The sequence below is a fragment of the Polaribacter sp. OB-PA-B3 genome (assembly GCF_054589375.1).
This window is the reverse complement of record NZ_BAAIIX010000003.1, coordinates 1-57,671: the sequence shown is the minus strand read 5'-3', so window position 1 is coordinate 57,671 and position 57,671 is coordinate 1. Positions and strand designations below refer to the sequence as shown.

The following is a 57,671-nucleotide window of genomic DNA, read 5'->3' as shown; positions in this document are numbered from 1 at the left end:
TTTTGCTTGAACAGGCAACACTTTTTCTACAAAAGGTGTGTTTATAAATTGAAAATATCCTTTCTGCATTTCATCTGCAAAGGTGTTTTTTTGAAACTCGTAAATAAATCTATTATAAATTGTTGGTGCAACTTCTTCTTTATCAAAATTACCTTGCCATTCTTTTAAAATAGCAACGGCTGTTTTTTCACTTGCAGAAAAATTACTTTGATCTAATGCCGCAATTAAATCTCTAGAAATTTCTGGTATTACTGGCGATGTCACATCCATAAGCATTGTTGCTACATCTTCTTTAGACCAATCATTTTTAGGAGTTAACAGGTTTTCTATTCTTCTTGCTCTATCTTCTACTAAATAATAACCGGGATATAGTTTATGCTGAATAGAATCTGGTTGATTATTTGCTGAATACACATAATTACTTTTTGGGTTTACTGCTTGCGGATTGTCATCAAAATCTATGTAATTTAAAATCTCGTCTGTACCCGAAGATCCGTTTAAAAAAGTTTTAGTGTATAAAGAATCTCTGTAATTATACAATTTACCAGAAGCAAACCATGCAATGTTATTTTTTGCGTCTCCGTACATCATATTTAAACCTGGCGCATGCAATTTACTTGCACCTTCTTTAAAATCAGATAAAGATTTTGCATGAGAAATTTCATAAGCTACATCCATAATTTGGTTTTCTAACTTGGTATAAATCCATTGCATTGCTATTGGCTTTTTTATTTGCAAAGGATCTATAATTCCGTTCATTAACGGCCCGTGTTTGCTAACTTTTATTGTATACAAAGAATCTTTAGCGTCTTTAACTTTTATTCTTTTTTCAATTTTCTTATAATCTAAAATTCCATCTTTGTAAAAATATTGATTTTCATTTTTCGGGTTATTTTGCTCTTCATAGAAATCGACATCATCATTCTCGAACATGGTTAATCCGTAAGCATAGTCTTTATTATGTCCTAAAAGCGGAAAAGGAACCAATGCTAAATGAAAACCATACATTTCATAATCTGGAGTTTTAATATGCGCTTGATACCAAACGGAAGGTTGCGAATAACCAATGTGAGGATCGTTCGCAAAAATTACTTTTCCGTTTTTGGTTTTATCTGCGCCAATAACCCAAGAGTTACTGCCTATAAATGGCGAAATTGGTAAAACTGCAGTAAGATTTTGCATTTCCTTAGAAAAAGCACCAGTTATTTCTGCGTTCTTTTCATTTGGAATTAGAGTTAAGTTTTTATTTTCTACTCCGAGTAATTCATTAAAATATGTGTCACCTAATTTTTCTTTAATTTCATTAAGCATCGGATCTGTTTTATGTGCTATAGCAAAGCTAAAAGCCATATAACCAAAAACATTATACATATCTTTTAGCGTATATTTTTCTTTTTTTACGCCAACCAATCTGAACTCTATAGGTGTTGTTCCGTTTTCTATATATTGATTTACCCCATCTAAATAAGCCATTGCCATTTTATAAGCTTCAGAATTCTTATTTAAATTTTGTATTGTTTTTTCTGCTGCTTCTTCGATGCCTAAACCAGAAAATAATTTGTCTGTACGTATTAACTTTTCTCCGAAAATTTCAGCCAACCTTCCTGCGGCAATTCTTCTAATCAGTTCCATTTGCCACAACCTATCTTGCGCATGCACATAACCTAAAGCCACATATGCATCTTTTTGGTTTTCTGCTGTGATGTGAGGTACTCCTATTTCATCAAAATAAACCGCTACATCTTTTGTAGTGTTTTCAATATCTATTTCACCATTATAATCTGGCTTTAAACTATTAAAATAAAACATAGCAGCTACTACTAAACCTACAGCTACTATAAATAAAATAGCAACAATTTTTTTAATAAATTTCAAGGAAATGTGTTTCATAAATCCAAAGATAATAGATTTAAATTGTATTTTTGAAACTGATTATTAAATCATACTTCATGAAAAAAATTCAAATGGTAGACCTTCAAGGTCAATATGCAAAAATAAAAGACTCTGTTAATAATTCTATTGAACAAGTTCTAAATACATCGGCATATATTAATGGACCTTTGGTTCATGAATTTCAAGCAGATTTAGAAAAATATTTAGGCGTTAAACATGTAATACCGTGTGCAAATGGTACAGATGCATTGCAAATAGCAATGATGGGCTTAGGTTTAGAACAAGGAGATGAAGTAATTACTGCAGATTTTACATTTGCTGCAACTGTAGAAGTAATTGCGCTATTAAAATTAACACCTGTTTTAGTTGATGTAGATCAAGATACTTTTAACATTAATATAGAGGCTTTAAAAAAAGCAATTACTCCTAAAACAAAAGCAATTGTACCGGTTCATTTATTTGGCCAAGTAGCCAATATGGATGCTTTAATGGAAATTGCAAGAGAACATAATTTGTTTGTTATAGAAGATAATGCACAAGCAATTGGTGCAAATTATACTTTTAAAGATGGATCAAAAAAGAAAGCTGGTACTATTGGTAATGTTGGTACAACTTCGTTTTTTCCGTCAAAAAATTTAGGTTGTTACGGAGATGGTGGTGCTATTTTTACAAATGATGATGCACTTGCACATACAATTAGAGGAATTGTAAATCACGGAATGTACATGCGTTATTATCATGATGTTGTGGGCGTAAATTCTAGATTAGATTCTATACAAGCTGGAGTTTTAAAAGCAAAATTACCTCTTTTAGATAGTTATTGTAATGCTAGAAGAAATGCTGCTAGGTTTTACAACAAAGCATTTGCTAGCAACCCAAATATTATAACACCAACTACAAAATCGAATGCAACCAATAGTTGTGGTGAAATTTGTGATGTTTGTGATTGTCATGTTTTTCATCAATATACTTTGCAAATTACAAATGGTAAAAGAGATGAATTACACAAACATTTGCTAGACAATGGTATACCGAATGCAATTTATTATCCTGTTGCTTTACATGCGCAAAAAGCATACAAAGACGATAGATATAATGAAAGTGATTTTCCGGTTACAAACAAGCTAATTCAAACAGTAATTTCTTTACCAATGCATACAGAATTAGATACAGAACAATTAGAGTTTATTACTAAAACGATAAATAATTTTATTAAATAACAACTTTCTATGAAAAAGATATTGGTTACTGGTGGTTTAGGTTTTATTGGTTCGCACACAGTTGTAGAGCTTCAAAATAAAGGTTTTGAAGTAATAATTATAGATGATTTATCGAATACAACAATAAGTGTTTTAGATAATATTGCTGATATTACAGGTACAAAACCAGAATTTCATCAAATAGATTTACGAGTTAAAGAAGATGTAAATAATTTCTTTAAAAACAATAAAGTTGATGGGATTATTCACTTTGCCGCCTTTAAAGCCGTTGGCGAAAGCGTACAGAATCCTTTAGATTACTACGAAAATAATATTGGTAGTTTGGTTTACATTTTACAAGAAATGCGAGATAGAAACATCGATAATTTTATCTTTTCTTCTTCTTGCACTGTGTATGGACAGGCAGATGAATTACCAATTACTGAAAATGCACCTGTAAAAAAAGCAGAATCTACTTACGGAAACACCAAGCAAATAGGAGAAGAAATTATACAAGAAACATGCAAAGCGCATGGTTTAAATGCAATTGCTTTGCGTTATTTTAATCCTATTGGTGCGCACGAAAGTATTAAAATTGGTGAGCTGCCTATTGGCGTTCCTCAAAATTTAATTCCGTATGTTACACAAACCGCAGCAGGCATCAGAAAAGAATTATCTGTTTTTGGTGATGATTATGCTACTGCAGATGGTACAGCGGTTAGAGATTATATTCATGTAGTTGACTTAGCCAAAGCACATATTGCTGCATTACAGCGTTTGTTAGAAAAAAATAACAAAGAAAAATTCGAGTATTTTAATGTTGGCACAGGTACAGGTAGTTCTGTTTTAGAAGTAATAAAAGCTTTTGAAAAGGCATCTAAAAAACCACTAAATTATAAAATTGTTGGCAGACGAGAAGGTGATATTACAGCAGCTTATGCAGATACAACTATTGCCAATAAAGAATTAAACTGGCAAACAGAAAAATCTTTAGAAGAAGCTTTAGCGTCTGCTTGGAAATGGCAACAACAACAAAATAAATAGGTTTTATAAAATCTATTTCAAGAAGAAATCACTATAAATTGACGCATTTTATGTTAATTTATAGTGATTTTTTGTGTTTTTTATCAAAAATTAACCAAAAATGAGTTTTTATATGATAATTATATTCCGCAAGTATTAACATATTTACAATTGTAATCTCCTTCTATTTTCAGATTCTTATTTCTCGTACACATCTTGGGGTTTTAACACTTTTAAATTGATAAGGCTTTTTTATCGCTTTAACTTTGTGGCATATTAATTACAATGATACTAGAAAACATGAAACTGATTAAAATTAAAAGAAAAACACGTCTAGAAAAGCGTTACACACCAAAAATGGGTAAGCTTCACACAAACGTAACTTACATTAAAAAAACAATTTTAAACGTAATACCTATTAAAACGGTACATAAATATAGAGAAACCTATTACGGTCAAATAAAAGATTGTAACGAATGTGTTTTAGCCAAATAACTTATAAAATCTCAAAACAATTGTTTTGAGATTTTTTTTATTTATATTTTAACAACAAAACAGTAAATCTTCACTTTCTATTTTAGTAACTTTAAAGCCATAAAATCAACTAAAATGAAAAAAATATGTATTGCTTTTATAGCAATTGCAAGCTTAATTGCTTGTAACAATTCATCCAAAGAAACAACAACAGAACTTAGTGTTAATTATAAAAAAATAGAGCTAGACAATGGTTTAGATGTTATTTTTCATGTAGATAAATCAGATCCTGTTGTTGCAGTAGAACTTATGGTTCATGTAGGTTCTGCAAGAGAAAAAGAAGGTAGAACGGGTTTTGCACATTTATTTGAGCACTTACTATTTCTAGAGTCAGAAAACTTAGGAAAAGGCGGTTTAGATAAAATGAGTGCAAGAATTGGTGGCTCTGGTGCTAATGGTTCTACTTCTAGAGATAGAACTAACTACTTACAAACAGTGCCAAAAGATGCTTTAGAAAAAATGATTTGGGCAGAGGCAGATAAACTTGGATATTTTATAAATACAGTAACAGACCCGGTTTTGGCAAAAGAAAAGCAAGTTGTAAAAAATGAAAAAAGACAAAGTGTAGATAATAGACCATACGGACATAATCAATACGTAATTGGTAAGAATTTGTATCCAAAAAATCATCCTTACAATTGGCAAGTAATTGGTTCTTTAGAAGATTTACAAAATGCAACTTTACAAGATGTAAAAGATTTTTATAAAAAATGGTATGTACCAAACAATGCTACTTTAGTACTTTCTGGAGATATTGATATTGAAGAAGCTACAAAATGGGTTCATAAATATTTTGATGAAATTCCTAAAGGCGAAGAAATTCCTGCTTTAGAAAAAAAACCAGGTGAAGTAAAAGAAACGAAGTTTTTATATTACGAAGACAATTTTGCTAGAGTGCCACAATTAACAATGGTTTGGCCAAGTGTAGAAATGTATCATGAAGATTCTTATGCTTTAGAAGTTTTAACACAGTATTTATCAGACGGAAAATCTGCGCCACTAAATACTGTTTTAGTAGACGATTTAAAATTAACATCTAATACAGTGATGTACAATTACGCATCTGAATTGGCTGGTGAAACGCAATTAATTGTAAGAGCTTTTAATGGTAAAAATTTAGATGAAATAAAATCTGGTATAGAGCAAGGTTTTGCAAAATTTGAATCTGAAGGTATTTCTGATAAGGATTTACTAAGAATAAAAGCAGGACAAGAAACTCAATTTTACTTAGGTTTATCGAGTGTCTTAGGAAAAGGTTCTAACTTAGCATCTAACAACACCTATTTAGGTAATCCTGGTTTTGCCACAGAAGACATTAAAAAAACATTGGCGGTTACTAAAGACGATGTAATGCGTGTTTACAATACGTATATTAAAGGTAAAAATTACATAGCAACTAGTTTTGTTCCAAGAAATAGTGCAGAACTTGCTCTTAAAGGCTCTACTCTAGCAGATGTTGTTGAAGAAAAAATTGTAAATGGTGCAGAAGAAACTTTTGACCCTAAAATTGCAGCTTCATATGAGAAAACACCATCTTCTTTTGACAGACATATCGAACCTCCATATGGTAAAGCTCCTTCTTTAACTGTACCAGAAGTTTATGAAACTAGTTTAGACAATGGGTTAAAAGTATACGGAATCGAAAACAACGAAGTTCCTTTAGTGCGTTTTAATTTAACTATTGATGGCGGACAGTTATTAGAATCTTTAGACAAATTGGGTGTTGCTAATTTAACTGCAGACTTATTAAACAAAGGAACTAAAAATAAAAGCGTACAACAATTAGAAGAAGCAATACAAGAACTAGGTGCTTCTGTCTACATCTACGCAACTAAAGAAAACATTACTTTAAGCGGAACAACATTAGCTAAAAACTATACCAAAACTTTGGCTTTAGCAGAAGAAATGTTATTAGAACCAAGGTTTGATGAAACTGAATTTGAATTACTTAAAAAAGCAACTATTTCTAATTTAAGACAGCAAGAAGCTAGCCCTAATGCAGTTGCAAGAAATGCATACAATAATTTAATTTATGGCGAAGACAACATCCGTTCTAAAAACACCTTAGGTACAATTTCTTCTGTAGAAAATATTACCCTAGAAGATTTAAAAGAATATTATAACAATTATATTTCTCCTTCTATTGCAAAAATGTTGATTGTTGGTGATATTACAGAAGATGCTGTGGTAAATTCATTAGCCTCTTTAAATACAAATTGGAATGCAAAACCTGTTACAATTCCAACATATAAAACACCAGAAGCTCCTACCAAGCCAGCAGTCTATTTTTATGATATCCCAAATGCAAAACAATCTGTTTTACAATTTGACGCACCAGCATTGGCAGCTACAGATAAAGATTACTACGCAGCATCTGTAATGAATTACATTCTTGGTGGTGGTGGTTTTGCCTCTCGTTTAACGCAAGAATTAAGAGAAGGAAAAGGATATACATACGGCATTCGTTCTGGTTTTTCCGGAACAAAAGCAAAAGGTACGTTTACAATTTCTAGTGGTGTAAGATCTAATGTTACTTTAGAATCTGCTCAAGCAGTAAAGAAAATTTTAGAAGAGTATCCTAACACATTTTCTGATAAAGATTTAGAAACAACCAAAGGTTTCTTAATTAAAAGTAATGCCAGAGCATTTGAAACTGCCGGTGCTAAATTAAGAATGTTGTCTAATATTGCAAATTATGGTTTAAAGGCAGGTTATGTAAAAGACAGAGAAAACACTGTAAACAACATGACCAAAGAACGAATTGCAGAGTTAGCAAATACCTACGTAAATCCTAATAAAATGATTTGGTTGGTTGTTGGTGATGCAGAAACACAATTAGAAAGAATGAAAGAATTAGGTTATGGAGAACCTATCTTATTAAACGAAAGACAAAAGAAGATTAAGAATTAAAAATCTTGATTTATAAGCATAAAAAATCCCAATTTCAAAATATTGAAATTGGGATTTTTATTATTAACCAATTCAAAAGAACATTAATTTTTTATAATTCTTTTACCAGACACTCCTTTATCTGTGATAATTTTCACCAAGTAAAAACCTTTGGACAATCTCGAAAAATCTAAAGTAGATTTATTAGATTTCATAACATTTTTACCTGATAAAGAATACACCTTAACCTCTTGTAGGTTTAATCCTTCACTTAACTTTATACTTAAAATATCATTTACAGGATTTGGATAAAAAACAATATTGGTATCTAAGTCTATATTTTCTAAAGAAAGTACTTTTGATCTACAATCTGTAGCATCTGCAACAAACTCACTTTTAACATCTTTTATCCAAGAAGACAAATAACTTGCATTTACATCATCTACCAAAATACAAGATAAATTAGGTGTGTTTGAAGCATTAAAAGAAGTTATATTTGCGTTATTTCCGTTTTGCATATTTAATGTAACTAAATTAGGATTGCTACTAACATCTACAGTTGTTAATTTAGACAAACTACTAATATCTAAAACATCAAAATTATTATTACTTGCAATTAAGGTTTGCAAAGCCATTGTTGTTGTTTTTTGTACAATTTTAGTTTTACCTGTAGATTTAGCAATGGTATTAAAACTAGAACCTGTTAGCGGACTTAAATCTGTAATTCCGTTTCCTGAAACATCTAATTTTAAAATACTTGTAAAAGCTGCCAAACCTTCTACATCAGTAATTCCTGTGCCACTTAAGTTTAATTCTCCATTAGCATTTCCAGTAAAAGCTGCCGCTTCTGCAACAGTTATTTTTCCATCATTATCTACATCTAAACCTGAAACTGCTAACAATGCTGTTGTTGTTGTTGGATTTGTCATTACAGACCAAACTGATGAGCAGTCTGTGTTAAATGATGTATGAGTATCTTTCCAAATTGTTCCTACATTAAAATTGGTATTAAAATGATTTACATTGTCTACAGCTACACAATTCAAATTCGCATTTAATTTAGTACTGTAGGTAGAAATCATTGTATTGTTACCGTTTCTAATATCTAAACTTTCTAAATTATTATTATACAGTCTAATAAATTTTAATTTTGAATTTTTTCTTAAGTCTAAATTTTTAATATTATTATTATCTAAAAGTAAATCCTCTAAATCTAAGTTTTGAGATAAATCTAAGTTAACAATTGAGTTTTCTTCTAAATTTAATGTTTTTAAATTTATATTGGGTGATATATCTATAGTTGCTAATTGGTTATCATTAGCCCCTAAACTCGTCAAGTTTATATTATTTGACAAATCAATATTTGTCAATTGATTAAAACTTACACTAAGAGATGTCAAACTTACAAAATCTTCAATGCCTGTTAAATTCGTTATACCTGCAGCAACTATGGACAAATTTGTTAAAGAACTAATATCTGCAGTAAAAACCTGTCCATTTAAAACTCCGTCAGTGTCTATATTTAAAGCAATTAATCTTTGTTCAAAATTAGGGTCTGGTATTAATGTTATTGATTGTGAACTACAAGATGTATTGTAAACATGCTGTGGGTCTTTACTTATCCAATTTGCATCAGAATAAGCAACACTATCAACCAAAACACAAGTCAGATTTGAGTTATTCGTAATATTAAACGCTAAAGGATTAACAACTGTGTTAATTAAGGTATTAAAACTATTTTTTAAATTAAGAGAAGCTAATTGATTATTACTTAGATTTAATGTCTCTATTTTTTTATTCTTTGAAAGATCTAAACTAGTAATACTATTATTAGATACATCTAAATTTACCAAATTTAAATTACTGTTAAGGTTTAAATTAATTAATTGACTTGAAACAATATTAAGTGTCTCTAAATTTGTATTTGCAGAAAGATCTAAACTATTTACATCAGAGCCTATTATAGATAATATTTTTAGATTTGGGTTACCAGAAGTATTTAGGGAGTTAAATTTCCCATCGAATTCTTTAAATTCTTCTAAATTTGGTAATCCTGATATATCAACATTTGAAATGTTATTATAACCCAATTGTACATATTCTACATCAGGTAAATTTCCAAAAATTATAGAGGTTGCATTAGAATTTAAAGAAAAGGTAATTCTTTTTAACTTGGTATTATTAGAAAAATCTGCTGTAATTAATCCAGGGTTTCCACCAAAAGCACCAAAAATTTCTAAGTCTCTAAAATCCTCTAATCCCGTTAATATACTTAAACCTATATTAGAGACGTCAAGAGAAGTTACAGTATCAATTCTGTGAGTATACACTTTCGTATCATTTGCCACACCATTTCCCATGCTACTTGAATCTCCTAATGAAACTAGATTTCCACTAGCATCATGGGTTTCTAAATAGTTTTCAAAAGCAGTATCTGGTACATAGGTTAAAGAACTTGGTGCATTGGTTGTAATATCTAAAGTACATCTCACAGTAGAAGTTCCATCGGTTAAAGCATACGAAATTTGAGGTACTACTCCACTGTAATTTGTAGCTGGTATAAATGTGTAACTACCATCTCCATTTATAGTGATATCACCTTCTGATAAATTAGCTGTATTTCCAGCTGATATTGTTGTACCATTTACTACGAAATCTATAACGCTTAAGGTTCCTCCAGTATCATTTGCTAATAATCCGTTTGTGGCAGATACTGTTAATGTCGTATTCTGAATTGTTGTATTTGTATCTGCTGTACATGACAAAGAAAAACAATTTGCGCTAAACATATGAGTAACATCTTTATACCAATTAGTTGTGTATCCAGTTGCAGGTGTTGCAGCATCTGCAGTAATACAAGTTAAATTTGGATTATTTTGAGATTGAAAAAACGTGAAATTTACATTATTACCATTCGCAATATTTAAACTTGTTAGTTGATTGAAACTGCAATACAATTGAACTAATGCAGTATTTGTTGAAACATCTAATGACGAAATTTGATTATTCTGAATACCTAAATTAATCAAATTTGGATTTGACGATACATCTATAGAAGTTAACCCATTATTATCACATAAAAGAGTCTCTAAATTAGTATTTAAACTAACATCTAATGTATTTATTTGATTTCTTCCAAATGCCAAATATTTTAAAACACCGTTATTGTTTACATTCAAAATACTCACATTATTTAAGGTAAAAGATAAGGTTTCTAAAAGTGTGTTTGCATTTACATTTAAGATTGAAACTTGATTATTATCTAAAAATAATGTTTTTAAAAGTAAATTTGAACTAATATCAAGTGAAGTAAGTGCGTTATTTACACATGTAAAAGTATGTAAAGAAGTATTAAAACTTAAATCAATTGAAGAAACTAAGTTATCATTTATAGATAAGGTTTCCAATGCCACAAAACCCTCTATTCCTGTTAGGTCAGAAATTTTACCTGTAACATTGGGGAAATTTGTATTATTTAAAGGATCTGATAAATCTAAGCTAGTTATGGTATTAATATCTGATGTTAGAACTTGTCCATTAACAGTTCCATCAGAATCTATCCCCAAATCAATTAAAGCGAGTTCAAAATTAATATCTGGAATAGCTGTTGTGGCTAAATCATCTGTACTATAAGAGTATAAAGAAGATTGTACTGCTATTAAAAATCCGAGTAATAGTAATTTTGTTTTCATAATTATATAATTAAATTAACAATCAAATATGTTATTCATAAAAGCTTTTTAGTAAACAAAATTCTGAAAAATAAACAGTTCATTCTACAATCGGCATTTATAATATAACAAAATTAAACTCTAATCATCATGTTACTCATAGGTAAAACACCCTAACTCTTAAGTATTATTCCTCACAAACAAAAAACCCAAGCAGATTGCTTGGGTTAAAATTATAAATGTAATATAAGTGTTATTCAAAACTTGCTCCACTTGCAGTAACACTTCTATCTATTTTACGCATTAAACCTTGTAAAACTTTACCTGGTCCTACTTCTATAAATTCTGTTCCTCCATCAGCAATCATTGCTTGTACACACTGTGTCCATTTTACTGGCGCAGTCAATTGGGCAATTAAATTCTCTTTAATTTCTTCTGGATTTGTAACTGCTTTTGCAACTACATTTTGATATACAGCACACGTTGGTTCACTAAAAGTAGTGGCTTTAATTGCTGCTGCCAACTCTTCTCTTGCAGGTTCCATCATTGGTGAGTGAAATGCACCTCCAACTGGTAGTATCAATGCTCTTCTTGCTCCTTTTTCTGTTAAAACTTCACAGGCTTTTTCTACTGCTTCAATTTCTCCAGAAATCACTAGTTGTCCTGGGCAATTGTAATTTGCAGCTACTACAACACCATCTATGGCTGCACAAGTTTCTTCTACAACATCATCTGCCAAACCTAAAACCGCTGCCATTGTAGACGGAGCAATTTCACAGGCTTTTTGCATTGCCAAAGCCCTTTTAGAAACCAATGTCAATCCGTCTTCAAAAGATAAAACTCCGTTAGCAACCAAAGCAGATAGTTCACCTAACGAATGGCCAGCAACCATTTCTGGTTTAAAAGAATCTCCTAAAACTTTTGCTAAAATTACCGAATGTAAAAAAATAGCAGGCTGCGTAACCTTTGTTTCTTTTAATTGCTCTGCAGTTCCTTCGAACATAATATCGGTAATCGAGAACCCTAATATGTCATTTGCTTTTTCGAAATATTCTTGTGCTAATGCAGATTTTTCGTACAAATCTAACCCCATTCCTGTAAATTGAGCTCCTTGTCCGGGAAAAATATATGCTTTCATTTTTATTCTTTTTTTGTTGTTTGTGGGGCAAAAATAACCTTTTTATTAGAGACTATAAAACCGTGATTTTATAAGGTTAAAACTTAGAAGAATTTGAAAGTAATTCTATTTTTGTTTAATCTATTTATTTTGTTGTGAAACAAAACTAATATTTACTACCTTCGTTCATATGAAAGAAAAAGACAAACAATTAGCCGATACTATTTATCTTGTACTTGCTGCATTATTTATCGCTTCTTTGGTTGCTTCTAATTTAATTTTTCAAAAGTTTTTTTATTGGGAACCTTTTGGAATATACAGATTCGAAATCTCTGTAGGTATTTTACCGTATCCCATTACTTTTTTAATCACAGATATTTTATCAGAAATTTATGGTAAAAAAAAGGCGAACCAAGTAGTAATTGCTGGTATTTTTGCCTCGTTTTTTTCGATGTTGATTATTTTAATAGCAGATTTTTCGCCTGCAATAGTTAATTCTCCTGTAGATGATAAAACATTTCATCAAGTTTTTGGCTTGTCTCCTTTAGCTGTATTTGCTTCGATGATAGCTTATCTATTTGCTCAATTTATAGATATCAGAATATTTCATTTTTGGAAAAAACTTACGCACGGAAAACATCTTTGGTTGCGTAACAACTTTTCTACTTTTGCCTCGCAATTTATAGACACGTTTACAGTGCTATTTTTATTATCTTCTTTTGAAATTTTACCTTGGTCTATATTTACTGGCTTACTAATTAGTGGCTTTTTATTCAAAATTATTGTGGCTGCATTAGATACTCCGCTCTTGTATGGCATTGTATATTTATTTCGTAAAAGATTCAATTTAAAAATTGGAGAAGAAATTTTGTAATTGAATTAGCATAGCTGCGTCTAAAAAAACATAAACAACCTATAAAATGAAAAAATTAGCATTCTTACTTTTAATCACATTTGGCTTTTCGCAATTACAAGCACAAACTTCTATTTTCAATAACTTATTAGAAACACATGTTTCTAAAAAAGGTTTGGTAGATTATAAAAGCTTAAAAACAGACGAAGCAAAATTAGCTACCTATATTACTTATTTAGAAGATACAAAACCAAATTCTTCTTGGTCTGATGCAAAACAAAAAGCTTTTTGGATAAATGCCTACAACGCTTACACTTTAAAAATAATTTTAGACAATTACCCTTTAAAAAGTATTACAGATATCAAAGAAAAAGGTAAAACTGCTTGGAAAATTCCTTTTGCAAAAGTTGGTGGTAAGACATATACTTTAGACCATATAGAGCATGAAATTTTACGTAAGAACTTATTTGACCCAAGAATTCATGTAGGTGTAAATTGTGCATCTGGCTCGTGTCCAAAATTAGCTAATATGGCCTTTACTGAAGAAAATATTGATAGTGCTCTAGAAAAATTAATGAAAGAATTTGTAAATGATAGCTCTAGAAACAAACTATCTGAGAAAAAAGTAAAAATTTCTTCAATCTTTAATTGGTTTAAAGACGATTTTACAAAAGAGGGTACTGTTATCGATTATTTAAATAAATATTCGGATATCAAAATTAATAAAAAGGCAAAAATCAGTTACTTAAATTACGATTGGAGCTTGAACGAAAAATAGCCTTTCGAAAATGCTATTTTTGTTTCAAAACTATTTGTATCTTTCAATTTCAATTCTAAAAAACAAAGAATGTCAAAAACATATTACGACGCATCAGACTTAAGAAAATTTGGTAAAATAACAGAATGGAGCGAAGAATTAGGAAACAAATTTTTTGATTATTACGGTAAAGTTTTTGAAGAGGGTGCTTTAACTGCTCGCGAAAAATCTTTAATAGCCTTAGCCGTTGCCCATACAGAACAATGCCCGTACTGTATAGATGCTTATACCAAAGATGGTTTACAACGCGGTATTACAAAACCAGAAATGATGGAAGCAATTCATGTGGGTGCTGCCATTAAAAGTGGTGCTACTTTAGTACACGGTGTACAAATGATGAATAAAGTGAACAAATTAGAAATGTAAGCAGCCTAAAGTTTTTGCTTTTTGCAAAAATTTAGAGGTCATTTATTCCGCTTTTAGCGGAATCTATAATTTAAAAAACCAAAACAAAAATTTCTTCGTAAATATTGCGAACAATTTTTAATTTTAAAAAGAAGCTAAATAAGCAAACAGTTTACAGCATTAGTTTACACAACTAACAAACTGCTAACTGAACATCAAAAATATATGGCTACAAAATCATTAAAAGCAAGAAACAACGATATTGCAAATACATCTCGTCAAATGGAAATTCTTTCTAGCGGCATATTTGCAAATGGTGAATTACCAACTTTTGCTGCAAAAATTAAAGAAACAAATCAGTTTCCTTTACGCCCTAAAAAGTTAGAAATTTTACAAATAAACTTAGGTTATATGTGTAACCAAGTTTGCGAACATTGCCATGTAGATGCGGGTCCAGATCGTAAAGAAATCATGACGATTGAAACCATGCAACAGTGTTTAGAAATAATTAAAAAAACAGAAGCTCATACGCTAGATTTAACTGGTGGTGCTCCAGAAATGAATCCTAATTTTAGGTGGTTTGTAGAAGAGGCTGCGAAAGCCGGAATTAAAGATTTTATTGTACGTTCTAACTTAACCATTATTAGAGCTAATAAAAAATACTACGATTTACCAGAGTTTTTTAAAAAACACAATGTACATGTTGTTTCTTCGATGCCTCACTGGACGCGTGGTAAAACAGACAAACAACGTGGCGATGGTGTTTTCGATAAATCAATTAAAGCTTTACAAGAATTAAATGCTGTGGGTTATGGTATGCCTGGTTCTAATTTAAAATTAGATTTGGTTTACAATCCGTCGGGAGCCTTTTTACCTGGAGACCAAATGGCTTTAGAAAACGATTTTAAGAAAGCTCTAAAAGCAGATTTTGATATAGACTTTCATAGTTTATTTGCCATTACAAATTTACCAATTAGCCGTTTTTTAGATTATTTAATTGCTTCGGATAATTACGAAGATTACATGCATTCTTTATTAGATGCTTACAATCCTGCTGCTGTAGAAAATGTAATGTGTACAAACACTATTTCTATAAGTTGGGATGGATGGTTGTATGATTGTGATTTTAACCAAATGCTAAATTTAAAAGTAGCTAGTAAGGTAAAGCACGTTTCTGATTATAATGAGGAGTTGCTTCAAAACAGAAATATTATTATCAATCAGCATTGTTATGGTTGTACCGCTGGTGCAGGAAGTAGTTGCCAAGGAGTTGTAGCTTAATCTATGAATCAAAAAACCGCCTTATTAATTTTTGCAAATTCAGCAGCTAAAGAAGTAGAGAGAAAAGAGTTTCTTTCTACAGAAATTTTTAGTGCTTTAAACAAACAAACTTTAAAAAAGGCTAAGAAATCGAAACTTCCTTATTTTGTTGTTTCAGAAAAAGAACAAATAGGTATTTCTTTTGGTGAACGTTTTACCAATGCTATCGATTCTATTTTTAAAAAAGGATTTGATAACGTTATTACCATTGGTAATGATACGCCGCATTTAAAAACCAAGCATTTATTAGAAGCGAATACATCTTTAGCTAATAAGCAACTTGTTATAGGGCCGTCTAAAGATGGTGGATTTTATTTAATGGGAATTAAAAAGGCTCATTTTAACAAAGAAATCTTTTTAAAACTACCCTGGCAAACCAATAAATTACAAGCATCTATAGATACTATTTCAACGATTAAAAAAGAACAAATCTCTTTTTTAGAGTTGTTAATAGATCTTGATAATCTAGAGGATGTTAAAACGATATTAGAAAGTTTTAAAACACTTTCTTTAGATGTTTTTAAACTTTTAAAGAAAACGATTATTGCAATTAAACCTATTGTTTTTAGCAATTTTTCTTTTCATCAAACTTCTTCGTTTACCAAAAACTACAACAAGGGTTCTCCCCTATTTTTTGCGTACTTATAATTTTCGTATTGTTTAACAATACAAATCAACCTTATTTTACACAAAAATTCACTCGATGAAATACATTACTATGTGTTTACTTATGCTGGTTACTAGCATTGGGTTTGCACAACAAAAAATTACAGGAACTATTATAGATAAAAGTTCTGGCGAAGTATTGCCATACGTAAGCATTAAAGCGACAAATACCAACGGAACAACCTCCGATTTAAATGGTAACTACACCATTACCATTTTTAAAAACAGCCAATTTTTAACATTTAGCTATTTAGGTTATCAAACAAAAAAAGTAGCTATCAATAATAACACTACAATTGATGTAGCTTTAGAAGAACTTGCAACAAGTTTAAATGAAGTTGTAGTTACTGCACTTGGTGTAAACAGACAAACCAAAGAATTAGGTTATGTGGTTCAAGAAATTAAATCAAAGGATATTAATGAAGTAAAAACACCTAACTTTTTAGACAACTTATCTGGTAAATTAGCAGGTGTTACAGTATCGCAAGGTGCAACGGGCGTTGGTTCTTCTTCTAAAATTACCATTCGTGGTGAAGCTTCTTTTTCTAACAACAACCCACTTTTTGTGGTAGACGGAACGCCAATTAACAACAATACTGTTTTTAATTTTACCAATGAAGCCGCTGCTGGATTTCAAGAAATAGATTTCGGTAATGGTGCCATGGAAGTAAATGCAGATGATATTGCATCTGTTACCGTTTTAAAAGGGCCAAGTGCCGCAGCATTGTATGGTACAAGAGCTTCTAACGGAGTTATTGTTATCAAGACAAAAGACGGTAGTAAAAAGAAAGGTTTGGGCGTAAGCATTAACTCTTCTATTACTTTTGATAGTGCTTTTCGTTTGCCAGATTTTCAAAATGAATATGGGCAAGGAAACGCTGGTAATTTTGAATATGTAGACGGTTTAGGTGGTGGTACTAACGATTTAATTACCTATTCTTGGGGACCTCGATTAGATGCTGGTAATTTTATAGCTCAGTTCGATTCGCCTGTAACCTTAGCAGACGGAACTGTTGTTCGTGGTGGAGATACATCGCTGTATTCTTCAGAAAATATAACGCCTACTTTATTTAAATCGAACCCAAATAATTTAAAAGACTTTTATCAAACGGGTGTTACAACTGTAAATAATGTAGCCATTACCAATACTTTTGATACGGGTTCTTATAGACTATCTTTAACCGATTTAGATAGCGAATCTATCATCCCAGGTGTAAATTTAGAACGAAAAACGGCAGCGTTAAAAATGACGTTTCGTCCAACAGAAAAAACAAAAATAACGAGTAGTGTAAATTATGTAAACTCTAGTAGTGATAATAGACCTGCCAACGGTTATGGTAGTGAAAACGTAAATTATTCTTTAGTTGCTTGGGGACCTCGTTCTTTAAACATCAATAGTTTAAAAAACTACTGGCAACCAGGTTTAGAAGGTGTACAACAATATTCTTTTAACTATACCTATTTCGATAATCCATATTTTATTTTACATGAAAACACCAATTCATTTAACAGAGATCGTGTTTTAGGTAATGTAGCCATCAACCATAATTTTACAGATAACTTAAGTGTTTCTTTACGTTCTGGAATGGATTACTCATCAGAAAAAAGACAATTTAAACGTAACTTTAGTTCTAATCGTTTTAAAAACGGAGCCTATGCAGAACACGATGTTTTTTATCGAGAAATTAATACAGATTTTTTAATAAACTACAAAAACACCTTTGGTAATTTTACTTTTGATGCCTCTTTTGGTGGTAACAGATTAGACCAAACGGCGTCAACAAAACAATCGCAAACAACCAATTTGGCACAACCTGGTATATTTAGTTTAAACAATGCTGCCTCTCCTATCGAGGTGTTTCAGTTTGATTCTAAAAAGAGAATTAATTCGTTATACGGTATAGCAAAATTCGGTTTCAAAAACTATTTATACTTAGATATTACGGGTAGAAATGATTGGTCTAGTGCATTGGCTACTCCTTTTTCTGTAGACGGTACTTCTTTCTTTTATCCTTCTATTTCTTCTAGTTTTATACTTTCAAATTATACAGAATTACCAGAAAGTATTTCGTTTGCAAAATTAAGAGCAAGTATTGCGCAAGTTGGTAACGATACCAATCCGTACCAAACAGCTGGTGCATTTGTGTCGCAAACTACTTTTAATGGGCAACCTACTTTTAGTAATCAAGATTTTATACCAAACGCAAACTTAAAGCCAGAATTAACTACGTCTTATGAAATTGGTGCAGACATTCGTTTTTTTAGAGATCGATTAAATTTTGATTTCACCTATTACAACGCTACCACAAAAGACCAAATTATTTCTTTACCTATTGCCATTTCTTCTGGTTACAACCAACAGGTAATTAATGGCGGAAAAGTAAACACCAAAGGAATTGAAATTATTTTAGGAGGAACACCAATTAAAACAGCCAATTTTAAATGGAATACCACTTTTAATTTTGCTACAAACAAATCTACCATTAAAGATTTACCCCAAGACGAAGGTAGACTAACATTGGCGTATAGTAGAATTTATAATAGTGCCAACCAAACCGTTTGGTTTCAAGTAGAAGAAGGCGGACAAGTGGGTGATTTATACGGCACAGGGTATCAGAAAAATGAAAATGGAGCGTTTTTAATTGATGATAACGGCCGTTATATTGCCAATAATGAATTGATAAAATTAGGAAACTACAATCCTGATTTTACTTTGGGCTGGAACAATAGTTTTGCATATAAAAACTGGAATGCCAATTTCTTATTTGATTGGAGACAAGGTGGCGAAATAGTTTCTAGAACTAGTGCTTTGGGTAATGTTGGTGGTCAATTGGCAGAAACTTCTTTTAGACCAGATGCAGGTATTGTGGCACAAGGTGTTAATGTAAATACTGGCCAACCAAACACTGTTGCAGTTTCTGCAGAAAGTTATTACAGACAATATTATGATAGAAATCACGAAGAAAATAATGTGTACGACGCTTCTTATTTAAAACTCCGTCAGTTTTCTATTGGCTATACATTAAACTTAGCAGAGGGCTTTTTAGGTTTAAAAGACACTTCTACCCTAAACTTTTCTTTTATCGGTAACAACTTATTTGTCATTACAGAAAATCCACATTTCGATCCAGAACAATTGGCAGTACAAGGCAACGGTTTTGTTAGCGGTGTAGAAGATATGAGTTATGCTACAAGCAGAAGTTTCGGTTTTAAAGTAGGATTTAATTTTTAAGAAAACATCATGAAAAAACACATATACATCCTTGCAATTTTTGCAATACTCTTTGCTAGTTGCACCACAGATTTTGAAGAAATAAATACCAACCCCAATGCACCCGTGGCAGTTCAACCTAGTTTACTTTTAAGACAAGTAATGTACAATTTTGGCGAAAACATGAGTTACGAGGGCTTTGTTGCTGGAGATTTATTAGCACAACACAGAACCGCTTTAGATTTTAATTTGTTTGATAGGCACGATTTAAAAAGTCCGCAATTAGGTGGTAATCCTTGGAGCATTTTTTACACCAATTTACGAGACAATGAAATCATTTTAAAACAAGCCAAAGAAACACCTGCCTTTGCTGTTTATGAAGGACCTGCTTTAATATTAAAAGCATATATGGCCGCAGGATTGACAGATTTATTTGGCGATGTTCCTTATTTTGAGGCTTTCAACGGAATCGAAGGAACGGTAACACCTGCTTACGATTTACAGGAAGACATTTATCAGAATGAAAACGGAATTTTAGACAATCTTGATAAAGGAATTGCGGCAATAAATAATTACACAGGTTCGATACCTTTAGAAGGCGATATTATATACAACGGTAATTTAGCCCGTTGGATTCAGTTTGCAAACTCTTTAAAGATAAAATACCTCATCCGTATTTCTGCAAAAGTTGATGTTGCTGCGCAGTTACAAACTTTGTTCGATAACGGTAATTACATTCAATCAAATTTAGAAAATGCTGTTTTCGACTTTACAAATTCAGAACCAAACAGTTTTAGATTGGCACAATTAAGAGTTGGAGATTTTAACAACTTTGTACTTTCTGAAACGATGGAAGAGATTCTTACGGACTTAGACGATACAAGAATCAATACTTTTTTTAGACCCTTTGCAAATGCTACGGGTAATGAGTATAAAGGTTTAATAAATGGTATTGATGCATCTTCTACATCGGTTGCTCTGTCAGATTATTCTTTGGCTGGTACTGCTTTTAGAGAAGATACATCTAGTTTAGACGCTAATTTTATGACTGCTTGGGAAACCAGTTTTTTATTAGCAGAAGCCGCTGCAAAAGGATTGATCAATGCAGATGCAGAAACGTTGTACAATACAGGTGTAACGCAAGCTTTTGAGTTTTGGAACACCGATTTACCTGCAACTTATTTATCAGCAAATGCAAATTACAATGCTGTTGGTACTTCTCCATTAAACCAAATAATCACCCAAAAATGGATTGCATCCTTAATAAATGGTTATGAAGGTTGGATAGAATACAGACGTACTGGTTTTCCGGCATTAAAAGATGTTTCTGCAAGTTTAAATGCAGGTTTAATTCCGGTTAGAATGCCATATCCTGCAGAAGCAGCAAGTTTAAATTCAGAAAATTATAACAAAGCAGCAGCGGCTACAAACGGTAATAGTTTAGATGCTAAAGTTTGGTGGAACGAATAAAGTATGGATGTAATAAATTGGCAATGGTTATTGGTCATTAGTTCGAGTCTTATCTTGTTCTTTTTGTCGCCGTATGCAAAAACAACTTCGCAATTTTTTAAAGCAGTTCATAAAAAGAAAGCACCAAATACAGTTGTATTAACAGGTAGTTTAATTATTTCATGGATTTTTGCGAAAAGCATTACCAATGCAGCCAACTTAGGTTTGGCTTTTGGTTTGGTTGGTGGTGTTGCGTATGCAGGTTATTACCTTTCTTTTGCCATTGCTGGTATTATTATTTATCAATTAAGAACCGTTGGCGGCTATACAAGTATTCATCAATTTTTAACTTCGAAATTTGGTAAAAAAGCCATGGCAATCTTTTCGATTTTAATTGCTTTTCGCCTTTTTAATGAAGTATGGAGCAACACCATGGTTATTGGTAGCTATTTTGGCGCACAAGGTAGCACACCTTATTTTACTGCAATTATTGTATTTACTGTGTTAACTCTTGCCTACGCATTAAAAGGTGGTTTAAGCAGTTCTATCTTTACAGACGTTATTCAAATGGTGCTTTTCTCGGTTTTATTGCTAATTATCTTAGGTACAATTTTTACTACGGATGATTTTTCATCCGAAGAAATTATAAGTTCTGGTACCTGGAGTTTCGAATTGGGTTTAAACCTCTTTTTTGCGGCCTTATTACAATCGTTTAGTTATCCGTTTCACGATCCGGTTTTGACTGATAGAGGTTTTATTTCATCACCAAAAGTAACGCGTAAAAGTTTTTTATGGGCCAGTTTTTTAGGTGCAATTTGTATAGTCTTATTTAGTTTAATTGGAGTGTATGCACAAACAAAAGGAATGTCTGGGCAAGCAGCTGTAGAAGTAGGTAAAGCCTTGGGTATTGTTTTGTTATTAGTAATCAATTTTATAATGATTACCTCTGCAGCCTCAACTTTGGACTCCACATTTTCTTCTTTCTCTAAACTTTTAGCCATCGATTTAAATTTAGGAAAGTCGGTTTCTTTTGGAAGAATAACTATGATTACTGTAGCCGTTTTAGGTACGATTCCTGTTTTTTTAAATGCAGAAATCTTATCTGCAACTACCATATCGGGTACAATGGTTATTGGTTTGACACCTATTTTTATTTGTTGGAAAACTCAAGTACCTAAAATTAGTTACTACCTAAGTGTATGTTGTGGCTTGCTCTTTGGATTCTTACTAGTATTTAACATTTTTCCTGAAGCACTCATATTTACAACAGGAAAATACGCCGATTTACTTTGGGTAAATCTTTGGGGAATTTTAAGTTGTGTTCTTTTATACTTTATACCTTCATGGATCAAAAAATAGAAAATTTAGGCAAACTATCTGGTAAAACACTCCTTTTTGGTGGTGTTTATAGCAATCTGCAAGCTTTAGAAGCCTTAAAACAAATTGCCGAAAAAGAAGGCATTTCACCAGAAAATTGCATTTGTACAGGCGATATTGTAGGCTATTGTGCACAACCAGAAGAAACAGTGCAATTATTTAAAATATGGGGCGCAAAAAGTATTGTGGGCAACGTAGAAATGCAGTTACGTGAAAATGCCGCCGATTGTGGTTGCGATTTTAGAGAAGGCTCTAGGTGCGATGGTTTTTCGCAACTTTGGTATCCGTATGCACAAAGTAAATTATCTAGCAACTCTTTAGATTTTTTACAAACATTACCCAACACAATTCAGTTTGAATATGCTTCAAAAAAAGTTACTGTAGTACATGGTTCTTATTTCAATGTATCAGAATTTATATTCAAATCTACCAATTGGTCTAAAAAAGCACCAAATTTTGCTGCTACCAATAGCAATGTAATTGTTGCGGGCCATTGTGGTTTACCATTTCAAGATCAACAAGATGACAAGCTATGGTTAAATCCTGGTGTAATTGGTATGCCCGCAAATGATGGCAACCCAAGTGTTTGGTATGCCATTATAAACGATGCTAAAGAAAATTTTAACTTTACACATCACACCTTAAATTATAATTATAAATTAACAAGCAAATTAATGCAAAACGGTTTGCTTCCAGAAGAATACGCTAGAACTATTGTTACGGGTATTTGGGATAATACAGAAATATTACCTGCGATAGAAACAGGTTTACAAGGATTCGGAATTCAATTATAACATAAAAAAAAAGAAAAATGAGCTATTTAGAAACCACACACAATGTATACAAAGAAGCGGCACTAACACCAGATGTTGGTTTGTGTTGTACTACCAACCCTATTTGGGAACTTCCTGGTTTAAAAATACCAAGAATTATGCAAGAAATGAACTACGGTTGTGGTTCTACAGTGCATGCCAGAGACTTAACCAACAATCCAAAAATGTTGTACGTTGGTGTTGGTGGTGGTATGGAGTTGCTACAGTTTGCATATTTTAACAGAAACAAAGGTGGTGTTATTGGTTTAGATGTTGTTGATGAAATGTTAGAAGCTTCTCGTAAAAATTTTAAAGAGGCAGAAGTCCAAAACGATTGGTTTCGAAGTGATTTTGTAGATTTACGTAAAGGAGATGCCATGGCTTTGCCTGTAGAAGATAATTCTATAGATGTTGCTGCACAAAACTGTTTGTTCAATATTTTTAAATCAGATGATTTAAAGAAAGCCATTGCAGAAATGTACCGAGTATTAAAACCGCATGGTAAATTGGTAATGAGCGACCCTACTTGCGAGCAAGAAATGAATGACGAGTTACGTAATGATGAACGTTTACGTGCTTTATGTTTAAGCGGAAGTTTGTCTATTGCAAATTATGTAAAAGCCTTAACAGATGCTGGCTTTGGAACAATAGAAATTAGAGCGAGAAAGCCATATCGAATTTTAGACCCTAAAAACTATCCAACAGATGAGCTAATTTATATAGAATCGATAGAAGTTGCCGCAATTAAAGACCCAATGCCAGCAGATGGTCCTTGTATTTTTACGGGTAAGGCTGCTATTTATTATGGTGATGAAGACTTTTTTGACGATGGTGCTGGCCATACCTTATTAAAAAATCAACCATTGGCAATTTGCGATAAAACTGCTGCTGCATTAAAAGCTTTGGGTAGAGATGATATTTTCTTTTCAGAATCTACCTATCACTACGATGGCGGTGGCTGTTGTTAATAGAAGCTTTTAGCCGTTAGCTTTTAGCTTTTGGCTGCTATTTTTTAAAAGCATTAAAATGATATAAAACCTCAAATAATGAAAAAACTTTGTATTCTATTTTTAGTAATCAGTTCCACTGCATTTGCACAAAAAAAACTAGACAAACTATTAAACAAATGGAACACTAGAAATGTACCTTACATGTCGGTAGAAACCTTAGCATTGCCAAAAACCAATGCTATTTTATTAGATGCTAGAGAAAAAACAGAATTTGAGGTAAGCCACTTAAAAAAAGCCATTTATGTTGGATACGATAAATTTCAACTAGAAGAAACACTTACAAAATTACCCAAAGATAAAGACGCTAAAATTGTAGTATATTGTTCTTTAGGCATCCGTTCAGAAACCATTGCGCACAAATTAATTAAAGAAGGGTATACCAATGTTTACAATTTATATGGTGGTATTTTCGAATGGAAAAACAACAATTTTAAGGTAGTAGACACCTTAGGCAATCCCACAGAAAAAGTACATGCTTTCAGCAAAAATTGGGGCAAGTGGCTGCATAAAGGAATAAAAGTTTACGAATAAATGAATAAAGGCATAAAAAAGATGACTAAAAATCATAAAAACCTATTGCTTGTTTTTACTAGAAACCCAGAATTAGGAAAAGCAAAAACACGTTTGGCTAAAACGGTTGGTAACCAAAAAGCTTTAGAAATTTACAAGTTTCTATTAGATAGAACTAGAACCATTGCAAGCCAAGTAAACGCAGACAAAGCGGTGTATTATTCTGTAAAAATTAGAGAAAACGATCTTTGGGATGCTAGCATTTTTCAAAAACACCAACAAATTGGCGAAGATTTAGGTATCCGAATGCAAAATGCTTTTCATAACGGTTTTAAAGCGGGCTATGACAAAGTTTTAATTATTGGCAGCGATCTGTACGATTTAACACCAGAAACGGTAAACCATGCTTTTCATCAATTAGACACTAATGATGTAGTTATTGGGCCTGCAGAAGATGGTGGTTATTATTTGTTAGGGATGAATCGTTTGCATGAAAACGTGTTTCAAAATAAAGATTGGGGTACAGAAACGGTTAGAGCAGCAACATTAAAAGATTTACAAGATAAAAAAGTACATTTGTTACACGAATTAAATGATGTAGATGTATATGAAGATATAGCACACCATCCTGCTTTTCAACATTTATTATAAAAACAGACCAAACTAAAATTATGAAACAACAACAATTACAAGAAACCATCGATTTTTTAAAAGCAAAAGGTATTACCAAGCCTACTATAGGTATTGTTTTAGGTACAGGTTTGGGTAAGTTGGTTGATGAAATTACCATCGAAAAAGAAATTTCGTATGCAGACATCCCTAACTTTCCGGTTGCAACTGTAGAGTTTCACTCGGGTAAGTTAATTTATGGTGATTTGTCTGGTAAAAAAGTAATCGTAATGGCAGGTCGTTTTCATTTATATGAAGGTTATACGCCATGGGAAGTAACTTACGGAATTAGAACTATGCACGGTTTGGGCATTCAGAATTTATTAATTTCTAATGCAGCAGGCGCTATTAACCTAGACTATAAAAAAGGCGATTTAATGTTGATAGAAGACCACATCAATTTACAAGGTAGTTCTCCATTAGCTTTTAACGGTGCAAATGCCTTTGGTACTATTTTTGCCGATATGCTAGAACCTTATTCTACAAAAATTAATACCCAAATTAAAAACATTGCACAAGCACAAACTATACAGTTACACCAGGGTATGTATGCGAGTGTACTTGGTCCGCAATTAGAAACGAGGGCAGAATACAGAATGTTACAAATTTTAGAAGCCGATGCAGTTGGTATGAGTACCGTACCAGAAGTAATTGTTGCCAAACAATTAAACTTGCCATGTGCAGCTATTTCTGTATTAACAGACGAGTGTGACCCTAAGAATTTACAACCTGTAGATATTGCAGAAATTATTGCTATTGCTGGTAAAGCAGAACCAAAAATGATTGCCCTTTTTAAAGAAGTGGTGAAAGAATTGTAAACGTATATTATAAAATTTAAAAAAGAGCATATCTTTAGGCCGCCCTTTGGCATACCTAAAGATATGCTCTTTTTGTTTCTGTAAGATGTTATTTTTTTTTTAAAACTTTACAACTTAAAAAATTTTTAGCCTTTCTTTTTTCTTTTACTTAACACACTATTCACGTTTAAGTAATCTTATAGTTATATGCTTGTAAGTTTAAATTTACAACATGACTAGAGTCACTTTCTTTACTTTTTTTATTTTATTACAAACATTAGGTCAAGAAGTAAAATTCGAAAACTTTTCTGTTAACAATGGCTTATCTAACAATTCTGTTAAAGATATCGAAAATGACAATAATGGCGGTTTATGGATAGCTACTTGGGATGGTTTGAACTATTTTGACGGCTACAGCTTTAAAATTTTTAAAAATGATATCGACGATAAAACCACTATTGCAGGTAATTTTATATCTAAAATTAAAAAGGATGGTAATGGTCGTATTTGGATTCTTACCGAAGATTTTAAAGTAAGTAGATACATCGGTAATAAGAAGTTTAAAAATTACGCTTTTAAAGAAAAACCGATAGACATTTCAATTTCGAATAATGAAAACATCATTATCTATACAAAAAATAATTGTTATGAATTTATTGAAGGGCAATTTAAAAACAGACCAACACACTACGTTAACGATAAAAATGTAAGATTAAAAAACATCTTACTCACTAAATATCCAAACTTAGTTATTAATGATATTTTAAAAGATAAAACAGGTAATATTTGGTATGCTACACGTAAAAATGGTTTGTTTATCATTAGAAATAAACTAGATAAATCTAATAAATACCATATAGAAAACTATCTAAAAGACCCTTATTCGCTTACAAGTTTTAATAGTAACGAGATAGAAACCTTGCATGAAGATGTATTTGGCAATATTTGGTTGGGTGCTAAAGATGGTGGTATAAGTATGGCCTATACAAATTCTGATAAAATTCTCTCTATAGCTCCACATCCTATAGAAACTCCTAATATCCCAAACGAAACTTTACGCGCAATTACCAAAGATATTCATGGCAAACTCTGGTTAGGATATTATACAAAAGGCTTGTATTCTTATAATGCTGAAAGTAAAAATTATAAAAAATTTGCAATTAAAGAAGCTAAAGAGCAACCAGATTGGAAACGCATACGTACACTATTTACAGCTTCTGATGGCACCATATGGGCAGGAACTTATGCCGGAATTATAAGAATAAAAAAAAACGGAGATTACACTTTATATGATGCAACAAAAACCGCTAATTTTCCTAATAATAGAAATTATAGCATTTACGAAGACACCAACAAACACTTGTGGATTGCGTGTTGGGGTGGTGTTGCCAAATTTAATTTAAATACAAATAAATTTGAAAGCTATAAAGGGCAACATTTATTAGAAAAGTACCATGTTAGAGATGTAAGTTTTATAGACAACGAATTAATCTTAGCGACAGAAAACAATGGCTTACGATTGTTTGATGTGTATAAAGAAAAACTACAAACCATTCCTGTTAAAAAAGGACTTTCTAATTTTCATAAAGAAGATAAAAGCGTTACCTCTGGTAGCAACCATATAAAATTATTGGATTTAAAAAATGGCGAACTACAAACTATTACTACTAAAAACGGAATCTTAAGCAACAGTACCTACGCTGTGTATAAAGATTTAAAAACAGAATATTATTGGGTAGCAACTTTAGGTGGGTTAACCATTTTTGATAAGAAAAAAGGTATTATTAAAAATATTACTGAAAAAGAAGGTTTACCAAGTCAGCTTGTATATGGTATTTTAAACAATAAAAATGATGTTTGGATAAGTACAACCAAAGGCATTGCAATTATTAATAAAACTAATTTTTCTGTAAAACCTTTCTATCCAAAGGGCGGTTGGCAGGTTTCTGAGTTTTCTGAAGGTGCCTATTATCAAGATGCGAAAGGCGATTTATATTTTGGTGGTATTAATGGCTTAAACTATTTTAATCCTGATAATATTCAATTTAATAACACAGAAGTAAAGCTTAAATTATGGGTAGATTACAATGAAAGCTACACAAAAAACATTGTAAAAACACACAATCAAAACCACATAGATATTGATTTGATACCCATTCGATTTCCTATAAAAGTAGAAAAAAATATTTATTATAAATTAGAAGGAAAAGATAAAGAATGGGTGCTACTAAATCTTAATAATAAAATAAGCTACAGCAACCTTGTACCCGGCAAGTATACTTTTTTAGTTAAAGAGGGTAAAAACAGCAACCACAAGCTACTTTTTAATTTAGAAATTAAAAAACCTTTTTACCAAACCTTGCTATTTTTTATAATAGTAATTGCGCTCATTTTAATTAGTGCCGTCATATTTATTTACATCAAAAATAAAGCTGCGGTTAGACAGCAGAAAAAATTAGAAGAAAAAATAATTGCAAGAACCAAAGTTATAGAAAATCAAAAAAAAGATTTAGAAGACATCAACTCTAAACTCGATGAAAAGAATAAAAAAATACTGCTTCAAAAAGAAAAGTTATTAGAATTACACAACCAATTGAAGAACGAAGATTTTGAAATCGAAAAATTTAAAACTTTTGTTTTATCAGAATTTCAAGAACCCGTTTCTAATATCATAAAAAAAGCAAGCGAATTATCAGAAAATTCAGAAAACAAAAAAAATATTCTTTCACAAGCCAACAAACTAATCACAGTAATTTCTGAGTGGAATTATTTAAGTCAAATTAAAGATATTGGTGCGATAAAAACCTCGGTAGTAGATTTATTACCCATCGTAAAAAACAGTGTTAACAAACTAGAAAACGCATTGCAACAGCACAAAGTAGATTTTAGTTTTCACATTAATAAAACCCCAAATTGGGTAGAAGTAGATGTTTTACGTTTTCGTTTAATGCTTCAATATTTATTTAATGATATTCAAAAATATTCTGATAAAGGAAGTCAATTAGAATTGCAAATTAAGTACATAGCAGGTAATTTTAATATACAAATTACATCTAACAGTAGTTTACTATTAAATAGCTGGCATAGTGTAATGCATTATAGCCCTTATTTTAAAGCGTTTCAAACTTTAGTAAAAGATTTAAATGGCCAATTTTACAACTTTAACTTAGAAAATTCATTTAAAGTATCATTACAAATACCCATAGCAGCAATTAACACGAATGATGCACAAATAGAAACCATCTCTTGGAAACATTTTAAAGAACTTGACAACCTCGCTTCAGATAAAAAAAATGTATTGGTTTTTTGTGATAAAGAAAACACTAGTGCTGCACATCAAATAGTATTAGAAAACAACTATAATTTAATATTCGAAAATACTGCTAGCAATTTAAATGCAGCCACAAAACAACTTACAATACATAGCATTGTATTGTATGATGTTGCTTTTTCTAAAGAACTCTTATACTTTCTTAAAAATTCTGATGAAATTAAAAACAGAAAAATTCCGCTTATCTACATATCCGAAGATTTTAATACACAATTAAGAGAACAGTCTGTTGAGTTTGGTATCGATACTATCATTCAACTACCAGCAAGTACCTCGTTTGTACAAAAAAAAATAGCCTCTTTAATAAACACAAAAAGCAACGCACCATTAGACCATAAATTTCAACAACAAATATTTGATATTTTAACGGATAAAGAACAATTACAAACAGCAAATGACAAGCTCTTAAAAAAGAGTTTACATATTATAAAAAGTGAAATTCACAATCCAACTTTTAATGTAGAAATGTTGGTAGATACCTTAGATATCTCTAGGGTAAAATGTTATCGTTTATTTAAAGAGCGTTTAAAACAATCGCCCTCAGATGTAATCATGTCTTTAAGACTTCAAAAAGCAGAAGCGTTGTTAAAAACGCAAAAACTAAATATATCCGAAATAAGTTTTGAGTGCGGTTATAACGATCCCAAATATTTTGCAAAAGCTTTTAAGAAGCATTATGGTAAAAGCCCTAAAGAATTTAAACAACAGTTTTGTTAAATGTATTGTTACTGTAGGATTTTCTAAATGTTAGAGAATTGTTACTGTAACAAAACTACACCCAATCTGTTTCTTTTTTATACCAATTTGAACAATTTATACCCCTCTTAGAAACAATAATACCCCTATCGGGCATTTTGCCCAACTACATTTATCAAAACTAAAAACACAATTTAAATGAAAAATTTTTACTTATTATTAATTCTTGTCTTTGGGTGTATAGCATATACCGGTGCACAAGTAAAGGTAACAGGGAGTGTAGTTTCCAACACAGACAACCTCCCCATACCAAATGTATCTATTACTGTTAAAGGAAATAACAGTAAAGGAACTGCTACAGATTTTGACGGAAATTTTAAATTATCTCTAAACAATCAAACGGGTACTTTAGTATTTTCTTCTTTAGGGTATGAAACAAAAGAAGTAGCGTTTATCGGCAATCAAGTTTTAAAGGTAACTTTAAAAGAAAGTTCTAGTTCTTTAGACGAAATTGTAATTGTTGGTTACGGTTCTCAAAAAAGATCAGACGTTACTGGTGCAATATCTTCTGTAAAAAGCGAAAACTTTAACAAAGGGGTTGTTGCCAATGCGGGGCAATTATTACAAGGTAAAGTTGCCGGTGTAAATGTATCATCTAATAGTGGTGAACCAGGTGCAACACAAGATGTAATTATTAGAGGGGTTGGTAGTTTAAGATCTGGTACAACACCTCTTTACATTGTAGATGGTTTTGCTCTAGACAACACCAATAATGGTGTTGCTTCTAACCCATTAAACTTTATCAATCCTCAAGACATCGAAAGTATAGAAGTTTTAAAAGATGCATCTTCTGCAGCAATTTATGGTTCTAGAGCTGCAAATGGTGTTATTGTAATTACTACTAAAAAAGGTAAGAAAGGTAAAACTAAAATAAACCTAACACTTTCTAGTGGTTTTGCTACTATTGCAAATAAAATAGCTGTTTTTACTGCTGATGAGTTTAGAACCAATGTAAATGCCGTAAACGGTACTTTGGCAGATGGCGGTGGTGCCACAGATTGGCAAAAAGAACTTACAAGAGCTGCCATTTCTAATAACATTAACTTTTCTATGAGTGGTGGTACAGAAAATTCTTCTTACGCTGCTTCTATTGGTTTAGATGACCAAGAAGGAATCTTAAGAAACAGTAATTTAAAACGTTATTCTGGTCGTTTAAATTTATCACAAAAAGCAATGAACGATAAATTTAACGTAACCTTTAACCTAACAGCTACTAAATTAGACAATACAAGACCAAATGCCAATGCTGTTGTTGGTAATATGCTAAGTTTAAACCCTACAGATACACCTTATGAAAACGGTACGTTAAAAGGAAATTTAAGCAACGATATTTTAAACCCATTTATTGCAGAATCTCTTTACGGAGACTATACAAATAACAATCGTATTCTAGCAAACATTGCACCTTCTTATAAAATCACAAAAGGGTTAACTTATAAGTTAAACATGGGTGTAGACTACTCTATCACAGAAAGAGATGTGCAAAACTTACCATATGCTACAGAAACCAACACAACATTGGGTAGTGTAAATACGGCGACTACAAAAAATAGTAATACACTTGTAGAAAACACACTAACTTACAATTTGTATGGTGATAAAAGTAGTTTTACATTTTTAGCAGGTCATACTTACCAGCAAACAGAAGTTAGTCAAAAACAATTTTTCTTAGAAGGTTTTCCAGACAATGGTGTAGAACCAAGATATCAATTAGAAACTGCAAATCAACAAACAACGCAATCGGCTTTTGCAACTAAAAACGAGTTACAATCTTTCTTCGGAAGACTTAATTATACCTACGACGATAAATACTTAGTAACAGCGACAATGCGTGCAGATGGTTCTTCTAAATTTGGTAAGAATAATAGATATGGATATTTTCCTTCTGTTGCATTGGGTTGGAATATTAGCAATGAAAACTTTTTGGCGAATTCAACTACAATTAACAACTTAAAATTAAGAGCTAGTTGGGGACAAACGGGTAGTCAAGAAATACCATCTAAAATTACCAAAGCAAGTTATACAGAAAGCAACTCAAATAACGACACATACCCTTTAGATAGTAGTGCTACAGATTTAAGTGGATACCCTTACGGTTCTATTTTTACACGTTTGGCAAATCCAAATATTCAATGGGAAGTTGCTACACAAACCAACATTGGTTTAGACTTTAGTTTACTTAACTACAAATTAACAGGTACTATCGATTATTTTAATAAAGTTACAGACAACATCTTATTAGAAGTTGCTCCTACAGATCCTATTGTTCCTGTTTCTACCTACTGGACCAACATTCCGAATATGGAAATCGAAAACAATGGTGTAGAAATCGCTTTAGATTATAAAGACTATGTAAACGATCGTTTTTCTTATAATTTTGGAGGTAATATTTCTTTTACAAAAAATACAGTAAACAACTCTCCTTACAAAATTTTAACTACAGGGGCTGCAAGAGGTGCAGGACAAACGGGTGCTACTATTAACGGCGTTTTAAATGGCGAATCTATTGGTGCTTTTTACATGCAAGAGTTTACAGGCATTGGTGCAGATGGTCTAAATCAATTTAGAGACACAAATAATGATGGTGAAATTTTAGATGATGACAGAACTGTAGTTGGTAATGCCCTACCAGATTATGTATATGCTTTTTACTTAAACTTTACTTACAAAAACTTCGATTTAGGTTTTAATTTTAATGGTGCTGGCGGAAACAAAATATACAACCATGTAGCCATGTCTTCTTTTAATAAAGGAAACCTAGCCAACTCTTTTAACACTACAAACAGAGCTATCGAGTTTTTAAACGAAGCTGCAACAAACTCTAACCTAGTTTCTACAAGGTATTTAGAAAATGGTAGTTTCTTAAGATTAAACAATGCAACAATTGGGTATAATTTATCACCAGAAAGTATCGGTTTTGGCGAAAGCATTAAAAATTTACGCTTATCAGTTACAGGTCAAAATCTATTTGTAATAACAGATTATAGCGGTTTCGACCCAGAAATTAATACAGGTAGTCCTTTAGGTGGTATCCAAACTTTTGGTATCGATTACTTTAGTTACCCAAAGAGTAAAACAATTCTTTTAAGCTTAAACGTAGAATTTTAATTAAAAAATAATGAAAAATATAATAAAAAGTACACTTTTAGCATTCAGCTTCTTATGTATCTATAGCTGTAGCGATTTAAATGAAGAGGTTTTAGATGAATCTTTAACAGGTAGCGGGCAAGCAGAAGCAATAAGTGGTGCTATTGCACCAGCTTACGGGCAAGTTTCTTGGACATGGAGGCACACAAACTACTATGGTTTGCAATTGATACCTAGTGACGAGGCTATTTTACCTTACAGAGGTGGTACAGATTGGTATGATGGTGGTAAGTTTTTAGCTGCACATACACACTCTATTACACCAACAAATGATTTGGTTAAAAGTGCTTGGACAGAGCTAACAATTAATATCTCTAGAACCGTAAGTGCTATCGAAGTTTTAAGACCATTGGCAGATGCAGGTAATACAGAGGCGGCTGGTGCTTTATATGAAATGATTGCGTTAAGGGCCTATTTAAATATGTTAACATTAGACAGTTGGGGCTTGGTCTTTAAAAAAGAATTGTCTAGCAAAGATTCAGAAATCTTAAGAAATCAAGAGGCAGTAGATTATATAGAAAGCGAATTGTTATCTGTTGTAGACCTTATAAATAATAATAAAGGCCCGGGTAGAATGACACAAGCTGCGGTTTGGGGATTTTTAGCAAGATTGCACTTAAATGCTGCTGTATATAGAGATCCTTACGGTACACCAAACTTTACCACAGAAGATATGGATAAGGTTATTACGTATACCAATAACATTATCAATTCAGGACAATTTTCTTTATCGCCAGAATATTTCGACTTGTTTAATGATGATAACAATAGCAATGCAGAATTGATATTTGCTTCAGACCAACGTGGTGTCTTAAAAAGAGAACACAGTCGTTGGGCATATTGGTCTATTCCTGGTTCTATGTACCCAAGACCAGAACACCTAAGTGCAGATGGTACAGATGGGCCAGCAATTACATCAGACTTTTATCAAACTTGGGTAGCTGCTTATGGTAGCGTAGACCCAGCAGATGCAGACCCTAGGTTTTTACAAAAAAACACACAAGAAGCAGCCAACGGTGTAGCAGATCTTACAGGTTTATCTCCTTTAAATGACGAGAATAACTATTATTGTGTAGCTGCCAAAGACTTCGAAATTGATAGAGGTATTTTAAGAGGCGTGCCTTGGGCTGCTAGAAAAGATGAAAATGGTGCATTTTATACTTGTAGCGATGGATACAGAATTTACCCCGTAAAACAAATAAAAGGAAACGGAAAAGATAAGAATGTAGCTTATGTAAATCTTACAGAAAAAGTAGATTTTACTAACGAAGGAAGAGCTCATCATACAGGTTTTCGTGTATCTAAATACCAATTTAGCCGCACCTCTCCTAACGGAAACAACTTTAGCAGCGTAGATTTAGTCTTAATGCGTTATGCAGAAATTTACATGATGCGTGCCGAAGCACAATTAAGAAAAGGAGACAATGCTGCTGCACTAGCAGATGTAAATACTGTAAGAATGTCTAGAACTGCACGTGCACCTTTACCAACAGCTTTAAACAGTATCAACTTAGATATTTTATACAGAGAGTTAGGTTTTGAGTTCTATTGGGAAGGTTTAAGAAGAACAAACCAAATCCGTTTTAGTCATTACGAAGATTCGTGGACAGAAAAAACAGATACCAATGTAAACAACAGGTTGTTTCCAATACCACAAGTTGCCATAGATGGTGCTTCTAACACACCGGGTTACTTAGAACAAAACAAAGGATATTAGATTTTATGTTTGATGTATGGGGGCTTTTCTTAATAAGAGAGCTCCCTTTTTTTATCAAATTCACTAAAAGTATAGCATGAAAAACATTTTGAAAAACACACTATTGGTTTTGCTATCTATTTTGTACATAGGTTGTAAAAAAGAAACATCTAAAAAACCTTTAAATGTTATTTTAATGATAGGAGACGGTATGGGGCTTGCCCAAGTTTCTACAGCATTTTATTTCGGAAAAAATACACCAAATTTCGAACAATTTAAAGAAATCGGTTTTATAAAAACACAAAGTACAAGCCACACAATAACAGATTCTGCCGCAGGTGCAACTGCATTTGCAACAGGTGAAAAAACATACAAAAGAGCCATTGGTGTCTCTAAAGACAGTTTACCTATTCCTACCATAATAGAGACCCTGCAACAAAAAGGTTATCAATCTGGTTTGGTAAGCTTAACACCAATAACACATGCTACACCTGGGGCTTTTTATGCCCATGTAAAAGATAGAGATTCGCACGAAGAAATTGCTTTAGACCTTATCGATGCCAATATCGATTTTTTTGCCGGTGGTGGTTTAAAATACTTAAAGCGCAGAAAAGATAAAAAAGATTTGTATGCGGCATTGCTAGCTAAAAATTACCAACTAGATTCTGTAGAATTATCTCGTTATAATATTCACAAAAGAAATGGTTATTTATTAGCAAACGATGGTTTGCCATCAAAATTAGAAGGTAGAAAAAGTTTTTTTCAAGACGCTACGCAACTCGGTTTAGACTATTTAACAGAAAAAGAGAAACCTTTCTTTTTAATGATTGAAGGCTCTTATATCGATTGGGGCGGACACGCCATGGATGCCGAACTTTTAAAGCAAGAAGTTTTAGATTTTGATAAAACTTTAGGGGTTGTTTTAAACTACATAAAAAAACACCCAAACACACTTTTGGTAGTTACTGCAGACCATGAAACAGGAGGCGTAAGTATTGGTAAATCGTATGTTATTGATGAAGCAACAGGCGAAAAACAAGAAGAAACTACCAATGTTTCTATCAATTTTAACAATGACCAACATAGCGGTACGCTGATACCTGTTTTTGCAAAAGGACCAGGCGCACCACTTTTTAAAGGCATTTATGAAAACAATGAAATTTATCATAAAATTTTAAAAGCCATTCACAATAAATAAAAATAATGAACCACTATTCTACAATAACACGCGTTTTATTCCTACTTACTTTTGTAGTGAATTGCTCGCTTTTTGGGCAACAAAAACCCATCATTCATTCTCATAATGATTACTTACAATCTGTTCCTTTCTGGAACGCTTTTTCTAACGGAGCTACCTCTTTTGAAGCTGATGTATTTTTAAAAGACAAACAACTTTTTGTGGCGCATACGCTATCAGAAATACAACCTAAAAACACTTTTGAAACGCTGTATGCAAAGCCTCTTAAAACTGTTTTAAATTTAAAGTATCAAGAAGATAAGAAACTTATACTTTTAATAGATATCAAATCAGAAGCAGTATCAACATTAAACAAAGTAATTTCTGTATTAGAAAAATATCCTAGCATACACAATAGTAACAACCTCAAAATTGTAATTTCTGGTAATAGACCCCCTTCAAACACCTACAACACCTACCCTTCTTATATTTATTTTGATTGTCAAGAATTAGATACAGAAGTATCAAAAAAAGCATGGGATAAAATAGGAATGGTGAGTTTAAGTTTTAAGCCTTTTTCTACATGGAACGGTAAAGGAAGATTAACGCACGATGATGCCACTAAAGTTAAAAACATCATAGCAAAAGCAAAGAAAACAAAAAAGCCTTTTCGTTTTTGGGCAAGTCCAGATTCTAAAAGAGCCTGGAGAACTTTGGCTGATATGGGCGTAGACATCATTAATACAGACAAACCTTTTTTATGCGCCACTTACTTTAATACTCTGCCAAATAGAGCTATTACCTCTACAACATTTTCTAAAGTATACCAGCCCTCTTACAGCGCAGATCAAAAAGATTTACCTGTAAAAAACATTATTTTATTAATAGGTGATGGCAATGGTTTGGCTCAAATATCTGCCACAACTTTAGCAAATAATGGCAAATTGTCTTTAACACAACTAAAAAGTATTGGTTTTATAAAAACACAAGCTGCAGATGATTTTACAACAGATTCTGCTGCTGCAGGTACCGCGTTGGCTACGGGTATCAAAACAAATAACAGAGCCATTGGTACAGATCCTTTTAGAAAACCAATTCAGAATATTACAGAAATTTTAAGTAGTTTTAACTTTTCTACGGCCTGCATAACAACAGACAATATTATAGGGGCTACACCGGCTTCTTTTTATGCACATGCCATCGACAGGTCTGATGATGCTATCATTTCTAAGCACCTTATTAATAGCAAGCTAAACTTGTTTATTGGTGGCGGCGGTGCTAATTTTAAAAACACCTCTTTAACTACTAATTTTACCATTTTGCCTTCTTTAGAAAATTTAGAAAATACAACTGCAGATAAAGTAGGTGTATTTACATCTGCACATGGTTTAAAAACCATTATTAATGGTAGAGGAAACCTACTTGCCAACGCAACAAAAAAAGGTTTAGATTTTTTACATAAAAAAAACAAACCCTTCTTTTTAATGATAGAAGCTGCCAAAATAGACCATGCAGGTCATGCAAATGATACCGCAGGTATTTTAGCTGAATCAATCGATTTTGACAAAGCCATTACAGAGGCTTTAAAGTTTGCAGATACTCACCCAGATACTTTGGTAATTATTACCGCAGACCACGAAACTTCGGGCTTTAGCATCCCGCAGGGTAATGTAAAAACACATGAAATAGAAGGTTATTTTGCTTCGTACGACCACACAGCTATTATGGTGCCTATTTTTGCTTATGGCCCGATGTCTTATGAATTTCAGGGTGTTTATGAAAACAACGAAGTGTTTCATAAAATTATGAAAATTCTAAAGAAATAGTAGAAAAACTATCTATTTTTCAACTAAAAAACCCCAAACACTTGTTTGGGGTTTTTTACTTATAATATCTTTAGGATACTGCATTTAATTCTTGCATTATTTCTGCAAACAGTTGGTACGATTTAATGCGGTCTTCTATATCATAAATATTGGTTACCGCAATCAATTCATCTGCTTGGGTTTCTTCTAAAAACATTTTTACTTGTGCTTTTACTGTGGCTTTGCTTCCTATAAAAGAATGCTTTAACATTTGATGTACTTGCGGATGCTCTAAAATTTCTTGATGCTCTTCTGTAAAAGTAACTGGTGGTTTTACACCACTTCTTTTACCGGTAAGCAAGCCTACAATTAATTGTATTAAAGAGGTTGCAATGCGTTTGGCTTCTTCATCTGTATCTGCAATAATCACATTTACACCTGCCATTACATAGGGTTTATCTAAGGCATCCGAAGGCTGAAACTCTTGTCTATAAATTTTTATAGCTGTTGCTAAATAGGTAGTTGCAAAATGACTTGCAAATGCATACGGCAAACCTTTTTTTGCTGCCAAATGTGCACTATCGGTACTAGAACCTAAAATATAAATAGGCACATCTACACCTTCTGCAACCGTTGCTCTTACGCCTGCAGTACTATTTTCTTTCGAAAAATATTGCTGAATTTTAGCTACTTCTCTCGTAAAATCTTGTGCGGCACTCATAAAATCTGAACGAATGGCTGCTGCTGTTGCCCTATCGGTTCCTGGTGCCCTACCCAAACCTAAATCGATTCTGTTAGGGTATAACGTAGCCAATGTACCAAATTGCTCTGCGACTATTAAAGGCGAATGATTGGGCAACATAATTCCGCCAGAACCAATGCGTAATGTATTGGTTGCCTGTGCTGCGTGCCCAATTAAAATTGCTGTGGCACTAGACCCAATATGTTCTGAGTTATGGTGTTCTGCCAACCAATACCTGGTATACCCGGCTTTTTCGGCACTTTTTGCTAGTGCTATAATATTGCGAAAGGTTTGTTGTAATGTATTATTTTGAGATACCAAAGCCAAATCTAGTATCGAGTATAAAGTGTTTTTAAATTTCATAAAAGTATCAGAATCAATGTAAACGTGTGTTTCAAACTTTTTAAGGGACCACAAAGTTACGCAACCAATTTAGTTGTTTGCACTAAGGTTCTGTTAATTCTTACAATAGAACTATTGATACAATTGATAGGCTTACAACGCTAAAAGCTTAGCGTTTTTTACCTTTACTTTTTAGCTCTTTTATTTTTACGTAAATTAACTTTAAGCGGCCGTTTGCAGTGTCTCTTCGTTCTACTTCAAAGTTAGGTATCGACTGAATTAACGGTGTTAATTTTTGAAACCCATAATTTCTAGAATCAAAATTGGGTTGTTTCTTTTGCAACAAGCCACCAACATCTCCTAAAAAGGCCCAACCATCATCATCGGCAACAGCATCTATAGTATTGGCTATAAATTTTATTTCTTTTGAGGTAATGGTATCGTACTTATTTTTGGTAGCTGGTTTTGTAGTTGTTGTTTCTTGTTCATTGTCTTCGTTTTCTTGCTTTAAGATTTCGATATAAATAAACTTATCACAAGCTACAATAAACGGATTTGGTGTTTTCTTTTCTCCCAATCCGTACACTTTCATACCGGCTTCTCTTAAACGGGTTGCCAAACGTGTAAAATCGCTATCACTAGACACCAAACAGAAACCGTCTACTTTTTCTGAATATAAAATATCCATCGCATCGATAATCATGGCAGAATCTGTGGCATTTTTACCGGTAGTATAGCCATATTGCTGTATGGGTGTAATGGCATTTTCTAACAACATGTTTTTCCATTTAGACAAATGTGGCTTGGTCCAATCACCATAAATACGTTTAATTGTTGGGTTACCGTATTTGGCAATTTCTTCCATCATTTCTTTTACATACGCAGAGGGTATGTTGTCTCCGTCTATTAAAACTGCTAGTTTTATGTCCATTATATCTTGTTTATAGTTATAAAGATAGTGGGTTTCTTACAACTGTTAAAACTTAACCGCTTTTAAATTGTATTTTGTGGTTTTCTTTTCTCTTTTATTTTAAGATGAAAGTTTATTGGACTGCACATTTATAAAAGATAAGTTGTAACTTTCATATTTAAAACTAAAAAGACACAATGGGATTATTTAATAAAATACTAGGCAATGCTAGTGAGGTTTCTACTGAAAAATTAACAGAAAAATACCAACGCTTGTTAGTAGACAACGAGCATATAGAACTTGGTTTTAAATTGTTAAGAGACACGTTTATGTTTACCAACAAACGTTTAATTTTAATAGACGTGCAAGGTTTAACGGGTAGTAAAGTAGAATACAAATCGATGCCTTACAAAAGTATTTCTCGGTTTTCTTTAGAAACCTCGGGTACTTTTGATTTGGATGCCGAATTAAAAATTTGGATTTCGAGCGAAAACATTCCTTCTGTAAGCAAAAAGTTTAACAAAAGCATCGATGTCTACGAAGTACAAAAGTACTTGGCTAGTAAAGTGATGTAGATACTGTGCTTCGTTTTTTACTTACAAAAGGTGTTTTTTAGATGATTACCATTTATACAAACCGCCTCTTTTTACAAACTTATCTATATTATAATGCATAGTTTTCATAGCGTTTGCAACACCAACCTCTAAAATTGGTTTACTATAATTGTGTGTACCTTGCGCATTGTCAAAAAAACGACCTGCAGGATCTACCATTACATAACTACCCTTTATAGCTGTGTTGGATTCTGGTACTATAGTTTCAACGTTTTTATGTGTATTTAAAAAATAAGTATACTCTGCATCTGTAATTTTAAAATCATCAATTTTATTATCATTTTGGCCTTTTATTGGTAATACTTGTAATACTTTCCAACGTTGAGGGTTGGCAGAGGAAATAAAATCAGATAAATTTTCTTTAAAGTTTACACTATTTACCACTGTATTAATTTTTAAGCCATAACCATGACTTTTAATAGCAACTATTAAATCATAATAATTCGCCTTACTTAATGTTCTTTTCCCTATAATAGCTCTACCTATTTTAATATTGTTTTCTTCCTTTAAGCTATCAATACTTACAGCAATCCAATCTAAATACGGTTTGTTTTCTATTAAAAACTTTTCTGTTAATTTACTGCCATTGGTTACAATCATTGTAGTTAGGCCTAATTCTTTTGCTTTCTTAATTAGTTTGGGTAACCATTTGCAAAGTAAAGGTTCACCGCCTGCAAATGTTATTTTCTCAAAGCCTGCTAAAGCGATTTGCTCTACCACTTTTATAGCATCTTGTTCTGGTAAATGCCCTTTTGGCAAAATGGTTTGTTTTACATCTTGAAAGGTTGCAAAACAAAATTCACAACGCATGTTGCAAGGTTCCCACAAGTGAAAATTTATACTTGGTATAAAATTAGTATTCATAATATAGAGTTTAAAATTAGGTGTAGCACCAACTATATATGTATACTTACTATATCTATTGTTCTATTTTTACTATAAAATTTTTAAGATTTAAAAAATCCTTCCTTTCTAGTTCACTGCTTCTAAGTAAGTGCAGTATTTCTTGGTAATTCACTCGAATTACACCATTTTCTACGACTCCAATTTTCTCCATCGCAGTAGTAACATACCATAACTTTATTATTCTTTTTTCACCTTGTTTGATAAGATGGTTTTGTGCTTTTGTAAGTTGACTAATTGCTTTTCTATCTTGTGGAACTTGAGCTAATTGTTGTCTTAAATTTATTTTTTGAGAAGTACGTTTTAACTGCATTAAAACAATGTATTCGTTATCTTCTAAAACAACATCTGCATCTCCATTTTTAATTCCGTTATCTTCTTGCCAATTAGTATTAACTTTCCATACATCATCCCATCTAATTAGATAGTTCTTTAATATTTGTTCAATAACTCTACCATCTTTAGGTGTGTAGTTTTTCAAAATGCTTTCTGTAATCGTATACAAACCAGAAAAAGCACTAATTATACCTATCGGTGAAACTACCAATGTACCCAAACGAAGAAAAGGTTTCTGCCACATTGATAAAGGCATATTAAATGGGTCAAAGTCTTTTGTACACCAATCAAATGAAAAATCTTTAATTAAATTATTCATTTCATTTTCAGTAATAGGATTTCCTGAACCAGTTGCTATTTTACTTAATATAGAAGGTTTAGACATTAGCAATGGTTCTATACCAATACCTTCTAGTTCTAACATTCGATTAATAAACGCTTGTTTATAAGTAATATTAGGGGTTGACACTTTAAAACTAAGTAATGGTTTTACTTGTTTCTCAAATTTACTTTTTCCTAATAAATTTAAAAATGTTGTTAGGTGATTTAACTTCGGTCTATTGTTAGGTATGTCTTTATCCAATAAACCTAAATCACTCAATGCCATATCAATAGACACTAATTTAGTATTAGCTTCTTTATTTTCTACAGAATGAATGTTATTCACATATTTAATTTCTTCCCTTTCTTCTAAATTACGTGCAATGATTCTGCCATATGCATCATAAATTTCTTCATTTCTAGCATACAGCACACCATCTTTATGCCATTGCTTATTAAATTTTTCACTTTCAATAAAAGAAAATTCACTAGAGCCCATCATCTTCATTTGAAGTCCATCCTCTAAGGCATACCTTATGATATTTTCTCTTGTTTGTATATACGCTAACCCAAATAAAAACAAACTTTCGTGCTCATTTTTACTTAAAATTGAAAAATACTTTTTGTTGATTACTTCAATTTCTGGGGTCTTTGAAAAATCTATTAGGTTTTTGTGTTGTATATAAGCTATTAAAAGACTTAAAGCATCACCAGAATACTGTATATCTTCTGCACTTTTAATTTCATAATAACGACTCTCGAAGGCTACTATTAGCGCTAATAATAAATCTAAACCATCCTCTTTAGAATTATCAAAATAAAGAACAACTGCTTGCCATGAATCATTATGTTGAGCAAAGAAGTAGTTCCATTTATCAATTTCTTCTTTTAAATCTTCTGAAATACCTTTCAGATTATTTAAAAAGGTTAATCGTTCTGTATTTAAAAAACCAAAAGAGCTTTTTACAAAATCTATATAATGTTGGGGTCTATTATATAATAGAAAACTTTCAAAAGTTTCTATAAACCATTTTTTTGAGAAATAGTATTCAATTAATAAATGCGAATGCGGGTTTTGAAGCCAGTTAGCGTTTTGTGAAGTAAGAAAATCTGAATAAAATTCTTTTGAAAAAAATAAGCGTTTTTTATTTTTAGTAAGCCAGTTGTATAACTCATTTATAGGTAATTGCCATGCAATACGATACGCCTCAATTTTATTGCCATTGTTCCAAGCAATTTGAGCATCTTTTTTAATAGTAGTATTAGTGTTCATTATAAAACAATTTAAAGTTATCGCTTAAACGATATTGTTTTGAATGAACAATTGCAAATATATAAAAAATATACGCATTTATTTTATTACCCTTTAGATTCCATCACTAATTTATAAAAACACCTACTGTCCCACACTAGCCATACGCTTCATAGTATCAAAAAGAGCTATTTTAAAGGCATCATCTTTAGCGTACAATCTATATAAGTCAAGCTCTTGTTTGCGTTGTTTTGCCATTACATCATTCATTATTTTTTCAAAAGCAATACTTTTATTTTGTTCATCAGAATTATTCAAATACTTCGACTCAAAATCTGGATGCGCTTGTATTGATTTGGTTAAACTAACAAACTTTACACGTTGGTCTTCGGGTGTAACCTCCCAACTTTGAAACCAGCGCTCGTTAAAACTCTGTATAATCAAATCTAATGGGTCTTGCTCTTCACCACCCCCATGAGCTCCTCTTGGATTGGGGTTTTGAGGATCTACTATACTTTCCGAATCATCTAACCCTATAACTTCGTTTAATCGCACTCTTTCTAAGCCATAAGTTGATAAATCAACAGATTCTAATAGTTCGTCTAAACCATCAACAGCTGTATTATTTACAGGTAATTTAGGTATTAAAAACTTTAAAAACCAATACAGTTTTTCCCATACAACAATTTCAAAAGGCATAATAGAAGCCATTTGTCCGTAAATCTTCACAAATTGCTTTGCCTTAATTTTAAAATCGGCTTTATCATCGTCTTCTAGTTCGAGTTCATGTACAAAACGTTCCGCTGCACGTTCAATAATCGGACTCAATACTTGTGCATCTACTTTATTAAAAAATAACTCGTTAAAGTTTTCTACTTCGCTCCATTCATACACACCTACATCATCTAACACGTCTTTTAACTCGTGTAATACATTTACATCTGTGGCTTCACTTAAAGAAGTTGCTGTGTAAAAAGGGTCAAAAGATGCTTTTATATCTGCGGACGAATTAAAAAAGTCTAACACAAAAACATCTTCTGTTTTCTTTCCTAATTTGGTTGCTGCCCTGTTTAAACGTGATAAGGCTTGCACTACTAAAACGCCTTGTAATTTTTTATCTACATACATGGCACACAATTTAGGTTGGTCAAAACCTGTAAGGTATTTGTTAGCGACAACTAAAATTCTATACTCATCTTCATCAAATTTTATACGCGTATCTTTTTCTGCAAAGCCATTTATCTCTGCTTCTGTATATTCTATACCATCCACTTCTTTAGTTCCAGAAAAGGCTATCGCAATTTTAAATGGATGTCCTTTGTCTTTCAGAATATTTTGTAGGGCTTTGTAATAACGGATCGCAGATTCAATACTCTGCGTTATTACCATAGCTTTCGCTTTTCCTTTTAACTTTTTCTGATTTACTATTTTAGGAATAAAATGGTCTAATATTATTTCTGCTTTCGTATGAATCGTCTGTTGGTGCTGTTCTACATAAGCACGTAATTTTTTTTGTGCTTTCGCAGCATCAAATAGCGGATTCTCTTCTATAGATTTTTCTATTTCGTAATAACTTTTTAAAGTCGTGTAATTTGCCAATACATCTAAAATAAAACCTTCTTCAATAGCTTGTTTCATAGAGTACAAATGAAACGGTTTAAAACTACCATCGGCTTGTTGTACTCCAAATTTTTCTAAAGTAATGGCTTTGGGTGTTGCTGTAAAAGCCATATAACTGGCATTACCACGCATTTTACGTGACTGCATTGCTGCTACAATTTTATCTTGTGCGTCTACTTCATCCTCTTGATTAAATTGCTGCCCCATCGCTCTGTTCATGTTGTCATGTGCAGAACCACTTTGGCTTGAGTGTGCCTCATCAATAATCACCGCAAAACGCTTCTCACTTAAATCTGCAATACCATCTATAATAAATGGAAACTTCTGAATAGTAGTAATTATAATTTTCTTCCCTTGCTCTAAACTGTCTCTTAATTCTTTTGAGGAATATGCTGGCGCAATAATATTTTTCACTTCTGAAAAACTGGCAATATTATCGCGTATTTGCTTGTCTAACAAACGTCTGTCAGTGACTACAATAACCGAATCAAATAACGGACGTTCTACGTCTGTAATTCCTGGTACATTGCTGTTTTCAGGATAGGTTTCTATAAGTTGATAGGCAGCCCAAGTAATGGAATTGGATTTTCCTGAACCTGCAGAGTGCTGCACCAAATAGGTTTGACCCACACCATTTTTGCTTGCATCTTCTATTATTTTACGTACCACATCCATTTGGTGGTATCTCGGAAAGAATAAAGTTTTAGTTTGTAACGCATCTTTTTGTTTACCATCCAAACGCACAAAGTGCTGAATGATATTTGCCAAACTTTCTCTGGTGAATACTTCGTTCCATAAATAGTTTGTACGATGACCGATTGCTCCTTTTTCTAATTCTGGATTGCCTTTACCATGTTTATTTCCTTTGTTAAAGGGTAAGAAAAAGGTGTTTTTACCACTTAACTTTGTGGTCATATACGCTTCATCTGTGTCTACAGCAAAGTGTACCACACAACGTGCAAATTGTAATAAGGGTTGTTTGGTATCGCGTTGGCTTTTATATTGATGTTGTCCATGCACTCTGGCATTTTGCCCTGTCCATGCATTTTTAAGCTCCATAGTTACAATAGGCAAGCCATTAATAAACAATACCATGTCTATTTCTTCTCTTGGGTTGTCTAGACTATAGCGCAATTGCCTGGTTTCACTAAAACGGTTTTGGGCAAAATTATCTTTTACTTGCTGGCTGCTACTTGCTAATGGCGACTCATAAAACAATGTAAAATGCGCATCGTCTACTGGTAAACCCTTTTTAAGCAAATATAGAATACCATACTTTTTAACCAAACGATCATAACGGTTTAGAATTTTTAATTTCCAGTCGCTTTGTCTTTGTAACTTTTCTAGTTCTTCTTTTTGGGTACTTTCTAAAAAAGACCAAAAAAACTGCTCGTCTATTGCAAATTGTGCATTGAAATTAGAGGGCTGACCAATATAATAACCTTTTCCTGTTCTATAAACCTCAGTGTTTTCATTAACTGCATTTACAGACAAGCCATCCTTTTTAATGGCTTCTATACAAGTTCCTGTTAATGTTCTTTCTATGGCTGCTTCTAAAGCTTGTTCGTTGGTTTGGCTATGCATAATGTCCTTGTTTTAATATATCAATCATTTTTTCAGCATGTTTTTCAATTTGTGTTTCTCTCCAACCTTCTTCTGCTGTTATTTTAAACATGATTTGCATTTTTATACTATCTGAATTTTTATCGATATTAAAATTATTTTGTTTTGCTTTAGGCATATTATTTGTAAATCTCGAATTTTTCGAACTACTCATAATGCTTAAATTTCCAAAATTGTGTAAATATTTATCTTTTAGAATAGGATGATTGTCTGGTGGTGTTTGAGGGTAATGATGCTCTATAGAACTTTTAAATGTAAAATTAAAGTTCTTATATCCTTCTAGGTCTCTCCATAAAATATAATCTAAGTAATTGAAAACAAAGTTTTCTACAGAAGTCCCTTTATTTAATTTATCTAAATCTAAAACATCTTTAACAATCTCAGTTTTATCTTTATTATAAATAATATCATAATAATCAACTAACTCATTACCTTTCATAAGATATCTACCAAATAAGAAGGCTTCAGCTATTTCTTTTAAATAATCTCTGTAATCCTCAGCATCAATTTTCGAATTATAAAACAAGTAGTATAATGCTGCATTTAACCAATGTTTATAGACCATTGTTGGTGTAGAAACATGAAACATGGAAAGCAACATAATAATTTCTTGATTTAGAAAATTATCTTCTTCTTCATCTCCAAAAGCATTTACATAATTAACTCTATTATCTTTATACCACTTCATTCTTTTTAAACTCCAGTCTTCTTTATCTCCTTTAAATTCTCGCTTTAAAATAAATTGATCAAAAAGATGTTTTAACTTTAATAAATTATAACCAAAATCTACAACAAATTGTTTTCTATTAGGATTGCTTTTATTATAATAAGGTTTGAAAAAATCGAGTAATCTTTTGTCATCTAAACTAACTTCTCCAATATTTTTAAACTTAGAAGATGCATCTTCTGCGCAAGTTTGTATTTTTAACACATGAAGTAAGAAATTTTGAAAATTCACTACAGAATTGAAACGTTCTGGCGCATCTTTATCGTGGTTTTTATTTAAGTTAAAATCAAAATTGGATTCTGTGATTTCTTTGATTGATAATACTTTGTTTTCTTTACTATTTTCTTGATTCGACTTTAAATGTTGAGCAATTTCTTCTAAAGACTTACAATGAAATTCATTCCAATGATTTCCTCCAAAAATTGCGTGTCTTTCGTCTACAGAAAACCCATATTGAACATATCTTTCCATATCCGAACAAGCTTCCCAAATAGTATTAAAAGCATTGGACAAACCTTTATCTTCTTCATCTTTTAAAACTTCAAGCATATTAGCTTTTAAAATTTCATGCTTTTCTAGTTGTTCTCCACGATTATTCATTATTTCAAAATAATGATTTAAATCTGTTTCTTCCGGAACTGCAACACGTACAACTTTAACTTGTTCTGTTAGATATTTATAAAAAACATTAACTGTTTCTTCTTCAGTTAATAAAGTCTTTAATGTTTTTACAACATCTTGATATCTTTGTTGAATATTAGTATTGTACTCTTTATTTAAAAGATAGCTTCCATTAAAATCTTGCTTACAAATATGTTCTAATGTTTCAGTAGATTTTTTTCTACTATAAAATGTTAGATTCAAATTATAATCTATAACCTCAGTGATTTTATCACTAAAAGTATTGTGCAAAGCTGCTATCAATAAATTGAGCGTCGTTAATCTTTGCTGTCCATCAATAGTGTCGTAAAATATCTTATTGTCTTGTTGTCTTTTATTTATAACTAAAGTACCAATGTAATAGTTGTTTTTATTCTTATTGGAATCGAAAGCAAAATCAAAAACATCTTGAACCAATTGATTTACTTGTCCTTCTCCCCAAGCATAATTTCTTTGATAGATAGGAATACTATAAATATCTCTGTTTTCAAAGAGCTGTTTTATTGAAAATGTTGGTATATTGTCTTTAGTTAGCATAGTCCAAGTTTTTCAAAGATTGTTATTAGCTTAGTGACTTTTGTAGCCTTAATATCTTGTGTTTTTATAGCATCAATTCTAATGTTTAAAAAATCATTTGGTTTTAAAGCTTCTCTAATTCTTTTAAATACAAAAGGATAATCTGTTGCATAATTATCCATCGTGGCAAGTTGTACATTTTTATGTTTTAATCTTATTGTATAAGCCCATAAAAAAATCTTCTCTATAGCTCTATCTACTTCTGTTAAACCAAATTTATCTACATAAAATATAAGTGCACATTTAAAAAGATTGTAAACATATTTATCTCCAGTTCTATAACGTCCTTCATAAACTTCTAAAGCATCAATTATTGTTTTTGCTGTTCCTTGTGGTTTTATAGTACTTTTAATAGTACCTATCATTTTTTTGTAATGATTTATCAGTTCAAAAAAACGTTTACCATTTATAATAATCTGATCTAATTGAAAAGGGTAAGGCATATTATTTTTATCAATATTTCTATTATAATCTTTATTATAACCTTCAATATAAAAATGACTAATTCTATACATTGCAGCAAATGGATATGGCTCTTCAACATTTGGGCTTATTCCTTTAAAAACTGATACATCATTTTTAGTGAATTTTCGAGCCGATTTACCGTTAGTCCAATTTCTAATTCTATATAAATGATAGCCAAAAATAGATTCTAATTCTTTTTGTGGTGTATTTTCCCAAGTTTCAACAATTTTGGTTTGCTTTTCCTCACTAACATTATTTTGCATTTCTCTCAAATGAAATGCTTTTAATAAATCATGAGGTGCTAAATCTACACCACGTGCATTTTGAGAGTCAAAAAATTGAAATGCTTCAGAAACATCTTTTAAAACCACTTTAACAACTTGACATCTTTGATAAAAAAACAAAGTTGTTTCCACATCAAAATCTTTAATTCTTTGTGCTATTTCTCTGTAATTGTCTCTTAAATTTCGTTTTGATATTTGATTAGACACCTTTAAATTAGTTGCTAAATCTAATTTTGGTATGCTTGAATATACCTCCTTGGTTGCTCCATAAAGCGTTTCATTATTCTCTATTGCCAAAGCAATAAGTATAAGTGTTAACGTACGTTGTTGTCCATCAACAATATTTAATACGCCATCATTGTCTTGATGATAAACTACTGTACCCAATCTATATGCAGGTTTTGTTTTAAAGGTTAAAATATCATCTATTAATTGATGTATGTTTTTTGTAGACCATTTATAAGGTCTTTGATATTTTGGTATAGTAATATTAGTTTGAAGTAAATCTTCCACTGTTATTACAACAGGTTGAATTCCTTTTTCAATTTCTGGCGGATTCTTAGTCATACATTAACTCATTTTAACTTTATAATTAACCGCTTCTATACACAAATTACTAGCATCACCTTGCAACACTAAAACGTCACCTTTTAAAATAGCATCATTAAAATTATACACACGATAAATAAAGAAATTATCTTGTTCTTGTTTACTGCGCTCTAATTCGTTTCTGGTAATAAAAAAAGGCGTGTTTTTATTACTTTTAGTTGCTTTTACCTCAATAAACATTTTGTTACCTTCTGTGTCAAAAGACAACACATCGTAGCCTAAACCATCACCTTTATCTTTGGCATGGTGTGCTACTTTATTGGCTAATTTTGGTTTATTGGCTTGTAAAAGTTTTTCTTTTTCAAGCTGTATTACAAACAACTCCCCTAAATCGCCAATACGTTTGTTTTCTTTATTGTTTTGTATGTGGTTGGTAATACTACCATTAAAACTAACGTTGGTTGTGGTTACATGTACACCTGATGTAGCAACAGTTTTGATTGCTATTTCAGTAATAACTTCAGGTTCTAAAATGGTTTCGGTGTCTAAATGCTGTGCAACAGCATAAATAAAATCTTGTGTGAGTATATTGTAGTCTTCGTCTATATAACAATCTGTAGTTAACCTAGCATTGTGCAACCTTAATAGCTCTTGGTCTTTAACAATAATTGGTTTTAAAATATCGCACATATTATTAAAATGTGAAACATTTTCAATGCGACCTTTTACAGGTGTATAGGTGTAATTTATTTTTGATGCAAACGTTTTAAACATCCCAAATTTATACAGATAATAACGCTCAGGATATTTTAATACCAAATAGACAACTACTGCTCTATGGTCTTGATAATCGTTTTTAACATCAAAATTAGCAGCAATAAGCTCTTTCATTCCAGCTCTAAAAGCCTCTATTCTATATAGTAAATCTTCTTCTTCGCTATAAAGCGTTTTAAACAAATCACGAACCGCTTCTGGCTGTACTTCTGCTGTTTCTACCAGCATGCCTTTTGGAAAATACATTCCAGACATTAACAAGTTTTCGGTTGAACTTAAAGACGTTTGTAGCATTGCGTAAAAATCTTCTGCTTCAATATCCCAATGGTCTTGAAATTGCTTTACAGCCTCCCATTTGTACAACTCTTGGTTGCTAATGTGTGCAAATTGGTCTTTATAGGCTTGTAGGTAGGTTTTAATTAATGGTTGATTCATAGCTCTATTTTTTTAACACACCCTAACTTTACCAGTTACCACACTATTTATTAAACTACTCTTATACTCTTTTAACTTGGCTATTTCTTGCTGTTTTAAACTAATAGCGGTTTCTATTTTTTGCGATGCAGTTTCTATATATGCCGATATTTCCTTTTGTTCTGAAAGTGGTGGTAGAAATAATTTTATATTTTTTAAATCGCCAATCCCTACATTTCCTTGAGTATTTGTATTTGTTTGAAATTTAGCTTCCGTTTCAAATACATCAGATTTCAAATAATTACATAAAAACAATCCTAATAACTTTGTTTGATTAGGTTTAATAGTTACACAAGAATATGAAACAAGAAAATTTTCATTTATATCAACATAAGTTAAAGTTCCGATAGTTGCATATCTAGCTAAAATAATGTCACCTTTAGTGCTGCGAATTTTTTTTGAAAGTTTTTTATAATCTGTTTGACTTACTTTTTTACAATTAGCAAAATCTATTTCACTTGCAAGTTCTTTTAAATCTCCAGTCATAACATAAGGATAGCCTTGTTCAACAGTCTCAGGCATATAATGATCAATATCACCAATTGTCAAAACTAAATGCTTTAAACAAATCTCCTCCCAATGCGCAGGAATCTCACCAATCCACTCCACACCAGAATCTTTCAATGCAACACTATCATCCAGTCCACGAGTTACGGCTTTATGTATGAGTATTTGTTTGCGTTCTTTAAGCAAGTTGATTTGTTGCTCTTTTATGTCAATAGCAGCGTCTATTTTACTGGTTTTATCGTCTAAAAATTGGGCAATTTTGATTTGCTCTTGAAGTGGTGGAAGAATTACGATAGTATTTCTAAAATCATTTCTACCTAAAGTTTTTCTAATAGAGCCTGTCCCTTTTTTTGAAAATTCATTGAGTACAGCCTGATTATTGGAAAAATACTTTTTAAACCTATGCGAAACCTCTTTGGTAAACTCAAATCTTAAAACGTGATATGAAAAAGATAGATTTTCAATTTCTTCATCAACTAAGGCAGACAAACCTAAATCCTCTAAAGTTTCGCTACTTGGAAGAAATATTAAATCTCCTTTATTAACTAGATTCTTTACTCTATTAGTTTCAGGTGTAGTAACTTCCATAAAATTCATTTTTGAATTTATGGTATGCTCAAGATTTTTATAGACATCGGTGTAATTAACAATTCTCACTAAAGATTCATTCTTTTTAATTAATTTATCTATGCCACTTGATGAAAATCGACCAATATTTGCTAAACGAGTAATTTCCCAATGCTCAGGAATCTCACCCAACCATTCTACACCAGAATCTTTATAAGAATCGTAGCGTTGTATTTTATTTTCTACATTTACCATTACACCAAGTTTAAAATGTCTGCAATTAAACCATCACTTTGTTTTTCTAGTTCTAAAATATCTGCAGTAACCTCTTCTATGTTACGCAATGGTGTATGTTTGTAGAAGTATTTGTTAAAGCTAATTTCGTAACCAATTTTGGTAGCGTCTAGGTTTATCCAAGCTTCATTAACATGTGGTTTTACTTCGCGTAAAAAGTAGCTATGTATGTTATCTTTTAATGGTACGTTTTCGGTGTCGCGCAGGTCGCTTTCGGTTTCGTAAACGGTGTATTCTCCTTTTTTATTCGTAGCATAATACCCAAAGTCGGCTAAGTCTTTTTCTTCGCAATCTAAATGCGCTAGTAATTTTGCTAATTTATCACCAGATAATTTTTCTACTTTTTTAATGACTTTATCGGCATCAGCACTGTACCAACTTACCGCATTTAAAATGGCTTTTTTATCTGCTGCAGAAAGGTCTAGCTTTTGGGCTTTTACTTCAGCATCTACTTCGGCTTTAAAATCATTAAAATTGGTGTACAATTTATCTCCAAATACATTTTGTAAGGCTTTGGCATTGGTTACTAAGCGTAAATGTTTTGCCCAAGTAGCTGGTTTACACAATTTGGTTTTATTGGCAGACGATAGGTTGAGCTCGTTTTTTTCGCACCATGCTAATAATTCGGCTTCATGTTGTTTTATATTAGTATATATGCTGTCTCCAAAGGTTTCAAACGCATATTGCATGGGTTCTTGTAACACTCTATCGTAACGTAAGGCTTCTATACGCTCGTTGGTAAATTGTGCTTTTAAGCGTTTTGGGCGTTCTATGGTGGCTTTGTAATAGCCAAAATCTGCATTATCGAATACCTGCGCAGCAATACCTTGCTCGCCTTCACGTTCGGCAACGCTCATGTTGGTATAGGTGTTTACAATTTTGGTAATGTGTTTTGGTGCAAACTCACAGTTTTTGTTTCCTAAATTTTTACGCAGTTTTCTATATAATTGTCCTGCATCAATCAATTGCACTTTACCTTTACGGTTGGCAGCTTTGTTGTTACTTAAAATCCAGATATAGGTGGTAATGCCTGTATTGTAAAACAGGTTGTTGGGTAATTGCACAATAGCTTCTAACCAATCGTTTTCTATAATGTGTCTACGGATGTTGCTTTCACCACCACCTGCATCTCCTGTAAACAGACTACTACCATTATGTACCGAAGCAATACGTGTACCAGTAGTACTTTGGTGTAAAGGTTTCATTTTAGAAACCATTTCCATTAAAAATAGTAATTGCCCATCCGAAGAACGTGGAATGGCATCTGCTTCTTCTTCAACTCCCCAATAGTTTTTTAAACTGATTTGAAAACGTGGGTCGATGACGTCTTTACCATCTTTGATATATTTTTGCTCACTAGACCATGATTTTCCGTAAGGCGGATTGGATAACATAAAATCGAAAGATTTGCCTGCAAACTCGTCTGTAGATAAGGTAGAACCTACTCTGATGTTTTCAGGATTATTACCCTTAATCATCATATCAGACTTACAAATGGCGTAGGTTTCGTCGTTAATTTCTTTTCCGTACAAATACACGTCACCCATCGCTTTAATAGCACCTTCTTCGTCTTTAATAAAGTTTTGTGCCTCTGTAAGCATACCACCAGACCCACACGCAGGATCGTAAATAGTCATTACTGGTGGCAAATTGTCTTTTATAGGGTCGAAGATAATGTGCGTCATTAAATCGATTACCTCACGTGGTGTAAAGTGTTCTCCTGCTTCTTCGTTATTTTCTTCGTTGAATTTTCTGATTAGTTCTTCAAAGACATACCCCATTCCTAAATTAGATAGTGCTGGTAATTTTCTGCCTTCTGGATCTTCTTTTTCAAAAGGTGTTAAGTTGATGTAAGACGAAGTAAATTTTTCTAAAACATCAAGTAATACATCTTTGGTTGCCATATGGCGCACTTGACTACGTAGTTTAAATTTCTCGATGATTTCCTTTACATTAGGACTAAAACCGTTCAGATAATCTTCAAAATTGGCTTGTAATATTTGTTGGCTATTGGTAGCGGTATCTTTTAGTTTTTGAAGCGTCCAGGTGCTTACGTTATAAAACACATAACCCGAAGCTTCACGTAAACCTGTTTCATCCCATTCGGTAAAACCCGCTTCGTCTCGTTGGAATGCTAATTCTTCTAAAACAGCATCTTTTGTTGGTTCTAAAAGTGCGTCTAAACGACGTAAAACAATCATTGGTAAAATAACGTCGCGGTATTTACCACGAACGTAAACATCTCTAAGGCAGTCGTCTGCAATAGACCAAATAAAAGATACTAATTTATTGTGTACGGATTTATTCATAAAATTGGGTATATATTTAATATCAAAGTTTCCTTTGATAGTAATAGCTTTTTTTTTGAGCCTTAAAAATAGTTTTTTATTATGAAACAACGTTACGGTTTTACGTAATAGTTTGTTAATTTACAGGCATAATTATAGCATCAAAAACCACTTTCAAAAGCAGTTTTTACACTACTAATCCCATTAAACAAATGCTATTTCTCTATAAAAAAGCGCGTTATCAAAGTATTAAAAACGCCTTTAGACGCAAATTTCACTGCATCAGGGTGCAATTGCTACCGCATCAGGGTGCAACTTTTACTCCACCCTACTCCGATAAAAGTTGCGTACGTACGCAGTGAGCGTTGTTTTTGGGCAAAAAAAATCCCAATAACCGTAGTTATTGGGATTTTTAAAAATTACTTGATGTTTACACCTAGTAATTACAAAAGCGTACTAGGTTGTTCTAGAAAACTTTAAGTTTTTAAGCATCGTTCTTAACTTTACCGCAGGTCTAAAAAGAATGCGTGTATTGGTAATGCCTTCTGCAGAAACTTCTCCTTCTGTTTCAAATCCTTTCGAGCTTAAACTTATTTGAAAGTTTCCTAATTTACCCAAACGCACAATACGTCCTTGTTTTAACTCTCTAATAATATTTACCTCTAAGATGTTTAACAGCGACAAACAATCACTTTCCGACAGTGCCGATTGTTCAGAAATCATTTCTGCTAACGTTTCAAAATCTACGCTACCATTGGCAACTACAGCTGCGTAATATTTTGCGTCTAATGTTCTATCTTGAGGATTTTTCCTCTCTATTGTCTTAAATTTTATCGACATTTAGTGTATATTTTAAAATTACAATTCTTCTTACAACCTTTGTTTTTAGAGGCACTTGCAAGGCGATTCCTCTTTGTGTACGCTTTTAAAACTCTGCAATAGCATGCCCAACCACATGCGTTTTGATGTAGTTAAACCATAAGTAAACCAATTACTTACAGGAGTTGTACGCTAAAAAATTAAGTCATGTGTTTACCAAGTTGCAGTCTGTTGTACTGCTTTATTTTTAATAAAATAAATTTGGTAAGCTTAAAGAAGAATTGTAATTTTGATGTGCAGAAAAAAACACAAATACTTCTTAAAGTGTTACCGTTTTAAAAAAGTCTTAGAAACAACAGTTTTCTTAGACTTTTTTGTTTTTGTAAAGATATTACATCTGTTACTGCTGTTAAAACAATTTTATAAACAGCTTATTGACAAAAACATAGTTGTAATGCTCTTGGTGTAAAACTAAAACTTTTTCTGATGTAAAAAATTCGTAATACAAAGTTTTATTTTAAAGTTATTCACTTTTTTAAAATTTTGCTTCCTTTTAAAACAGCCTAAAAAACTAAATTACAACGAGTTGTAAAACTAAAACTTTTTTCTTATTTAGAAAGAAATACTTATTCCCAATTCCCTTGAAGTTTTTAACAAAAAGTACAAATTCACTATAAATACACCTTGTAGCTTTTATCTGAGCGCTAAAAACTTTAATTTTGTAAACGATGCCTTAAGCTAGTAATCTTGTAAAGTGTAAGGTCTTTTATAGAGCACAGACCAATTGCTTACAAGCACAAATAGCGAAGTAAAAAACACATGAACAAGTACCTAGAAATTTTTAAAAATTCGTATTCCGATTATTGGAACTACATCAAACAATCGGTTCTTTTAGAACTGAATTGGGAGAATTATTTCTACGGATTGATTCTAATTTCTTTACTTGTTTGGGGTTTGGAGGCAATTTTTCCTTGGCGCAAGCACCAGTCTTTGTTTCGAAAAGATTTTTGGCTAGATACGTTTTACATGTTTTTTAATTTCTTTTTATTAAACTTACTGGTATTGATTGCTTTATCGAATGCCGCTGCCGCAATTTTTAATGATATTTTAGGCGTTGTAGGGTTGTCTATTGCCAATTTTCAGGTCTTAGAACTCAATACCTTGCCGTTTGCTTTGCGCATTTTTATCTTTTTTATTGTAATTGATTTTGTGCAATGGTGCACGCACAGATTATTGCATCGTTTCGAGTTTCTGTGGAATTTTCATAAGGTACACCACTCGGTTAAAGAAATGGGCTTTGCAGCACATTTGCGTTACCATTGGATGGAGCCCGTAGTGTACAATTCTTTAAAATACATTCCGTTAGCCATTATTGGTGGTTTTACCGCACAAGATGTGGCATTTGTCCATTTTTTTAATATTACCATTGGGCACTTAAACCATGCCAATATCAATTGGGATTATGGCTGGTTAAAGTACATTTTAAACAACCCAAAAATGCACATTTGGCATCATGCAAAAGTATTGCCAGAAGATCGCAAACAAGGGGTAAACTTCGGAATTACATTAAGCATTTGGGATTATCTTTTTAAAACGAATTACATACCGCATTCTGGTAGAGACATCGAAATTGGTTTTGAGGGTGACGAGCAGTTTCCGAAAGGGTTTGTACAACAGGAGTTGTATCCTTTTAGTAAAAGGGATTAGTTGGTTGCTATCGGTTAAAGTGGTTTCTAATTAAAAGAAATTGTATCGAGAATTCTTTCTCCTCTCTCATTCTTTTTCATTGATGAAAAGAATCAAAAATCTAGACGTACTTTTAAATTTCTTGAATTCTACTTTGTAATCCACTATCGCATCCAGACCACTCCATTTTTTTGGATGCTTGCCGTTACTTACAATTTGAATTCTTACAAAATTTAAAATAGGTCGGTGCTGTATGTTATCATG

General features: G+C 32.1%; 38 protein-coding genes (1 of these 38 running past the window's edge). 24 read left to right on the top strand and 14 right to left on the bottom strand.

From position 1 onward, the window contains the following. Positions 1 to 1,890 carry the 5' portion of a penicillin acylase family protein gene (locus ACYPV9_RS07370; RefSeq protein WP_459742702.1) on the bottom strand. The gene continues 504 nt to the left of window position 1, outside the view, so only the first 1,890 of its 2,394 coding nucleotides appear in the window; it begins with the start codon at positions 1,888 to 1,890; its stop codon lies beyond the left edge, outside the window. A 59-nt stretch (positions 1,891 to 1,949) separates the two neighbouring features. Between ACYPV9_RS07370 and ACYPV9_RS07365 the strand changes: the two genes are divergently transcribed. From ACYPV9_RS07365 to ACYPV9_RS07350, 4 genes are all read left to right on the top strand, one after another. After that, positions 1,950 to 3,113, top strand: a complete 1,164-nt coding sequence (locus ACYPV9_RS07365) for a DegT/DnrJ/EryC1/StrS family aminotransferase (RefSeq protein ID WP_459742700.1) — start codon at positions 1,950 to 1,952, stop codon at positions 3,111 to 3,113. Between the two features lie 9 nt (positions 3,114 to 3,122). Beyond that, complete coding sequence (gene galE, locus ACYPV9_RS07360) at positions 3,123 to 4,136, top strand: UDP-glucose 4-epimerase GalE (RefSeq protein WP_459742698.1); 1,014 nt, start codon at positions 3,123 to 3,125, stop codon at positions 4,134 to 4,136. A 279-nt stretch (positions 4,137 to 4,415) separates the two neighbouring features. Further along, positions 4,416 to 4,610 (top strand): hypothetical protein, encoded by a 195-nt coding sequence (locus tag ACYPV9_RS07355; RefSeq protein ID WP_299064764.1) that lies wholly within the window; start codon positions 4,416 to 4,418, stop codon positions 4,608 to 4,610. A gap of 114 nt (positions 4,611 to 4,724) precedes the next feature. After that, positions 4,725 to 7,559 carry a M16 family metallopeptidase gene (locus ACYPV9_RS07350; RefSeq protein ID WP_459742696.1) on the top strand — a complete coding sequence of 945 codons (2,835 nt, stop codon included), beginning with the start codon at positions 4,725 to 4,727 and terminating at the stop codon, positions 7,557 to 7,559. A gap of 83 nt (positions 7,560 to 7,642) precedes the next feature. Here ACYPV9_RS07350 and ACYPV9_RS07345 read toward each other — a convergent pair whose 3' ends face one another. Together ACYPV9_RS07345 and fabD are read right to left on the bottom strand one after the other, a co-directional pair. Then, positions 7,643 to 11,230, bottom strand: a complete 3,588-nt coding sequence (locus ACYPV9_RS07345; RefSeq protein WP_459742694.1) for a T9SS type A sorting domain-containing protein — start codon at positions 11,228 to 11,230, stop codon at positions 7,643 to 7,645. Between the two features lie 232 nt (positions 11,231 to 11,462). Then, entirely contained in the window at positions 11,463 to 12,347 is an 885-nt protein-coding gene (gene fabD / locus ACYPV9_RS07340; protein ID WP_459742693.1) for an ACP S-malonyltransferase, read from the bottom strand. A 169-nt stretch (positions 12,348 to 12,516) separates the two neighbouring features. Between fabD and ACYPV9_RS07335 the strand changes: the two genes are divergently transcribed. From ACYPV9_RS07335 to ACYPV9_RS07250, 18 genes are all read left to right on the top strand, one after another. Then, entirely contained in the window at positions 12,517 to 13,200 is a 684-nt protein-coding gene (locus ACYPV9_RS07335; protein WP_459742692.1) for a queuosine precursor transporter, read from the top strand. Positions 13,201 to 13,246: 46 nt separating this feature from the next. Then, entirely contained in the window at positions 13,247 to 13,957 is a 711-nt protein-coding gene (locus ACYPV9_RS07330; RefSeq protein WP_459742690.1) for a DUF547 domain-containing protein, read from the top strand. A 69-nt stretch (positions 13,958 to 14,026) separates the two neighbouring features. Beyond that, positions 14,027 to 14,362: an arsenosugar biosynthesis-associated peroxidase-like protein gene (locus tag ACYPV9_RS07325; protein ID WP_077809920.1), complete on the top strand. Its 336-nt coding sequence runs from the start codon at positions 14,027 to 14,029 to the stop codon at positions 14,360 to 14,362. 204 nt (positions 14,363 to 14,566) lie between these two features. After that, complete coding sequence (gene arsS, locus ACYPV9_RS07320; protein ID WP_299064754.1) at positions 14,567 to 15,622, top strand: arsenosugar biosynthesis radical SAM (seleno)protein ArsS; 1,056 nt, start codon at positions 14,567 to 14,569, stop codon at positions 15,620 to 15,622. A 3-nt stretch (positions 15,623 to 15,625) separates the two neighbouring features. Further along, positions 15,626 to 16,309 carry a TIGR04282 family arsenosugar biosynthesis glycosyltransferase gene (locus tag ACYPV9_RS07315; RefSeq protein WP_459742689.1) on the top strand — a complete coding sequence of 228 codons (684 nt, stop codon included), beginning with the start codon at positions 15,626 to 15,628 and terminating at the stop codon, positions 16,307 to 16,309. Positions 16,310 to 16,364: 55 nt separating this feature from the next. After that, positions 16,365 to 19,559: a SusC/RagA family TonB-linked outer membrane protein gene (locus tag ACYPV9_RS07310; protein WP_459742687.1), complete on the top strand. Its 3,195-nt coding sequence runs from the start codon at positions 16,365 to 16,367 to the stop codon at positions 19,557 to 19,559. A 9-nt stretch (positions 19,560 to 19,568) separates the two neighbouring features. Further along, complete coding sequence (locus ACYPV9_RS07305) at positions 19,569 to 21,008, top strand: SusD/RagB family nutrient-binding outer membrane lipoprotein (RefSeq protein ID WP_459742685.1); 1,440 nt, start codon at positions 19,569 to 19,571, stop codon at positions 21,006 to 21,008. 3 nt (positions 21,009 to 21,011) lie between these two features. Then, a complete protein-coding gene (locus tag ACYPV9_RS07300; protein WP_459742684.1) occupies positions 21,012 to 22,346 on the top strand; it encodes a sodium:solute symporter family transporter in 1,335 nt (444 codons plus the stop codon). Then, complete coding sequence (locus tag ACYPV9_RS07295) at positions 22,331 to 23,158, top strand: metallophosphoesterase family protein (RefSeq protein ID WP_459742682.1); 828 nt, start codon at positions 22,331 to 22,333, stop codon at positions 23,156 to 23,158. The genes ACYPV9_RS07300 and ACYPV9_RS07295 overlap by 16 nt, the downstream gene beginning before the upstream one ends. 17 nt (positions 23,159 to 23,175) lie before the next feature. After that, on the top strand, positions 23,176 to 24,144 hold the full coding sequence (gene arsM, locus ACYPV9_RS07290; RefSeq protein WP_459742680.1) for an arsenosugar biosynthesis arsenite methyltransferase ArsM: 969 nt from the start codon (positions 23,176 to 23,178) through the stop codon (positions 24,142 to 24,144). Positions 24,145 to 24,222: 78 nt separating this feature from the next. Next, complete coding sequence (locus ACYPV9_RS07285) at positions 24,223 to 24,717, top strand: rhodanese-like domain-containing protein (RefSeq protein WP_299064740.1); 495 nt, start codon at positions 24,223 to 24,225, stop codon at positions 24,715 to 24,717. Next, complete coding sequence (locus tag ACYPV9_RS07280) at positions 24,718 to 25,347, top strand: TIGR04282 family arsenosugar biosynthesis glycosyltransferase (protein ID WP_459742678.1); 630 nt, start codon at positions 24,718 to 24,720, stop codon at positions 25,345 to 25,347. A gap of 20 nt (positions 25,348 to 25,367) precedes the next feature. Next, positions 25,368 to 26,183: a purine-nucleoside phosphorylase gene (locus ACYPV9_RS07275; RefSeq protein WP_459742676.1), complete on the top strand. Its 816-nt coding sequence runs from the start codon at positions 25,368 to 25,370 to the stop codon at positions 26,181 to 26,183. Positions 26,184 to 26,394: 211 nt separating this feature from the next. Beyond that, the gene (locus ACYPV9_RS07270; protein ID WP_459742674.1) at positions 26,395 to 30,210 is read left to right on the top strand and encodes a two-component regulator propeller domain-containing protein; all 3,816 of its coding nucleotides are present in this window, start codon (positions 26,395 to 26,397) and stop codon (positions 30,208 to 30,210) included. A 177-nt stretch (positions 30,211 to 30,387) separates the two neighbouring features. Next, positions 30,388 to 33,357, top strand: a complete 2,970-nt coding sequence (locus ACYPV9_RS07265) for a SusC/RagA family TonB-linked outer membrane protein (protein ID WP_077809932.1) — start codon at positions 30,388 to 30,390, stop codon at positions 33,355 to 33,357. A 10-nt stretch (positions 33,358 to 33,367) separates the two neighbouring features. Continuing rightward, positions 33,368 to 35,113, top strand: coding sequence for a RagB/SusD family nutrient uptake outer membrane protein (locus ACYPV9_RS07260; protein ID WP_459742671.1), 1,746 nt, complete (start codon positions 33,368 to 33,370; stop codon positions 35,111 to 35,113). Positions 35,114 to 35,189: 76 nt separating this feature from the next. Continuing rightward, the gene (locus tag ACYPV9_RS07255; RefSeq protein ID WP_459742669.1) at positions 35,190 to 36,290 is read left to right on the top strand and encodes an alkaline phosphatase; all 1,101 of its coding nucleotides are present in this window, start codon (positions 35,190 to 35,192) and stop codon (positions 36,288 to 36,290) included. Between the two features lie 5 nt (positions 36,291 to 36,295). Beyond that, positions 36,296 to 38,095 carry an alkaline phosphatase gene (locus ACYPV9_RS07250; RefSeq protein ID WP_459742667.1) on the top strand — a complete coding sequence of 600 codons (1,800 nt, stop codon included), beginning with the start codon at positions 36,296 to 36,298 and terminating at the stop codon, positions 38,093 to 38,095. Positions 38,096 to 38,165: 70 nt separating this feature from the next. Here ACYPV9_RS07250 and ACYPV9_RS07245 read toward each other — a convergent pair whose 3' ends face one another. After that, positions 38,166 to 39,179 (bottom strand): LLM class flavin-dependent oxidoreductase, encoded by a 1,014-nt coding sequence (locus ACYPV9_RS07245; protein ID WP_459742665.1) that lies wholly within the window; start codon positions 39,177 to 39,179, stop codon positions 38,166 to 38,168. 148 nt (positions 39,180 to 39,327) lie between these two features. Then, positions 39,328 to 40,089 carry an NYN domain-containing protein gene (locus tag ACYPV9_RS07240; RefSeq protein ID WP_459742663.1) on the bottom strand — a complete coding sequence of 254 codons (762 nt, stop codon included), beginning with the start codon at positions 40,087 to 40,089 and terminating at the stop codon, positions 39,328 to 39,330. 176 nt (positions 40,090 to 40,265) lie between these two features. On the opposite strand from ACYPV9_RS07240, the gene ACYPV9_RS07235 reads away from it, so the two are divergent. Beyond that, positions 40,266 to 40,643, top strand: a complete 378-nt coding sequence (locus ACYPV9_RS07235; RefSeq protein WP_077809938.1) for a PH domain-containing protein — start codon at positions 40,266 to 40,268, stop codon at positions 40,641 to 40,643. A 45-nt stretch (positions 40,644 to 40,688) separates the two neighbouring features. Here ACYPV9_RS07235 and ACYPV9_RS07230 read toward each other — a convergent pair whose 3' ends face one another. From ACYPV9_RS07230 to ACYPV9_RS07190, 9 genes are all read right to left on the bottom strand, one after another. Beyond that, entirely contained in the window at positions 40,689 to 41,546 is an 858-nt protein-coding gene (locus ACYPV9_RS07230; protein ID WP_459742660.1) for a viperin family antiviral radical SAM protein, read from the bottom strand. 55 nt (positions 41,547 to 41,601) lie between these two features. Further along, a complete protein-coding gene (locus ACYPV9_RS07225; protein ID WP_459742658.1) occupies positions 41,602 to 43,515 on the bottom strand; it encodes a hypothetical protein in 1,914 nt (637 codons plus the stop codon). Positions 43,516 to 43,638: 123 nt separating this feature from the next. Further along, positions 43,639 to 46,698 (bottom strand): type I restriction endonuclease subunit R, encoded by a 3,060-nt coding sequence (locus tag ACYPV9_RS07220; protein ID WP_459742656.1) that lies wholly within the window; start codon positions 46,696 to 46,698, stop codon positions 43,639 to 43,641. After that, positions 46,691 to 48,661: a DUF262 domain-containing protein gene (locus ACYPV9_RS07215; protein WP_459742654.1), complete on the bottom strand. Its 1,971-nt coding sequence runs from the start codon at positions 48,659 to 48,661 to the stop codon at positions 46,691 to 46,693. Before ACYPV9_RS07215 ends, ACYPV9_RS07220 begins: the two co-directional genes overlap by 8 nt. Further along, a complete protein-coding gene (locus ACYPV9_RS07210) occupies positions 48,655 to 50,016 on the bottom strand; it encodes a DUF262 domain-containing protein (RefSeq protein ID WP_459742652.1) in 1,362 nt (453 codons plus the stop codon). The genes ACYPV9_RS07215 and ACYPV9_RS07210 overlap by 7 nt, the downstream gene beginning before the upstream one ends. 3 nt (positions 50,017 to 50,019) lie before the next feature. Next, the gene (locus ACYPV9_RS07205; RefSeq protein WP_459742650.1) at positions 50,020 to 51,207 is read right to left on the bottom strand and encodes a protein NO VEIN domain-containing protein; all 1,188 of its coding nucleotides are present in this window, start codon (positions 51,205 to 51,207) and stop codon (positions 50,020 to 50,022) included. A gap of 12 nt (positions 51,208 to 51,219) precedes the next feature. Continuing rightward, complete coding sequence (locus ACYPV9_RS07200) at positions 51,220 to 52,575, bottom strand: restriction endonuclease subunit S (protein ID WP_459742648.1); 1,356 nt, start codon at positions 52,573 to 52,575, stop codon at positions 51,220 to 51,222. Next, positions 52,575 to 54,923 carry a type I restriction-modification system subunit M gene (locus tag ACYPV9_RS07195; protein ID WP_459742646.1) on the bottom strand — a complete coding sequence of 783 codons (2,349 nt, stop codon included), beginning with the start codon at positions 54,921 to 54,923 and terminating at the stop codon, positions 52,575 to 52,577. The genes ACYPV9_RS07200 and ACYPV9_RS07195 overlap by 1 nt, the downstream gene beginning before the upstream one ends. A gap of 435 nt (positions 54,924 to 55,358) precedes the next feature. Next, the gene (locus ACYPV9_RS07190; protein ID WP_077809945.1) at positions 55,359 to 55,742 is read right to left on the bottom strand and encodes an HU family DNA-binding protein; all 384 of its coding nucleotides are present in this window, start codon (positions 55,740 to 55,742) and stop codon (positions 55,359 to 55,361) included. Between the two features lie 798 nt (positions 55,743 to 56,540). Between ACYPV9_RS07190 and ACYPV9_RS07185 the strand changes: the two genes are divergently transcribed. Beyond that, positions 56,541 to 57,428, top strand: a complete 888-nt coding sequence (locus tag ACYPV9_RS07185; protein WP_077809946.1) for a sterol desaturase family protein — start codon at positions 56,541 to 56,543, stop codon at positions 57,426 to 57,428. Positions 57,429 to 57,671 lie beyond the last annotated feature (243 nt).

Excerpts from the sequence above, each read along its gene's own strand:
- ACYPV9_RS07195 (WP_459742646.1), bottom strand. The coding sequence starts at position 54,923 with ATGAATAAATCCGTACACAATAAATTAGTATCTTTTATTTGGTCTATT.
- ACYPV9_RS07185 (WP_077809946.1), top strand. The coding sequence starts at position 56,541 with ATGAACAAGTACCTAGAAATTTTTAAAAATTCGTATTCCGATTATTGG.
- ACYPV9_RS07240 (WP_459742663.1), bottom strand. The coding sequence starts at position 40,089 with ATGGACATAAAACTAGCAGTTTTAATAGACGGAGACAACATACCCTCT.
- ACYPV9_RS07295 (WP_459742682.1), top strand. The coding sequence starts at position 22,331 with ATGGATCAAAAAATAGAAAATTTAGGCAAACTATCTGGTAAAACACTC.
- ACYPV9_RS07205 (WP_459742650.1), bottom strand. The coding sequence starts at position 51,207 with ATGAATCAACCATTAATTAAAACCTACCTACAAGCCTATAAAGACCAA.
- ACYPV9_RS07330 (WP_459742690.1), top strand. The coding sequence starts at position 13,247 with ATGAAAAAATTAGCATTCTTACTTTTAATCACATTTGGCTTTTCGCAA.
- ACYPV9_RS07315 (WP_459742689.1), top strand. The coding sequence starts at position 15,626 with ATGAATCAAAAAACCGCCTTATTAATTTTTGCAAATTCAGCAGCTAAA.
- ACYPV9_RS07215 (WP_459742654.1), bottom strand. The coding sequence starts at position 48,661 with ATGCTAACTAAAGACAATATACCAACATTTTCAATAAAACAGCTCTTT.
- ACYPV9_RS07300 (WP_459742684.1), top strand. The coding sequence starts at position 21,012 with ATGGATGTAATAAATTGGCAATGGTTATTGGTCATTAGTTCGAGTCTT.
- ACYPV9_RS07245 (WP_459742665.1), bottom strand. The coding sequence starts at position 39,179 with ATGAAATTTAAAAACACTTTATACTCGATACTAGATTTGGCTTTGGTA.
- ACYPV9_RS07190 (WP_077809945.1), bottom strand. The coding sequence starts at position 55,742 with ATGTCGATAAAATTTAAGACAATAGAGAGGAAAAATCCTCAAGATAGA.
- ACYPV9_RS07335 (WP_459742692.1), top strand. The coding sequence starts at position 12,517 with ATGAAAGAAAAAGACAAACAATTAGCCGATACTATTTATCTTGTACTT.
- ACYPV9_RS07285 (WP_299064740.1), top strand. The coding sequence starts at position 24,223 with ATGAAAAAACTTTGTATTCTATTTTTAGTAATCAGTTCCACTGCATTT.
- ACYPV9_RS07255 (WP_459742669.1), top strand. The coding sequence starts at position 35,190 with ATGAAAAACATTTTGAAAAACACACTATTGGTTTTGCTATCTATTTTG.
- ACYPV9_RS07325 (WP_077809920.1), top strand. The coding sequence starts at position 14,027 with ATGTCAAAAACATATTACGACGCATCAGACTTAAGAAAATTTGGTAAA.
- arsM (WP_459742680.1), top strand. The coding sequence starts at position 23,176 with ATGAGCTATTTAGAAACCACACACAATGTATACAAAGAAGCGGCACTA.
- arsS (WP_299064754.1), top strand. The coding sequence starts at position 14,567 with ATGGCTACAAAATCATTAAAAGCAAGAAACAACGATATTGCAAATACA.
- ACYPV9_RS07270 (WP_459742674.1), top strand. The coding sequence starts at position 26,395 with ATGACTAGAGTCACTTTCTTTACTTTTTTTATTTTATTACAAACATTA.
- ACYPV9_RS07310 (WP_459742687.1), top strand. The coding sequence starts at position 16,365 with ATGAAATACATTACTATGTGTTTACTTATGCTGGTTACTAGCATTGGG.
- ACYPV9_RS07230 (WP_459742660.1), bottom strand. The coding sequence starts at position 41,546 with ATGAATACTAATTTTATACCAAGTATAAATTTTCACTTGTGGGAACCT.
- ACYPV9_RS07280 (WP_459742678.1), top strand. The coding sequence starts at position 24,718 with ATGAATAAAGGCATAAAAAAGATGACTAAAAATCATAAAAACCTATTG.
- ACYPV9_RS07345 (WP_459742694.1), bottom strand. The coding sequence starts at position 11,230 with ATGAAAACAAAATTACTATTACTCGGATTTTTAATAGCAGTACAATCT.
- ACYPV9_RS07355 (WP_299064764.1), top strand. The coding sequence starts at position 4,416 with ATGAAACTGATTAAAATTAAAAGAAAAACACGTCTAGAAAAGCGTTAC.
- ACYPV9_RS07260 (WP_459742671.1), top strand. The coding sequence starts at position 33,368 with ATGAAAAATATAATAAAAAGTACACTTTTAGCATTCAGCTTCTTATGT.
- ACYPV9_RS07275 (WP_459742676.1), top strand. The coding sequence starts at position 25,368 with ATGAAACAACAACAATTACAAGAAACCATCGATTTTTTAAAAGCAAAA.
- ACYPV9_RS07350 (WP_459742696.1), top strand. The coding sequence starts at position 4,725 with ATGAAAAAAATATGTATTGCTTTTATAGCAATTGCAAGCTTAATTGCT.
- ACYPV9_RS07250 (WP_459742667.1), top strand. The coding sequence starts at position 36,296 with ATGAACCACTATTCTACAATAACACGCGTTTTATTCCTACTTACTTTT.
- ACYPV9_RS07210 (WP_459742652.1), bottom strand. The coding sequence starts at position 50,016 with ATGACTAAGAATCCGCCAGAAATTGAAAAAGGAATTCAACCTGTTGTA.
- ACYPV9_RS07225 (WP_459742658.1), bottom strand. The coding sequence starts at position 43,515 with ATGAACACTAATACTACTATTAAAAAAGATGCTCAAATTGCTTGGAAC.
- fabD (WP_459742693.1), bottom strand. The coding sequence starts at position 12,347 with ATGAAAGCATATATTTTTCCCGGACAAGGAGCTCAATTTACAGGAATG.
- ACYPV9_RS07365 (WP_459742700.1), top strand. The coding sequence starts at position 1,950 with ATGAAAAAAATTCAAATGGTAGACCTTCAAGGTCAATATGCAAAAATA.
- ACYPV9_RS07265 (WP_077809932.1), top strand. The coding sequence starts at position 30,388 with ATGAAAAATTTTTACTTATTATTAATTCTTGTCTTTGGGTGTATAGCA.
- ACYPV9_RS07235 (WP_077809938.1), top strand. The coding sequence starts at position 40,266 with ATGGGATTATTTAATAAAATACTAGGCAATGCTAGTGAGGTTTCTACT.
- ACYPV9_RS07200 (WP_459742648.1), bottom strand. The coding sequence starts at position 52,575 with ATGGTAAATGTAGAAAATAAAATACAACGCTACGATTCTTATAAAGAT.
- galE (WP_459742698.1), top strand. The coding sequence starts at position 3,123 with ATGAAAAAGATATTGGTTACTGGTGGTTTAGGTTTTATTGGTTCGCAC.
- ACYPV9_RS07220 (WP_459742656.1), bottom strand. The coding sequence starts at position 46,698 with ATGCATAGCCAAACCAACGAACAAGCTTTAGAAGCAGCCATAGAAAGA.
- ACYPV9_RS07305 (WP_459742685.1), top strand. The coding sequence starts at position 19,569 with ATGAAAAAACACATATACATCCTTGCAATTTTTGCAATACTCTTTGCT.